Source organism: Photobacterium sp. 270122K (genome assembly GCF_059941365.1).
Genome location: NZ_JBPOEN010000008.1, coordinates 114,938 through 172,608 on the forward strand (window position 1 = coordinate 114,938; position 57,671 = coordinate 172,608).

Sequence of the window (57,671 nt, forward strand, 5' to 3'; positions counted from 1 at the left end):
GTGGTCGGTAACGATCATGCGTTCACCGGCATCATTGCGACTGGCGATCAGTTTATTGCTAACAAACAACGCGTGGCAGAGATCCGCAACGAATTCAATGCTATGGCAGTAGAAATGGAAGGTGCCGCGGTGGCACAGGTGGCCTTCATGTTCAACAAACCGTTTGTGGTGATCCGCACCATTTCTGACAAAGCAGACGGTTCAGCCCACATGGATTACCCGAAACTCAAGCAAGCCACAGCCGATAACTCGATTGCGATCACGCTGGCGATGTTAGCGCAGCTGTAACACGCCACGCTCTAGCCGCTTTTCTCGGTCTCTGGTATAACTACAGCATGATAATTTCCCCGCCACGTATGCCGGGGACCACAGTGAAAGGAACGCCTCATGAGCCGTACTGTTTTTTGTGCCCGCTTGAAGAAAGAAGCGGATGGTCTGGACTTCCAACTTTACCCGGGTGAGCTAGGCAAGCGTATTTTTGACAACATCTCAAAAGAAGCGTGGTCAGAATGGCAAGGTAAGCAAACCATGCTGATCAACGAAAAGAAACTGAACATGATGGATCCAGAGCACCGTAAGCTGCTGGAAACAGAGATGGTGAAGTTTCTGTTTGAAGGTCAGGACGTGATCATTGACGGCTACACACCGCCAAGCCAATAAGGCCAGCGACTAAGCCCATCACGTTTTCATGGTGATGTGACGCTTTTTTCTCGCCTGACAGCGCAAAGATATTGATAATGATCTCATTGACGATCTCGTGAATGGGATCTTTTTTTTGCCTGTTTGAACCTTATGACATTACGATCCCTGCTGATTGCTTCTCTTTCTTTGCTGACATTAAGTGGCTGTAGTCGCGAATTTGTCGAATCGGTCTACACTGTCGATTACAACACCACCAATCGCTTTGCCTATAACTTAGCCCCACAACCCGGCCAGCTCACCAAAGATTCAGCAGCCTTAGACCAACTGATGCACAGTTTCAGTGGCCAAGTAGAACGCTATTGGGGGGAAGACGATGCCTTGGTGGCCAGTAAACGTCAGTATGTCAAATACACCGATGGCTATCAGAGTCGCGCCCATGTGGATTTTGAACGCGGCATGGTCATCGTCGAAACGGTCGCAAAAACCGAACCCACTCAACACCTTAAAGCGGCCATCACCACCACCTTATTGACCCCGGAAAACCCTGCGGGGGTTGACCTGTATTCCGACTCTGCCATCGAATTGGGCGACAAACCGTTTTTGTACGGGCAGATCCTCGATAGCGAAAAACAGCCCATTGAATGGTCATGGCGGGCCAATCGTTTTGCCGATCACCTGATCACCACCCAACTGAAAAAACGCGCCGAGCGTTACCATCAGGTCTACTACGTGGAGATCCCCATGGTGGCGGATCACGCCGACCAGCGCAGTTATAAATACGCCCACTTGGTGCAGGATGCCTCACGTCGCTACGGGATCAGCGAAGATCTGATCTACGCCATCATCAAAACAGAGAGCAGTTTCAACCCTTATGCGGTCAGCCATGCCAATGCTTACGGCTTGATGCAGGTTGTACCCGCCACCGCAGGGGTAGACGTATTTAAGCTGGTCAAAAAACGCAGCGGCGAGCCAAGCCCGATGTACTTGTTTGATCCCGCCAATAACATCGACACCGGCACGGCATACTTTTATCTGCTGCGCCATCGCTACCTGAAAGCGGTTAAAGATCCCCTGTCACTGCATTACAGCATGATTTCCGCCTATAACGGCGGCACCGGCGGCGTGCTCAATACGTTCCACAGTAACCGCGCACAGGCAATGAACAGTTTGAACAAGTTACAACCCAATCAAGTCTATTGGGCACTGACTCATCGCCACCCCAAAGCCGAAGCACGCCGTTATTTGCAAAAAGTCACGGCTTATCAAAAAGCCTTTAATCAAGGTAAGTTATAACCGCCCTACCATGCTGGCGGTGCAGAAACACTCAACCAAACACACAACCGAACAAAAACCAAGCACACGAACAATCAGGGATGATTTTTCTGAAAAAAAGGTTGACGATAAACCGGAAAACCAGTTTAATAGCGCTCCGTTGCCTCGATAGCTCAGTCGGTAGAGCAGAGGATTGAAAATCCTCGTGTCGGTGGTTCGATTCCGCCTCGAGGCACCACTTCTTCTCTTTTGAAGAAAACGGTGCAAGCAACGAAAATATAATTCCCCTTTAGTTCAGTCGGTAGAACGGCGGACTGTTAATCCGTATGTCGCAAGTTCAAGTCTTGCAAGGGGAGCCAAATTCAGTGTTGAGTCTTAGGACTTGAGACTAAAAAAAGATTTAGTGTGCCGACTTAGCTCAGTAGGTAGAGCAACTGACTTGTAATCAGTAGGTCACCAGTTCGACTCCGGTAGTCGGCACCATTTCTTAGCAAGATCTGCGTAAGCAGTTTTGCAAAAGTTAACACTTCGGTGTGACTTTTGCCTCGATAGCTCAGTCGGTAGAGCAGAGGATTGAAAATCCTCGTGTCGGTGGTTCGATTCCGCCTCGAGGCACCATACAATTCCCCCTTAGTTCAGTCGGTAGAACGGCGGACTGTTAATCCGTATGTCGCAAGTTCAAGTCTTGCAGGGGGAGCCAAACAACGTATCAAATCGAAAGATTTGGCACTAAAAAGATTCGTGTGCCGACTTAGCTCAGTAGGTAGAGCAACTGACTTGTAATCAGTAGGTCACCAGTTCGACTCCGGTAGTCGGCACCATTCTTTAGCAAGACCTGCGTAAGCAGTTTTGCAAAAGTTAACACTTCGGTGTGACTTTTGCCTCGATAGCTCAGTCGGTAGAGCAGAGGATTGAAAATCCTCGTGTCGGTGGTTCGATTCCGCCTCGAGGCACCATACAATTCCCCTTTAGTTCAGTCGGTAGAACGGCGGACTGTTAATCCGTATGTCGCAAGTTCAAGTCTTGCAAGGGGAGCCAAATTAAACCTCAGTCGAAAGACTGAGGTTTTTTTTCGTCTGCTGAACATCACCACACTCACCTCCCCCTCGTCTTCTTCTTTCTTTTCTCTTTCCCGCCACTCGCCACTGATCTCACTTTGTGCCGCAAGTGTCACAATACATGCTTTATGGTTATGATTTGTTTTACAAAAATACATTGAGCGATTATAAATGTCGCCCTCATTTGCCACCTCGATATCATTACCCATGAAATTGAAACACCAAGCGTATCTTCTCTCCGCCATGATCCTGCTTGCCTTATGCATCAGCAGTGTATCTGGCCTATGGTCAGCGCGTGTCGCCAGCAGCGAAGACAACAAAGCCCGTGTGACCGAACTGTTTAACAGTGCCTACAGCATCTTGTCTGAAGTAGAGAAAATGGCAATTGAAGGCCAACTCGATGAAACACAAGCGAAAGCCCTGGCCACCCGCTTACTGCGCAATAACCTGTACAAAGACAACGAGTATGTCTACGTTGTCGACAGCAATATGACGTTTGTTGCCGCACCGCTTGATCCACAATTGCACGGTACCAGTTTCAATGACTTTAAAGACGCTGATGGCAACAGCATTGGTCAGCTGATCCAACGCGTACTGGCAAACAGCCGCAATCAACTGGTGGAATACACCTGGCACCAAGCCCTGCCCGATGGCACGATTGAAAAGAAACTGTCGATTGCCAAGAAAACCCCGCATTGGGGCTGGGTGGTCGGTACCGGCATTGGCTTTAATGAGGTCAATGCCCGTTTCTGGTCAAATGCCCAATGGCAGCTGCTATTGTGCCTGTTTGCCGCTGGACTGATTTTGTGCGTCCTCACGCTGGCGATTAAACGCATGGTGAATCTATTGGGTGGTGAGCCAGATGATGTTCGCGCTGCCGTACAGTCGGTTGCCAACGGCGAGATTCGCACCGCCTTCCCATACTCGGCGCCCGACGGCAGCATTTATTTCGCCGTACAACAGATGAACCACTCACTGGCGCAGTTACTGGGACAGTTAGATCTTTCCATGCGCGCACTGCGTGAAGAATTAGCTTTAGTCAGTGATCGGGCGATCACACTGGCCGCACTGAGTGAAACCCAGCAGCAATCAACCGAGATGATTGCGACCGCGATGACCGAGATGGCCTCCTCAACCGGTCATGTCGCCAGCTCAGCCAAAGACACCGCACAGAGCACCTTGGAAGCCGATCAACAAAGTCAGCATACGCAACAGTTGATCCAATCCACCGTGGTCAATATTGAAGGGCTGGCCACCGATCTCAATACCGCCGGCCAAGCCGTGTCACACCTTGATCATGACATCAACAGCATTGCCAAAGTGCTGAATGTGATTGGCGATATTGCCGAGCAAACCAACCTGCTGGCACTTAATGCCGCGATAGAAGCCGCGCGCGCCGGTGAGCAAGGCCGCGGGTTTGCCGTGGTTGCCGATGAGGTACGCAGTTTGGCGGGTCGCACGCAGAACAGCACCAAAGAAATTCGCGACATGATCAAGAACCTGCAGCAGTCATCACATCATGCACTTAACGCCATGGAGACCTGTGCCAACACCAGCATGAGTACTGTTGAACAATCGCGTCAGGCCTCCGATGCGTTAAGCCAAATTGTGATGGCGTTGGAATCCATCACCGGCATGAGCCACCAGATCGCGTCAGCCGCCGATCAACAACAGCAAGTAGGCGATGACATTGCAGAGCGCATCAATCTGATTGATGACAGTGGCCGCCAGCTCAGCCACGTGATCACGGACAGTCATGCCAGCACCGAAGCCTTAAGCAAGCTTTCACAAGCGCTTGAGCATTCTATCAGCCAATTTACTATCCTCTCTGCATCACGCCGCTGATCCTCACTATCATCACAGGGGTTCATGTGCCACATTCGGCACATGAACCCGCTTCTTCGACGCATATCGCGTTAAACACCCCAAAAATACATCACACAAACAGAAATTTATGCACTCTCCTGTGCGCTGATATTTTTTATTTGCGACCGACTCGAATTTGAGCGAAACCCACTTTGTAGATCAAAAAACCTACAAATTTATAACAATAAAAATTCGATAACCGCAACAGCGATCAAAATGGAGAGAGAATGAAATTCAGCCAACCCTTGCCCTCAAAAAAAGCCACAGCCCTTGCGGTTGCCTCGCTTTGTGCGCTGGGCTACAGCTCAGTTGCATCCAGTCACGGATACATGGAGTACCCCCCCGCGCGTCAGGCGATCTGTGCCCAAGACGGGGGTTATTGGGGCGCGCAAGACGGCTCGCAAATTCCGAATGCCGCTTGCCGTGCCGCCTTCCTTGAGTCCAGCTGGTTCCCCTTTGTACAAAAACCTGAATTTGCCAAGCTGGTCTCTAACTACCGTGACCAAGCCGCTGTAGAAAAAGCCGTCCCGGATGGCAGCCTGTGCGCCGCCGCCGATAAGAAAAAAATCGGGATGGACGTGGCCTCCGCAGACTGGCAAAAAACCGCGATCACACTGGATCAAAATGGCCAGTTGACGGTGCTTTATCGTGCCGAAACGCCGCATAATCCAAGTTTCTGGACGTTTTACCTGACCAAACCCGGGTTTGATAACGCCACACAAACACTGACATGGGCGGATCTCGAATTGGTGGATGAAGCCGGTAACGTACCGGTCACCGTGATCAACGGTAAAAAATACTACGAGATGACCATTAGCTTGCCAAGCGACCGTACCGGCGATGCCATTCTCTACTCACGCTGGCAGCGTATCGATCCTGCGGGTGAAGGCTTCTACAACTGCAGTGACATCAGCTTTGGCGGCGAACCAACTGAACCGGGTAAGCCAGCCCCTTGGGTCAATGCCGGGCCGCTACTGAAAGCCACCACCGATGCCCAAGCGGGCGACACAGTATGGTTCCGTATTTTCGATGCGAACGGCAACGAGAAAGTGTTTGAAAAACTGGCGATTGATACCGGTAATGAGGCTGAATCAGTCTGGGCGCGTACTCTTGCCGACACCATCAATACCCGCTTTTCCCAGCACGGGCAACTGGGGATACTGGATGCCGCGCAGGCGATCACCTTTGATCCAAGCGATCTCTATGCCAATCAGGTGTATCTGCCCAATGCAGACTTCAGTTTCCGCCTGGAAGTGAAGGCTGAACCCGTCACACCGCCACCGGTCGAGCCACCGCCCCCTGTGGAACCGCCACCACCGGTAGAGCCACCGCCGCCGGTTGAACCACCACCACCCGTAGAGCCACCGCCGACAGGCGACACCACCTGGCAGGCTGACGCGGTTTATCTCGCCGGTGATACCGTGGTCTACAACGGACAAACGTATACCGCCAAGTGGTGGGTACAAGGTCAACATCCGGGTGAAAGCGCCGCGTGGGAACTGAATGCCCCAGCAGGCAGCCAAGCATGGATGGCCAGCAAAGCCTACAACGCGGGCGATCAAGTCATCTACCAAGACGTCACCTATAAAGCCAAATGGTGGACCAAAGGCACCGCACCGGGTACGGCAGGCAGCCCATGGCAAGCCCTCTAAGCCCCCTTGCTTTATAAGCCCAAAGCCACCTAATTCAGGCTTTCGGCAGAGCCTCTTCGTGCAAGAGGCTCTTTTTTCTTTTCTATCTTCTTCTTTCTTCCCTTCTCCCACGCGTCTCAGCCCTGACCTTGAGTTCCCGCCCTGCACTGGCTACGTTTATTAGCATCCCTTCACGCCATTCAAGGATGACAAATGCTCACGCTGTACGGTTACCCACAAACCCGCTCGCTACGTGTGTCATGGTTATTAGAGGAACTGGGGCTCGACTGGCACTATCACCCGATCCGCTTTCATCAGAATGCGCATCGCGCCCCGCAATACCTTGCGCTCAACCCTCAAGGCAAAGTGCCTTGCCTCGCCGATGACGACTTGGTGATCAGTGAATCCACCGCCATTTGCTTCTATTTAGCGGAAAAATACGGTCACCATTGGCTCCCCGCACCGGGTACCGCCGAATCAGCTCGTCACCATGAATGGATCAGTTTCATTATTACTGAGCTGGAACAAGCCCTTTGGACCATGGGAAAGCACCAATTTGCCTTACCCGAAACCATCCGTTTACCGGAAATATTACCGGTCGCAGCATGGGAATGTCGCCGCGCACTCAAAACCGCCGAGCAACGCGTGCCCGAAGAGGGCTTTCTTTTAGGTCATTTTCCGACCGTTGCCGATATTTTTCTTACTCACACCCTGAATTGGGCGATCAAGTTTGAACAAAAACTGCCGCTTAAATTAGAAAAATACCGCCAATTTGTCAGTCGGCGCCCCGCATTATCCCGTGCCATAGAGCGAGAGCAACGTGCTTTACACGGTACCTGACACCCATAATTTGCTATTAAAACCCCTCAATAAGTTCAAAAACCGAGCGAACAGCCGAAAAAAAGGTAAGTTGAGTGTTTTTTCAAAAAAAAAGCATTGACGAAAAGTCCGAAAACCAGTTTAATGCGCTCCGTTGCCTCGATAGCTCAGTCGGTAGAGCAGAGGATTGAAAATCCTCGTGTCGGTGGTTCGATTCCGCCTCGAGGCACCACTTCTTCTCTTTTGAAGAAAACGGTGCAAGCAACGAAAATATAATTCCCCTTTAGTTCAGTCGGTAGAACGGCGGACTGTTAATCCGTATGTCGCAAGTTCAAGTCTTGCAAGGGGAGCCAAATTCAGTGTTGAGTCTTAGGACTTGAGACTAAAAAAAGATTTAGTGTGCCGACTTAGCTCAGTAGGTAGAGCAACTGACTTGTAATCAGTAGGTCACCAGTTCGACTCCGGTAGTCGGCACCATTTCTTAGCAAGATCTGCGTAAGCAGTTTTGCAAAAGTTAACACTTCGGTGTGACTTTTGCCTCGATAGCTCAGTCGGTAGAGCAGAGGATTGAAAATCCTCGTGTCGGTGGTTCGATTCCGCCTCGAGGCACCATACAATTCCCCTTTAGTTCAGTCGGTAGAACGGCGGACTGTTAATCCGTATGTCGCAAGTTCAAGTCTTGCAAGGGGAGCCAAACAACGTATCAAATCGAAAGATTTGGCACTAAAAGATTCGTGTGCCGACTTAGCTCAGTAGGTAGAGCAACTGACTTGTAATCAGTAGGTCACCAGTTCGACTCCGGTAGTCGGCACCATTTCTTTAGCAAGATCTGCGTAAGCAGTTTTGCAAGAGTTAACACTTCGGTGTGACTTTTGCCTCGATAGCTCAGTCGGTAGAGCAGAGGATTGAAAATCCTCGTGTCGGTGGTTCGATTCCGCCTCGAGGCACCATATTTTATCTTTCACGGTTAACGTGTGAGAAGAAAGTAACAATTCCCCTTTAGTTCAGTCGGTAGAACGGCGGACTGTTAATCCGTATGTCGCAAGTTCAAGTCTTGCAAGGGGAGCCACATTAGTTTTAAGCCTTTGGCTTGAAATAATAAGAATAAAAATGCCGACTTAGCTCAGTAGGTAGAGCAACTGACTTGTAATCAGTAGGTCACCAGTTCGACTCCGGTAGTCGGCACCATTTTTGAAACCTCATCTTTGATGAGGTTTTTTTTTGCCTGTCATTCGTACTGTGAACCTGCTTCCATATTGAGTTAAACACGGTGATTGATTTACACTAAAAAACACTGTGTTATAAACAACATAATGAAACAAAGGGGACGTGTATGATCGCGTACCAGCTCCACCCTCCCCTTGACGGTCACACACACGCAGAGCCCACTCTGTATGAATGGATTTCCACCTCACTCGACGCAAATAGGTTGCGCTGACACTCATGGCCATCAAACTCTCTATTGAGCGCTTAACCGAAGGTTTATACATCAAGCTCCCCCTGCAATGGACGGATCACCCTTTTCTGCTCAATCACTTTAAAATCAAAGATCAGCAACAAATTCGCCTGATTAAAAATCTGGGGGTGAAATACGTCTATCTGATCCCAGAGAAAAGTGACGTGCAACCCCTGCCGCCTGAAACGCCGCACGATGAAATTTCCGAACAAGAGAGCCGCTTTCTTGAAGCCCAAGCGGAAAAGTTGTGGCTGGAAAAACAAGGCCGTATCACCCGCCTGAAAAACTACAAACGCAAGCTGCAGCAGTGTGAAAAGAACTTCAGCCGCTCAATGGCGCAATTGCGCTCGGTGATGGGCAAAGTCAAAAGCCGCCCGGTCACCGCGGTGAAAGAAGCCGAAATGCTGGTCGAAGAGATGGTGGATGCGTTACTGGAGTCCGACAACGTCGCGCTACACCTGATGAATGACAACAAAGAGAATGAAGACATCTACTGTCATTCCCTCAATGTCACTATCATGTCGATGATGCTGGCCCGTTCCTGTGGCATGTCGCAGGCCGACATCAAGGCCATTGCGTTAGGGGCGATGTTTCATGACATGGGCAAATTGAAGGTGCCCACCGCCATTTTACGGAAAACCACCCCGCTGACCGAGCCGGAGCTGAACTACCTCAAGCTGCACACCAAATACAGTGTGGATTTAGCAAACCTGACGGCGGACTTTCCCGACAGCGCCAAACCGATCCTCGCGCAGCATCATGAGCTGCTCGATGGCAGTGGCTATCCCAAGCAGCTAAAAGGGGATGAGATTGATCTCAAGGCGCAGTTGGTCGCAGTGGTAAACAGCTACGACAACCTGTGTCACCCACAAGATCCGACCAAAGCGAGGATCCCATACAGCGCCCTGTCGCACCTGTTTAAGAACCGCCGCGAGCAGTACAACAACGACTATCTCGCGCTGTTAATCCGCCTGCTAGGGGTCTACCCACCAGGCAGTGTGGTGCAATTGTCTAACCAACAGTTAGGGCTGGTGATTTCCGTCAATGCGGACAATCTGTTACACCCCAATGTGTTGCTGTACGATCCGAGCGTGCCGTCCAACGAGGCGCCAATCATCGAACTGGGAGAAAACAATTTACGTATCGAGCAAGCCATTGCCCCGAGTAAGTTACCCGAGAAGGTTTACGCCTATCTGAACCCTCGCGTCCGCATTGCCTATTATTTTGAGTCAGATGACTGATCCCCATCCGCGTCTCTATCTATGGACATAAAACCATAGACATAAAACGAGAGACATAAAACGAGAGACATATACCGATAGACATAAAAAAGCACGCCCAGTCAGGCGTGCTTTTTCATGGGCAGGTGTATCGCATTTACCAGCTAAACATGTCTTTGATCCACTTCGCAGGCTTGTTACTGTCACAGAAGGCTTTTACATCGCCGTCTTTATCCCACAGCGGCAGCGCATATTGACCGGTGCAATCACGCGATAACGTGCCGTTAGGCTGCTGGGTAAATTTCGCTGACGTCAGTTTGTTCGGCCAGGCCAACGTTAACGGCGCAGGCTGACGGCCTTTGAGGTAATCGCTGTATAACCGCAATGCTCCCGATGAGCCGGTCAGGTTCACCGAGGTATTGTCATCACGTCCCATCCAGACCGTCACGACCTCACGGCCATCAATCCCAACATACCAGCTGTCACGGGATTTATCGGTGGTACCGGTTTTACCCGCTAACGTCGCCCAACCAAACTGCGGCTGTAAGAAACGGGCCGTGCCTTGTGATACGACGTTCTTCATCCCGTACGTTGTCAGCCATGCAGCTTGCTCAGGCACGCTCTGCGCGGCTTTCGGCACCCATTGGTACAGTTGCTTACCTTTTTGGTCTACCACCGCACGCAGGGCGGTCAGCTCGGCTTTACGGCCACCGCTCGCCACGGCCTGATACATCTGCGTCACTTCATACGGGGTCAGGGTAAACGCGCCCAATAAAATCGACGGCAGTTTCGGCACTTCATCGCGATCGACGCCCAACTCGGCCAGCGTATCAATCACATTATTGAGCCCGACAGCCATGCCCAAATTCACCGTTGGCACATTCAGCGACTTCGCCAAGGCGTAATACAGCGGCACTTCACCGCGGAATTTGCGATCGTAGTTACGCGGCTGCCAACTGGTGCCGTTGCTGCTACGCATCGCAATGGGTTTATCTTCCAACGTACTCGCCAGCGTAAACTGATCCGGATGACGTAACGCCGCCAAATACACCGCCGGTTTCACCAGCGAACCAATCTGACGACGGGCATCCAACGCGCGGTTAAAGCCGGCAAAGCCCGGCTGGCTTCCCCCGATCATGGCGCGGATCTCACCGGTTCGGCGATCCACCGCCACCAAGGCCGTTTCCACGTCCCCGCCGGCTTTCTTACTCAGCAACGGCACCCGATGGCGCACGGCCCGCTCGGCTTCTTGCTGGGATAACGGATCCAGAGTACTGAACACCCGCAGGCCTACACCCGGTGTGAAGTTATCCCCCACCCGCTGCTTCAGCTCACGCTGGAGTTGCTGGAAATACGCCGGTTGGCGACTGGCCAGCATGGCTTTCGCCTGAATGTCGAGCGGACGTGATGCGGCCAACTCATACTGATCGCCGGTAAGGATTTGGTTGTCCATCATCATGCGCAGCACCAAATCACGACGCTGACGGGCACGCTCCGGGTTACGCCACGGATTGTAATACGACGGCCCTTTTGCCATGGCCACCAGCAAGGCTTGCTGATCGATACGCAGCTCTTGCAACGGACGGCCAAAGTACAACCGCGCCCCTAAGGCAAAGCCATGGACTTCCTTGCCGCCGTTTTGCCCCAAATAAATTTCATTGAGGTACGCTTCCAGGATCCGATCTTTGCTGTAGCGATAATCAATGATCACCGCGATATAGGCTTCACGTACCTTACGCCACAACGAGCGTTCACGGCTCAGGAAAATGTTTTTGGCCAACTGCTGCGTCAGGGTACTGCCCCCTTGCACGGTGCGCCCCGCTTTGAGGTTCACCAGCATGGCACGCACAATCGCCAACGGCGATACCCCGTCATGGTGATAGAAGTCGCGGTCTTCGGTGACCAGCAGCGCGTCCACTAGCACTTCAGGGAACTGCTCGCGTGACATAAACAAACGTTGCTCGTGATCGCCGGTACCCAGCATCCCCAGCATTTTCGGCTCAATACGCACATACCCCAGCTGACGCTTACTGCCCACTTCCTCGATACGTTGCAAGGTACCGTCGGCAAAGGTCAGCATGACATGCCGTGCGCCTTCTGCGCCGTCATCAAATTCAAACGGACGACGGATCAGTTCGATACGGGTCGACGACGAGGAATACTCGCCATTACGCTGCGGCGTACGCACTTTATGGTATTGCAGTAAATCCAACTCACGGCGCACTTCTTCGCGGGTGATCGCCTGTCCTGGTTGTAACGTCAGCACACGGCCATACACCACGGCAGGCAGGTTCCACAATTGCCCGTCAAAGCGGTCACGCACCACCTTATCCAGATAGATCCCGACCACCAGCAACACGGCGAGCAAGGCAATACTCACCTTCAGGCCAAACCCCATCAGCCATCTTAACCACGGTGGGACCCGACCACTCTTGGCAGCCGGTTTTTTCCGCCCACGCGACGTTGCCGCTTTACGCGGTTTTGCTGTTGCTTTGGCGCCGGTTTTAGCTGCCGCTTTGGTTGGGGCTTTGTCACTGGCCCCCTCTTCCGGTGTCGCACGGGGTTTGCGGCGGCGTGGCGGCTTTTTTGCCTCATCCTTGCCCGCCGCTGGCTTTTTCGGTGCCGGTGCCATCTGGCGAGTCCGCCATTTCATCTTATTCATCATTTTATCTACATGTATTTTTTCGTTTTTCGGGTCGGCGCGTGATGGGCAGGATCATCCGGCCACGGGTGCTTGGGATAGCGCCCTTTCATCTCTTTTTGCACCTCACGGTACGAACCTTGCCAAAACGTGGCTAAATCTCGAGTGATCTGTAACGGACGCTGTGCCGGTGACAGCAGTTCTAGCACTACCGCGACCCGCCCATTGGCGATCATCGGGGAGCTTTTTTCCCCAAACATTTCTTGTAACTTCACGGCTAACACCGGGTGTTGGCCAACCTGATAACGGATGGGATAGCGGGAGCCGGTGGGCACTTCATAATGGGTCGGTAAGGCGGCATCCAACGCGTGTTTTTTCTCCCACCCCAAGCGCGCTTCCAGTGCCGCATGCACATCCAAGCGCTCAAGGGCTTTAAGGGTTTTCATCCCCGTCATATACGGTAATAACCAAGTGCCGGCATCGGCCAACAAGCTGGCGTCATCCATCGCAGGCAGGGCAAGCTCTGGCAACCATTCCGTCGCACAGCGGGCGCGCACCAGCAAATTCTCCGCCGCGTCACGCCACGGTAAAATACCCAGCCCTTTACGAATAATGGCATTGAGCAAGGCTTCACTGGCTTTCGTCGGGTCTGGCGCGGCCATCAGGCTACGTTCGAGCACTAACTTACCACAACACAATTGTTTTTCTGCCGTCAGACGGCCTTTCTTGTCATCCCAATCCAGCCATTCTCTCTCTGAAAACAGCGCCGGTAACTGAGTCTGCAAACTGCCGAGATCGGCCATGACAGCCGAGAAGATACGGCTGTCACCTTGGCGGGTTTTCACTACATCGGCCACCACCAACAGATCCGCATCCGCCAGTGGCTCATCCGGCAACAAGCTGGCACCTTGGCCATTCGCCAATTGATAGCGCCCATCACGACCACGTGACAAGGCAATACGATCGGGGAAACCCGCGGCCATTAAGGGAGCAATCCACTCACCCGCGACGCGTAATGGGATCCGCGTCGCCTGACCGTGTTGCAGTTTTTGCAGGTGTTGCTGTACGCGTTGTTTATACGCCTGACTGCGTGGCAATTTGCCGCTTTCTAGCAGGTTGAGCTGAAAATGCAGATCGGGGTTGTGCATGCCGCGCGGTGGCTCTTCCAATAACGCCACCAGCATGGCCGCTGTCGCCATCGCCGCCGGCCCCTTCTCTTTCGCCATCAGCAGCATGGTGGCATGACGCGGATCGGTACCAAGGGCGTGTAACGCCGCGCCACGCTCGGTCAGCTGGCCACGTTCATCCATCGCCCCTAAGGCGTGCAACAGCGCGCGTGATTGCGTCAGGGCAATGGTCGGCGGCACGTCCAGCCAATGTAAATCGCGGGCCTCCGCGCAGCCCCATTGCGCCAACTCCATCGCTAACGTGGTTAAGTCGGCACGCAAGATCTCCGGTTGTGGTGTGGCAGGCTGACGGGCCAGTTGTTCTTCACTGTACAAACGCAGGCAGATCCCCGGTTCAAGACGCCCGGCACGGCCTGCTCGCTGCTCGGCAGACGAACGGGCGATACGCACCGATTCTAATCGGCTGATCCCGGTCTTCGGATCCCACAGGGCGATCCGCTCTAACCCGCTGTCGACCACTAAGCGGATCCCCTCAATGGTCAAACTGGTTTCGGCAATATTGGTCGCCAACACCACTTTACGTCGGCCTGCAGGCGCTGGCGTAATGGCTTGCTGCTGTTGCTGCGCGCTAAGCTGCCCATACAACGGACTGATCACGACATCACTCGGTAACCCGTCCTCTAACCGTTCCGCCAAACGGCGGATCTCACCCGCACCGGGTAAGAACACCAACATAGACCCACGTTCACTGGCCAATAAGCTGCGTACCGCTTTGGCTACCGCCTCGACCGTGTCTGAGCCATCGGCAACCCGCTGATAGCGGTGTTCGACCGGAAAACAGCGTCCTGCCGATTCGATGTAGGCCGCGTCTGGCAACAACGCCGTTAACGCCGCTTCATCTAACGTGGCAGACATCACCAGAATTTTCAGATCGTCTCGCAAGGCTTCTTGCACTTCCAGCGCCAGCGCCAATGACGTGTCGGCATGAATACTGCGTTCATGAAATTCATCGAAGATCAGCAAGCCAATCCCTGAGAGTTCAGGATCCTGCTGCAGCATGCGGGTCATCACCCCTTCGGTCACCACCACCAGTCGTGTCGCCGCACTGGTGTTACTTTCCCCGCGCATACGCAGGCCAATGGTCTCGCCGACCGACTCCCCCAGCTGCGCCGCTAAGTATTGAGCAATGTTACGTGCCGCTAAACGGCGCGGCTCCAGCATCACTATTTTGCCGTTAATGCCACCCTGTTGCAGGATGGCCAGCGGCAGACAAGTGGATTTACCGGCCCCGGGCGGGGCTTTGAGGATCAGTTGCGACTGCGCCGTTAATGCGGCAAGCAGCGGGGTCATAACGTCGTGGATTGGCAGTTGTGACAATGGGAACACCTTGTGTCATATTCAAACTAAGCCCTGCTATTGTATACCGAAGTCCACTAAATAAGTCCGTTCACGGTGCGCGTTTCCGCGAGAATGTCAGGGTGACACACCAATCTCCGCGATGAGCATGAAAAAAGATGACGAAAAAGTACCGCTTATTTTTTGCTTTGCCCCCTCAGCTACCGGCAGCTTGTGTGTTCTCGCTCGATCTCACCTTTCACTTTCCCGCGTTTGGGCTGTATATTTCCACCACCGAACACGGACAACAAGGCGTGCGTTATCACTGCCTCAAGCAATGGCCGCTCATGGCAGACTCACCACCGTGAGCCATGCGCACCATCACACACTGGCATGAAACATCACGTAATTGATCGTCGTCGTTTTCGGCACACTCTCTTTTATATGACAAGGAACGGCATGAAATTTACCTCGCCACTGCAACCGGCCACCTTGATCAAACGCTATAAGCGTTTTCTCGCCGATGTGACCCTGCCAGACGGTACTGTCACCACCCTGCACTGTGCCAATACTGGTGCAATGACGGGCTGCGCCACGCCCGGCAATACCGTGTGGTACTCCACCTCAGACAACCCCAAACGTAAATATCCCTGCAGTTGGGAATTAAGCCAGACCGCAGACGGCGACATGATTTGCGTGAACACCGCGCAAGCTAATCGCTTGGTGGTCGAAGCCATCAATAATGACGTCATCAGTGAGTTGCGCGGCTATAGCACCCTGCGCACAGAAGTGAAGTATGGCAGTGAAAACAGCAGGATAGACATTCTCTTGCAAGCAGAAACGCAACCGGACTGCTATATTGAAGTCAAGAGCGTGACCCTGTTGCAAGACGGACAAGGCTTTTTCCCGGACACGGTCACAACCCGGGGACAAAAACACCTGCGAGAACTCGCAGAGGTGGCACAAAGCGGGAAGCGTGCCATACTTTTTTTCGCCATTTTGCATTCGGGCATTGAAAATGTTTCTGCCGCACACCATATAGACCCGGACTATTTTTCATTAATCCAACAAGCAGAACGGGCAGGCGTAGAGATCCTTTGTTACAAGGCAGTATTACACCCAAATGAGCTCTACCTCGAAGACTGCATAAAATTCAATCACTAAACATCGCAAAGTGATGCTTTCTTCACATTGGGATAAAATTGAAGATATGCAGCAATTGCCACGCTACACCCTTTCTGCTATAGATACCGCCCAATTTTGACCAGTGACGGTTATTAGGTATATTAGGAGATGCTATATGCCAGAGAGCAACGTTAAAAAATCGCTAGGCATCCTGGCTATTGCTGGGGTTGAACCTTACCAAGAAAAAGCCGGCGAAGAATATATGGGTGAAGCTCAGCTAGAGCACTTCCGTAAAATTCTAAGCGCTTGGCGTAATCAGCTGCGTGAAGAAGTCGATCGTACTGTAAACCATATGCAAGACGAAGCGGCTAACTTCCCAGATCCTGTCGACCGTGCGGCCCAGGAAGAAGAATTCAGCCTCGAACTTCGTAACCGTGATCGTGAACGTAAGCTGATCAAGAAAATCGAAAAGACCCTTGCGCGTATTGAAGAGGACGACTTCGGTTTCTGTGATTCTTGCGGTATTGAAATCGGCATCCGTCGTTTGGAAGCGCGCCCAACAGCTGATCTTTGTATCGACTGTAAAACGCTAGCTGAAATCAAAGAAAAGCAGATGGCAGGCTAGTACGCTACGTACATTCGCACCACTGTATTCAAAGAGGGAGCTACTGCTCCCTTTTTCGTTTTTGATGATTTTCTTATGACGACACAGACACACTATATTGGCCGTTTCGCGCCCTCACCATCAGGCCCGCTTCATTTTGGTTCGTTAGTGGCCGCTTTAGGCAGCTACCTGCAAGCCCGCGCCCAAGGTGGCACGTGGCTGGTCAGAATGGAAGATCTTGATCCACCGCGCGAAATGCCCGGCGCAGCCGATGATATACTGCGCACGCTGGAGGCCTATGGCCTGCATTGGGATGGCGGGATTATGTACCAAAGCCAACGCCACGATGCTTACCAAGCACAGATAGACGCTTGGCTTGCGCACCAACAAGCGTATTATTGCCACTGCAGCCGCAAGCAAATTAAAGACGCTGGCGGGTTCTACCCCGGTACCTGTCGCGCGCTGCACGGTTCCGCCCATGACAGTGCGATTCGCCTCAAGGTGGACCAACCGGTCACCCGTTTTGACGATTGCCTGCACGGCACCATGACCATTCCCGCCGCACTGGCTGCCGAGGATTTTATCATCCGTCGGCGTGACGGCCTGTTTGCCTATAATTTGGCGGTGGTATTGGATGATATTGCTCAAGGGATCACACAAGTGGTTCGCGGGGCAGATTTGATTGAGCCGACGGGCCGTCAAATTGGCTTATACCGCCTGTTAGGGCAGCCTGAAGTCAGCTATTTACACCTGCCATTAGCCGTGACGGAAAATGGCAATAAGTTATCAAAACAAAACCATGCGCCCGCCATCGACACGGCCGATCCCAGACCGGCACTGATCGCGGCATTGCGCTTTTTAGGCCAGCAACCACCGGCTGATTTGGCCGCATCGTCCACGGCAGATATCCTACGCTGGGCAACGGAACATTGGCAGTTATCACACGTGCCAAACACCACTGCCATTACGCTAGGATTCTAAAATGGCTTGCCGTGATATATGATATGCGGCTGTTTGTTGAATCCGAACCATATAAATGAGGTGTATTATCTTTAATCGAGTAGCCAGCTTTTGCCGTAAGGTATTGAATCGCGATAGTAGTACGCTCGACACCGAGGAACTCGCCTTGCAAGTTTATCAGCGCCAAGAGCACGGTATTTCACGTAAAGATATCAGCGAAAATGCGCTGAAAGTCCTTTACCGCCTAAATAAAGCCGGTTTTGACGCCTATCTGGTCGGTGGGGGTGTTCGCGATCTCCTTTTGGACAAACAACCTAAAGACTTCGACATTGCCACCAACGCCACACCGGAAGAAATCAAGCAACTGTTCCGTAACTGTCGCCTGATCGGTCGCCGTTTCCGTCTTGCTCACATTTTGTTTGGGCGCGATGTGATTGAAGTTGCCACCTTCCGTGGTCACCATGCCGATGCGGCGCCGAGCTTGCAAGATAAAAAGCAAGTGTCAGCCCAAAGCCAAGAAGGCATGCTGCTGCGTGATAATGTCTACGGCACCATTGAAGAAGATGCCGAGCGCCGCGATTTCACCATCAATGCGCTTTACTACAGCATCAAAGACTTCACGGTCACGGACTTTGTTAACGGGGTGGAAGATCTCGACAACCGCATTCTGCGTTTGATTGGTGATCCTGAAACACGTTACCGCGAAGATCCGGTACGCATGTTGCGTGCGGTCCGTTTCGCCGCCAAGCTAGACATGACCATCGAAGAGAAAACAGCAGCGCCGATCGAAACCTTGTCGACACTGCTGCAAGACATTCCGGCGGCTCGTCTGTTTGAAGAAAGCCTGAAGTTGCTGCAATCGGGCAACGGCTTGGCCACCTACCAACTGATGCGTGAATACAACCTGTTCCAACAGCTGTTCCCACTGCTGTCTGAACACTTCACGGAAGAGCAAAACAGCCAGACTGAGATCATGATCGAGCACATCTTGAGTGCCACCGACAAACGCTTGGCGGAAGAAAAGCGTGTCAATCCGGCGTTCATGTTTGCGGCGATGCTGTGGTACCCAATGGTCACCCGCGCCGAAGAGATCTCGTTTGCCAGCGGCCTGTCTTACTATGACGCGTTCATGGTGGCCTCAAACGACATTTTGGATGAGCAGGTCAAAACCATTGCGATCCCACGTCGCTTTACCACCACGGTGCGTGACATCTGGCAACAGCAGATGCGCTTTAGCCGCCGTACCGGTAAACGTGCGTTCAAGATGATGGAACACCCGAAATTCCGTGCTGCGTTTGATTTCCTTGAAATGCGCGGCCAGTTTGAAGGGAATGATATTGCGGAACTGGCGCAGTGGTGGAATCAATTCCAACACGGCGAACGTAACCAGCGCAATAAAATGGTGTTACAAGTGAATGATGAAGACAAGTCTGGCACACGCCGTCGTCGTCGCCCGCAGCGCCGTAAAAAGCCGCAGGCTAAATCATCATGATCCTCGCTTACATTGCGATTGGCAGTAACCTGAGCGATCCTGTCGCTCAGGCTAATCGCGCTATCGAGGCGTTGAAACAGCACCCGGATGTTAACGTGGTTGCCGTTTCTTCGCTCTATAGCAGCACCCCTATGGGTCCTCAGGACCAACCCGACTACATCAATGCAGTGGTCGCCGTTGAGACAGCGCTTGCTCCGCTCGCCTTGCTCGACTGCACCCAATCCATCGAACACGCGCATGGCCGGGTACGCAAGGATGAACGCTGGGGGCCTCGCACACTGGATCTCGATATCCTCCTCTATGGCGATCTCGAGCTTCATTGCGACCGCCTCACCGTGCCGCACTATGGCATGAAAGTGCGTGAGTTCGTGCTTTATCCGCTTGCAGAAATTGCCCCTGAATTGGTCCTGCCTGATCACACTGCCCTGCAATCTTTGCTGGCACAGGTAGACCGTAACGGACTGGCCATCTGGTCCCAGTAACCCGTTGTCAGGGCTAAAGGGAGATAACATGAAAAAAATCACAATTAACGACCTGATGAAATGGAAGCGCGAAGGTCGTAAGTTTGCTTCAGTCACCGCCTACGACGCCAGTTTTGCGCAATTGTTTGAGCAACAAGACGTCCCTGTACTGCTGGTTGGTGACTCCCTCGGCATGGTTCTTCAGGGGAAACCCGATACGTTACCCGTCAGCGTGGAGGATATTGCCTATCACACCCGCTGTGTCCGAGCTGGCAGCCCTAACTCATTGTTGATGGCCGATATGCCCTTCATGAGTTACAGCACGCCTGAGCAAGCTTGTGAGAATGCGGCCACACTAATGCGTGCCGGTGCCAATATGGTGAAATTAGAAGGTGGGGCTTGGCTCGCCGATACCGTCACCAAACTGACCGAGCGCGCGGTACCTGTGTGTGCACACTTGGGGCTTACCCCACAATCCGTCAATATTTTCGGCGGCTATAAAGTGCAAGGACGTGACTCCGACCACGCAGAGCAAATGGTAAAAGATGCTATTCTGCTCAAAAATGCCGGGGCACAGATCATTTTGCTGGAGTGTGTACCTGCCAGCTTAGCGGAACGCATTACCAAAGCGGTTGAAGTCCCTGTCATTGGGATTGGTGCCGGTAATGCCACCGACGGTCAAATCCTTGTCATGCACGACATGTTTGGGATCTCCGCCAACTATATTCCACGTTTCTCCAAAAACTATTTGGCTGAAACGGGCGAGATGCGCGCAGCTGTTACCCAATACCTAGAAGATGTTGCGGCCGGAACCTTTCCAGGCCCAGAACATACCTTTGAATAAGGAATAAAAATGCAAACATTCGCCGAGATTGCCCCTATCCGTGAACAAATCCGCACATGGCGCCGTGAAGGCCGCCGTATTGCGTTCGTTCCAACCATGGGCAACCTGCATGATGGCCATCTGACGCTGGTGCGTAAAGCACGTGAACATGCCGATGTGGTCGTGGTCAGCATTTTTGTTAACCCAATGCAGTTCGATAAAGCCGATGACCTGAAAAGTTATCCTCGCACACTGGAGGATGACTTAGCCAAGCTCAATAGCGAAGCGGTCGATCTGGTCTTTACCCCGACACCTGACATTATGTATCCCGAGGGACTGGATCGTCAGACGTTTGTCGAAGTACCTGGACTTTCTAACATGCTGGAAGGGGCACTGCGCCCAAGTCACTTCCGCGGCGTTTCTACTGTTGTGACGAAGCTGTTCAATATCGTTCAGCCGGACGTTGCCTGTTTTGGTGAAAAAGACTATCAGCAGCTCGCACTCCTGCGTCAAATGACGCTGGATATGGCAATGGACATTGAGATTGTCGGTGTACCCACAGTGCGTGAACTGGATGGCCTGGCCATGAGCTCTCGCAACGGTTACCTGACCGTCGATGAGCGCCAGCGTGCGCCGGTACTGGCACGCACCATGCGTTGGATCAGCAGCCAGATGCGCGGCGGGCGTAATGACTACGCCGAAGTGGTGGTGGATGCGAACGATCAACTGCGTGCGGCTGGCCTGCAGCCGGATGAGATCTACATCCGTGATGCCGTGACCCTGCAGCCGGTAGGCGAAGAGACACAGCAAGCGGTGATCTTGATGTCTGCGATTTTGGGTAAAGCCCGCTTGATCGACAACCAAGTGGTTGAGCTGCACACCCCATCATCAGCGAGCACGACAGCAGAAGAGTAATCTTCTCTTTGTCACGACAAAAAATCCCAGCACATGGCTGGGATTTTTTATGTCTGTTATACCGTTCACGGTCCGTCTTTCATGGCGCAGTGCTGATAAAACGCTAGGCACGCAAACCAATACCACGAGAGATCAGATAATAGGCCACCGCATATAACGCGATAATAAATCCGGCCAGTACGGCAAATGACGTCCCAATACCGACATCCGACACCCCAAGAAAGCCATAGCGAAACGCATTGACCATGTACACGATCGGATTAAGTTTCGACACCCCTTGCCAAAATTCAGGCAACAAACTCAACGAGTAAAACACCCCGCCTAAATAGGTCAGCGGCGTGAGCACAAAGGTCGGAATAATACTGATATCGTCAAAGGTTTTGGCAAACACCGCATTGATCAAACCGCCCAATGAGAACACGGTGGCGGTCAGTATCACAGTCGCGATCACCACGCCCCAATGGGTGATCTGCAAATCCACAAAGAACATCGACACCAAGGTGACAATACAACCGACGCCCACCCCACGCAGCACCCCACCGCCGACATAACCGGCAATGATAATGGCGTTCGGCACCGGGGCGACCAGCAATTCTTCAATATTGTGCTGGAACTTGGCACTGAAGAACGACGACGCCACATTCGAATACGAGTTAGTGATCACCGACATCATGATCAACCCCGGCACAATGTAGGCCATGTAACTGAAGCCGCCCATGTCGCCGATCCGACTGCCAATTAAGTTACCAAAAATGATGAAATACAAGGTCATGGTAATCGCAGGCGGCACCATGGTTTGCACCCAGATCCGGGCAAAACGGTGCACTTCTTTGGTGATCAGACTCGTAAACGCAATCCAGTACAAACGGTTCATGAACGCGCTCCTTTCGTTTTATCATCGTGATCAGTGGCATTCGCCACCAGCGCCACAAACAGCTCTTCCAAGCGGTTGGCTTTATTGCGCATCGACAACACGTCAATACCCTGTGCGGTCAGCAGGCCAAATACACGGTTCAACCCCTCGCCTTTAGGGATATCAATTTCCAGCGTGTGATTGTCCGGCAAACGCCAAATCACCCCCGACAAATCCGGCTTATGGCCGTGCAGTTGTACATCCAGAATGAAGGTTTCGACTTCCAGTTTACCCAGCAAGGCTTTCATCGAAGTGTGCTCAATCAACTCGCCGTGATTGATGATGCCGATATTGCGACACAGCATCTCTGCTTCTTCCAAGTAATGGGTCGTCAAAATGATCGTGACCCCTTGCTGGTTGATCGTGCGTAAAAACGTCCACATCGAACGACGCAATTCGATATCAACCCCAGCGGTAGGCTCATCCAATATCAACAAACGCGGTTCATGCATCAGCGCACGGGCAATCATCAAACGCCGCTTCATGCCGCCCGACAGGTTACGCGCCCGTTCATGGCGTTTCCCCCACAAGTCCAATTGCGACAGGTACTTTTGTGCCCGCTCTTTCGCAACGGCCCGTTCCACGCCGTAAAAGCCCGCTTGATTCAAGACGATTTGCTCCACCGTCTCAAACTGGTTGAAGTTAAACTCTTGCGGTACCAGCCCAAGCTGACGTTTGGCCGCCACGGTGTGTGTGTCGAGGTCATACCCAAAGACTTTCACTTCGCCATCGGTTTTATTCACCAGTGAGCTAATGATACCGATGGTGGTGGATTTACCGGCCCCATTCGGGCCAAGCAACGCGAAGAAATCCCCCTCATTAACACACAGACACATATTTTTCAGTGCATTAACCCCGTTTTTATAGGTTTTGTTTACATTTTTTATTTCCAATGCGTTCATAAAATGCGATCTTAATGTTATCGAATGTGAACAGACCAACTACTCCGATTTGCTGAGTGAGCAGTTTGTGTATAGTGATGCCGGTTTGTATATCTGCCCGTATTGCAGCCAGTACGGGTAGATATGTAAATTGATCACGCCGCACGCCCTTTTAGACCGACAAATTGTCGAATAATTATGCGCTTCGGTATACGACTGTATCAAATAAAGGCATCATCATGGCAGATATTGAAAAGCTCTTCGCAAATAACGTTTCATGGTCTGAAAACATCAAGGAAGACACGCCTGAGTTCTTTACCCATCTCGCGAAGGCGCAGCGCCCCGAGTACCTCTGGATTGGCTGTGCCGATAGTCGCGTACCTGCTGAACGCCTCACAGGCCTTGATTCTGGCGAGCTATTTGTTCACCGTAACGTGGCCAACCAAGTCATCCACACCGATCTGAACTGCCTGTCAGTGGTGCAATACGCGGTAGATGTGTTGAAAGTTCGCCATATCATTGTGTGTGGTCACTATGGCTGTGGTGGCGTCACCGCCGCGATTGAAAACCCACAACTGGGCTTGATCAATAACTGGCTGCTGCACATCCGTGATTTATACATGAAGCACCGCTCTGACTTGGGTCAGTTACCGCGTGAAGCGTGGGATGACAAGCTGTGTGAAATTAACGTGGCCAGCCAGGTGTATAACCTGGGGAACTCGACCATCATGCAACAGGCATGGGAACGCGGACAGAACGTAAAAATCCACGGTTGGATTTACGGGATTGATAATGGGGTGCTGCAAGATCTTGGGGTGACGGCCACCAGCCGCGAATCGTTAGAAGTGTCCTACCAAGCCGCGATGGCAGAGATCCTGCCTCATAAGCCGAGCAATCATAAGTAAGCGTTGATCATCCGCGACAAACACAAGACACAAAAAAAGCGACGGTATCCGTCGCTTTTTTCATTTCTCAGGTCACGAAACGCATTAACCTTCGATTGGCACCACTTTACCGATGTAAGGCAGGTGACGGTATTTTTGTGCGTAGTCGATACCCACGCCTACCACGAATTCATCTGGGATCGCAAAACCGACCCACTTCACGTCAACGTCTACTTCGCGACGCTCAGGCTTATCCAGCAGCGTACAGATGTTGATAGAATTCGGCTCACGTAATGACAGAATTTCACGCACTTTATTAAGGGTATTACCGGTATCAATAATATCTTCTACCAACAACACGTCTTTGCCTTTGATGTCGTCATCTAAGTCTTTCAGGATGCGTACATCACGGCTGCTTAGCATCGTGTTGCCGTAGCTTGATGCCGTCATGAAGTCGACTTCATGAGGAAGCTCAATCGCGCGAGCCAAATCGGCCATGAACACAAACGATCCACGTAGCAGGCCAACCATGACTAAGTTCTCTGAACCTTTGTAGTGCTCAGTGATTTGTTTTCCAAGTTCATTTACGCGTGCCTGAACATCCTGCTCAGAAATCATTACTTCAATGGTATGTTTCATCTTTATCTCCATCAGTACGACTGCACCAGTCGCCTGTCGGCTAGCGGTCAAACGGAGGCCTATTCTACCATCCCTAATCAGGAATAGTTATTTTATCGAACCTGTCAACCATATGACACACATTGATTAAAACTCAATTGAATACCATTTATCGCTCCTGTACAGTGAGTGCCAGAGATAAATCATAATCAGAATAATTATTTTCGAGCTAGGGAATCAACGACATGGATACGATCGTAAAGAAAACAAGGACGCGCCTTTCTCCAGAAAAACGAAAAGAGCAATTATTACGTTTTGCCATGGATGTGTTTGCACGCCGTGGTATTGGCCGTGCGGGTCACGCAGATATTGCGGACATGGCTGGGGTGTCAGTCGCGACCGTCTTTAATTATTTTCCCACCCGTGAAGCCTTGGTGGAACAAGTGCTCGTCCAAGTGGATCAGCATTTTAAAGACATGCTCACCGAGTCACTCAACAACGAACAAGCGTTTAAATCGCAGCTATGCAACATGTGCTATCGCTTGATTGATGAAGTGATTGAACAACAAGATTGGGTCAAAGTGTGGTTTGAGTGGAGCACATCCGTCCGTGATGAGATCTGGCCGCAGTTTGTCAGCAACAACCAAAAGAACTTCACGTTTATTGCCGAGAAATTTGTGGCGGCACAACTACCGGGAGAGCTATCGCCGAAAGAGCGCGCATGGCAATTCCAAGGCTTGTGTTACGTGTTGTACTTACAAACGAATATCACCCCGAACCGTGAAGAGATGCAAATGCAAGCCGATCTTCATATCGATGCACTCTTAGCGAAATAGTCGCCCTCCCATCACGTTCGTGGTACTTTTTTCAGGCCAGCTCTTTGATGTGCTGGCCTGTTTTTTCTTCATGCTATGCACTGGCAAGCGGGGCAATCGCTAGCTGGCTGATGCAAAGACCACCGGCTCATGCGGCTCAACCGTGACCGACACGCGTTCCCCTTCCTGCAACACCAAATGCGAGTTCACCAGCAAGTGATGCCCTTGGTATTCCACGGTATAACGGCAACTGTCACCCATAAAGAGCACTTCTCGGATCACCGCTTCGCCATCCTGATCAGGCGCAACCCGCAGATTTTGCGGGCGTAGCAACCATTCCACATTGCCGTCACGGTTGTCTTCACACCCGCTATCAGCGTGGCGATCCGCGGCATTCACGGCAATCGGCCCAAACGGGGTCGACAAGGTCGCATCCGGTGCCCACTGAACCGGCAAATACGACCCACTGCCAAGAAACTCAGCCACAAAGCGGCTGCTTGGCTGGTAATACAACTCGGTCGCCGTTCCAAATTGCTCAATGACGCCGTGATTCATGACGGCCATACGATCGGCAAATGCGAACGCTTCTTCGCGGCTATGGGTCACAAAAATCGCTGTCACCCCCTGCTTTTTGAAGATACGGCGGATCTCTTTGATCAATGAATGGCGGACTTGGGTATCAATGTTAGAAAACGGTTCATCCAACAAAATCAAATCCGGCTCACACGCCAAGGCACGGGCTATCGCCACACGTTGCTGCTGCCCACCGGATAACTGGTGCGGGTAACGATCATCCAACCCCGACAGGTGCACGAGTTCCAGCATTTCTTGTGTTTTTGCGTTGGCTTTAGCCTTGTTCCAGTCCCGCAAACCAAACGCGATATTCTCTGCCACCGTCAAATGCGGGAACAAGGCGTAGTCTTGAAAGATCATGCCGATGTTGCGCTTCTCCGGCGGCAGCCACACCCCGTCACCGACAATCAGGCGATCCTGAATGCGGATCTCCCCCTGAGCCAACGGCAACAAGCCGGCAATGGCCTTGAGCAAGGTGGTTTTACCGCACCCACTCGCCCCCAGCAAACAGACAATTTCATTCTCTTGCACTGGCAGTGACAAGTTATCCAAGACAGCCTGCCCATGATAATGACAGGTTAAATACTTAACAGATAATGCATGGCTCATCAGTGGGGTTGCTCCAAAGAACGGTTAACCATGATCAAGGGGATCAGGCCAACGATAACAAGTAAAATCGCCGGTAGCGCGGCCAGCTCGAGTTGCTCATCCGAGGCGAAATTGAACACATACGTCGCCAGCGTTTCAAAGTTGAACGGGCGCAATAACAGGGCCGCATTGAGCTCTTTCATCGACTCAATAAACACCAATAGCCCAGCAATCAAACAACCACGGCGGATCAACGGCAAATGAATACGGCGCAGCATCTGAAAATCAGCAAAGCCCATGGTTTTTGATGCCATATCCAGTGATGGCGGGATCTTAGCCAGGCTACTCTCCACACTGCCAATCGCGACCGCGGCAAAGCGCACCACAAAGGCAAATACCAGCGCGAACATGGTGCCAGACAAAATCAGTCCCGGACGCCCTAGCCCGTAGTGCAAGGTAAAATCATTGATCCAGTGATCGGCCTGTGTCAGCGGGATCATCACCCCGATTGCCAGTACCGTCCCCGGCACCGCATACCCCAACGAGGCCATACGCAACGGGACGGCCGTGACATGGCGGCCGTCTAATCGGCGGTAGAAATTGACAATTAACGCCACGGCAACCGCGATCACCGCGGCCAGTAGTGAAACATATAAACTGTTCAGGCCATATTGCTGAAATTCTGGGGTCCAGCTTTGTGCAAAGTAATGCCACGCGTAATAAGCCAACTGCAACACCGGCAGGAGAAACGCGGCGGCCACCAACCCCCAACACCAGCCCAACGCAAGCGTTTTTTTGACGCCTGACAAGGCATAGCGCATGTCGTCGCCGTGCTCAAATTCACGCTGAAACAGCTTCTGCTTACGGCGACTGAAACGCTCGGCGCTGATCAACACAAAGATCACTAACAGCATAATGGCGGAGATTTTGGCGGCGGCATTCAAATTGGAGTAGCCGAGCCAGGTGTCATACACCGCGGTGGTCAGGGTATTGACGGCAAAATAGCTGACTGTACCAAAGTCCCCCAGCGTTTCCATCGCCACCAAAGACAAACCAACCGCAATGGACGGGCGGGCTAACGGTAATGAGATACGGCGGAAACTGTCCCACGGTGTACAACGCAACAGGCGGGCTGATTGCAGTAAGCTTGCACTTTGCTCCATGAACGCAGCGCGTGCCAACAGGTAGACATACGGATACAACACCAGCGCCAGCACCACACAGGCACCACCGAGTGAACGAATAGACGGGAACCAGTAGTCATGCACACTGTGCCAACCAAACACGTCACGCAGGAAGATTTGTATCGGACCGGCATAATCAAACCAATCGGTATAGATATAACCGATGATGTAACCGGGCATGGCTAACGGCAAGACAAGTGCCCATTGCAGCACCCGCTCACCGGGTACGCGGCACATTGCCATGATCCACGCGGCAGGCACACCGAACAGCAGTGCCAGCACCATGGTGCCCAGTACCAACCAAACGGTATTGAGGGTGTAGGTGGCCATCACCGTTTGCATCAAATGGGCAAACACACTATCAGTCTGACCGATAGCCGTATGGAAAATGGCCAAAATCGGCAAAACCAGCAGCAGGGAAAAGCCCCAACCGCTGGTTCGCCAGAAGATAAATTTTTCTTTCATGGCTAATTACTTCGTACTCTTTGCCATTACAAGGACCAACAGGATCACGCCGATCTCGGTGGTACCACTATGCGTTAATCCCTGTGCCGACGGCACCGAGAAAAAAGACACTACCACAGATTATTGGATAAAGTACGCCGCCTAAGCACAAATGGGGCTGAACGCCCCATTTTTATGTGTTACTACAGATCAAACTTCACTTCATCAAGCAACTTGATTGCGCTGTTATGATACTGCGCTAACTTGTCCAGTGACACATCATCGGCAGTGAACTCACCCCATGATGCGACTAAATCGGAACGCTTCACGCCCACTTTCACTGGGTATTCGTAGTTCACTTCTGCGTACATTTGCTGCGCTTTTGAATCGGTCAAAAACTCCATCAGCTTCTGCGCATTGGCTTTATTGGGTGCGTATTTCGCCATGGCCATACCACTCACGTTAACGTGGGTACCATTGGCTTTCTGACCAGGGAAATCAATGTAGACTGATTCTGCCCAGGCTTTTTGCTTGTCGTCGTTAACCATCTTGCCGAGGTAGTAGCTGTTACCGATCGCCAAGTCACACAAGCCTTCTTTCACCGCTTTCACCTGCCCACGGTCATTGCCTTGTGGCTTGCGAGCAAGGTTATTTTTTAGGCCTTCCAACCATGTTTTGGTTTCTGCTTCACCGTAGTGAGCAATCATGGCTGACACCAATGACACATTGTATGGGTGCTTACCTGAACGGGTACAAATTTTGCCTTTCCACTCTGGTTTGGCCAAATCCAAATAGTCAAAATCTGCAGGTAGATGGCCAACACGATCGCGTGACGAGTACACGTTACGGGTACGTAGCGTTAGGGCAAACCACTCGTCTTCGTTATCGCGAAACTGAGCCGGTACATTCTTATCAATCACTTTGCTGTCAACCGGTTGTACCAGTTGCTTATCAGACAGTTCCACCAAACGGCTAATATCAGTCGTTAGGATCACATCCGCCGGGCTGTATTTCCCTTCTTGCTGCAGCTTCTCCGTCAACCCTTTCTTGGCAAACTTGACGTTCACTTTGATGCCGGTTTCGTCCGTGAATTCTTTGAACATCGGTTCAACTAAGAATGGCTGACGGTAGGAATACACATTCACTTCGTCCGCTGCCACTGCAGCGTGAGGTGCCGCCAAGCCCAAAAACATGGCCGATGCCAACAGCTTTTTCATCTGATACCTTCCCTTCTTCCTTTAAACGCAAAACTGAATGATAAGTGTTATCAATATCGTTGTAATTATACTGTAGTCTTTCCTCAACACAATATGCAATAACAGCCAAAACAAAAAAACGCCACCTTTCGGCAGCGTTTTTGTAACGTAACGTATGGTTTTGTAAATTATTTCACATTCATAAATTCAGGGTAGGCATCAATACCACAGTCATGCAAATCCATCCCTTCTATCTCTTCTTCTTCGGTCACTCGGATACCGATGGTGTACTTCAACACCGCCCACACCGCCAAGCTCGCGCCGAATACCCAAGCAAAAATGACCCCGGCGCCCAATAACTGTGTACTAAACGCCGCATCCGCATTATTAAACGGCACGACCATCAAGCCAAAGAAACCACACACACCGTGTACTGAAATCGCACCGACAGGATCATCAATTTTTATCTTGTCTAAGCCTACGATGCTAAAGACCACTAAGGCACCGGCAACCACACCGATAACCACAGCAAAAACGGGAGACGGCGACAGCGGGTCAGCGGTAATGGCAACAAGGCCAGCCAATGCACCGTTCAAAATCATGGTCAGATCCGCTTTACCCCATGTGGTTTTACACACAGCCAGTGCAGCAATCGCCCCCGCAGCGGCAGCAGCATTGGTGTTCAAGAAGATTTGACCTACCGCCGTCGCATTTTCAAAATCCGACACCATCAGCTGTGAACCACCGTTAAAACCAAACCAGCCGAACCACAAGATGAAGGTACCCAAGGTCGCTAATGGCATGTTTGACCCTGGAATAGGGTGAACCGCCCCGTTCTTGCCGTACTTACCACGGCGTGCGCCCAGTAATAACACCCCGGCTAACGCTGCCGACGCACCGGCCATGTGCACAATCCCTGAGCCCGCAAAATCACTGAAACCCGCTTCTGCCAAGAAGCCACCACCCCATGTCCAATAGCCTTCTATCGGGTAGATAAAGGCCGTAAGTACCACTGAGAACAACAAGAACGCCCACAGCTTCATACGCTCCGCCACCGCGCCAGAGACCACTGACATCGCCGTTGCGACAAACACCACTTGGAAGAAGAAGTCTGATTCCAGCGAGTGATCCGCGCCTTCAGCTTGCGAGCCGATCAGCGCGCCAAACGACGGTAACCAGCCCCCTTCGGTGTTACCCACATACATGATGTTATAACCGACCAATAAAAAGGTGGTACACGCAATGGCGTAGAGACAGATGTTTTTGGTCAAAATTTCCGTGGTGTTTTTTGAACGTACCAAGCCCGCTTCCAGCATGGCAAAACCGGCGGCCATCCACATCACCAAGGCACCCGAAATTAAAAAGAAGAAGGTGTCAAGCGCGTAACGCAGCTCAGTCACCGTGGTCGCTAATTCCATAATATTGTCCTCTCCATCCTGAGGTTAAAGGGCTTCTAAGTCAGTTTCACCGGTACGGATCCGCACCGCATGCTCGAGGTCGTAGACGAAGATTTTGCCATCGCCTATTTTGCCTGTTTGTGCCGCTTTACTGATGGCCTCAATCACCGCATCCATGTTGTCGGCTTGCGTGGCGATCTCCAGTTTCACTTTCGGGAGAAAATCCACTTGGTATTCCGCCCCCCGATAGAGTTCGGTATGCCCTTTCTGACGACCGAAGCCTTTCACCTCAGAGACGGTCATCCCTTCAATGCCCACATCCGCCAATGCTTCACGGACATCATCTAACTTAAAGGGTTTTATGATTGCGCTAATAATCTTCATTGCCTGCTCCTAAATAAGAATTCCATCTCACTCAAAGTTAGTAACAAACAAACAACGTGCCAACTTTTTTACTCGTTTAATTACAGCAACTTATGGGCATGGCATCCCCTAAAAAAAAAAGGCCGCACCATGACGGTGCAGCCTTTTCACTAAAACGACGCAGATGCCCGACGATCGCGCCTTATGGGCTCAGAATCGGGTCACAAATGCTCGCCAAGCATCTAATACCTGTGCGAGATCTTCAAAGCCACACAACGACATGGCTTCTTCATCGTAAAAATCCATGTTGTCTTCAAGCTCGGTATCATCTTCAGAAAACAGGTAGTTAGCTTGTACTAGCGCTTCATTGTCTTGTAGGATCAAGGTTAATTCATCCCCGACCAAGCGCCACTCTTGGGTACTGTTTTTTAATGCACCAAGTTGAGTCATCACTTGATCCATCAGCGTAAAGTCTTTGCCTATCGCTTCCACCAGCCAACGGCCTAGCACTTCATGTCCCATAGAGAAGATGGCATGGTAGCTCCCATCAAGGGTATTTTTCTTGAACTCGTAATCCATCGCATCCTCTGGTTTTTCGGTCGGTGATCTTGATCCCGATAATGGTAAACTGAATGGCGGCGAGTCTGTTTGCCACGCCCCCGTGCCGGAGCGCACATTTTCAGGATCTGACACCAAAATGCAACTCAATGCGACCATCGCTCGCCAAATCGTCGAACGAGCAATGAAAATCATCCACCACTCGGTGAATGTCATGGACGAACACGGCAGGATCATCGGCTCTGGCGATCCTTCTCGCCTCAACCAACGCCATGAAGGGGCTATTCTCGCCCTGAATGATAACCGGGTGGTAGAAATTGACCTTGGCACGGCACAGCAACTCAAAGGGGTAAAACCGGGGATCAACCTGCCGATCGTCTTTCAGCATCACACCATTGGCGTGGTCGGTATTTCCGGTGCACCGGATCAGGTCCGCAATTATGGTGAGCTGGTTAAGATGACCGCCGAGTTGATTATCGAGCAAGAAGCCTTGATGTCACAGGTGCAATGGAATAAACGCCACCGTGAAGAGTTGGTATTGCAGTTGATCAAAGACACCGAGCTGAACGAAGCCCAACTGCTTTCTATCGCACAAAAACTGGATTTGGATCTCGCCCAGCCACGCATCGCCACTATCGTAAAAGTGATCCCGTCAGCCGGTGAAGCCCTCTCACTGGAGCATTTACAACGCATGGTACACCTGCTGGAATACCCCGAGCGGGATAACTTAGTCGGTATTGTCTCGGTGTCGATGAATGAAATCGTGGTGCTCAAGCCCATCACGTTGGAAGCCGATGGCTGGTCAAAAACATTGGAACAAAAACGGGTCAGTAAATTGATGCAGCGGGTAGAAAAAGAAAGCCACTTTTCCATTCGCATCGCTTTAGGGGAATACTTCCCCGGCTTGCAGGGGCTGGCGCGTTCTTTCCAAACCGCACAGGCCACCCTGGCTTCTGCCACCACCGAGGACAGCGTGTTGTTCTACCAAGATCACCTGCTGCCCGTGCTATTCCATGGGCTCAAGCAAGATCCGTGGCGCTATGATCAACTCACCGCCCCACTGGTCAAACTGCAGCAGCACGACCCACGCGGTATCTTACTCAAAACCCTGTCGGTATTTTTTGCACAGAATTGTGACTTAGCTCAAACCTGCCAAACCCTCTATATTCACCGTAATACCCTACGCTATCGCCTCGATCAAATAGAGCAAATAACACAGTTAAAATTCAATAACATAAGCGATAAAACACGCCTCTATCTCGCGCTGACCTGTTAAGCCCATTCGCCACCTTTTGTGCAGTTGCACAATTTTAACCACTCAGGGTAAGGATTTTTCGTTACCCTGCCTAAAGCTATATCCCGCGTTCCACAGTACATTCCTCGCCAATCACGATTGTCCTTTTTATTTTCTCTTTACGTGGATATGAACATGGTAGAAGTCTCAACTCTCGGCGCACTGGCGGCGCTCGTTGTTGCCATCAGCTTGATCTTAAAGAAAGTCCCACCCGCCTACGGCATGATCATTGGTGCCCTTATCGGCGGTATCGTCGGCGGCGTCTCCCTGACTGACACCGTGAACCTGATGATTGGTGGCGCGCAAGGCATTGTCACGGCAGTATTGCGTATTTTGGCGGCCGGCGTGCTGGCTGGGGTATTGATTGAGTCGGGTGCGGCCACCTCGATTGCGGAAACCATCGTGAAAAAAGTCGGTGAGACCCGCGCCTTGTTCGCGCTGGCTGTCGCGACCATGATCCTGACGGCCGTTGGCGTGTTTGTGGATGTGGCGGTGATCACCGTGGCACCGATTGCACTGGCGATTGCACACCGTGCGGATCTGTCCAAGATGGCGATCCTGCTGGCGATGGTCGGCGGCGGTAAAGCCGGTAACGTGATGTCACCCAACCCGAATGCCATTGCTGCAGCCGATGCCTTCAACGTGCCGCTAACATCTGTGATGGCAGCTGGTGTGATCCCGGGGTTATTCGGCATGCTGTTTGCGTACTTCCTGGCGAAAAAACTGGTTAACCGTGGCAGCAAAGTGCAGCAACACGAAGTGGTGACCGTTGACCAAAGTCGTTTACCGTCGTTTGGTGCTGCGATTGTCGCACCATTGATTGCCATTGCCCTGCTGGCACTGCGCCCTATCGCGGGCATTAACGTTGACCCACTGATCGCTCTACCACTGGGTGGCTTGGTCGGTGCGGTTGTCATGGGCCGCTTCCGTGACACCAACCACTTTGCCGTATCCGGTTTGACCCGCATGGCACCTGTGGCCGTTATGCTACTGGGGACGGGTACCCTAGCCGGTATCATTGCTAACTCTGGCTTAAAAACAGGCCTGATTGACGTGCTAACAGCGTCTGGCCTGCCGTCTTACTTACTGGCGCCTATTTCTGGTGCCATGATGTCACTGGCGACCGCGTCTACCACCGCAGGCACAGCCGTAGCGGCGAGCGTATTTAGCCACACGATTTTGGAATTAGGCGTGCCGGCGCTAGCGGGTGCCGCGATGATCCACGCCGGTGCGACTGTCTTTGACCATATGCCTCACGGCAGTTTCTTCCATGCCACGGGCGGTGCCGTCCACATGGATATGAAAGAGCGCTTAAAGCTGATCCCTTACGAATCAGCGGTCGGCCTGATGATTGCCACCGTCTCAACCCTCATCTTCGGTGTCTTTGGTTTCTTCGTTTAAGGATTACGTCATGAAAATTATTATTGCTCCCGATTCATACAAAGAAAGCCTGACTGCGATGGACGTTGCGGTGGCGATTGAAGCCGGTTTCCGTCACGTGCTGCCGGATGCCCAATACATTAAGTTGCCAATGGCAGATGGTGGCGAAGGCACCGTGCAATCACTGGTCGATGCCACTGGTGGCCACATTGTGGCACATACTGTGACCGGTCCACTGGGTGAGCAGGTTGAGGCATTCTATGGTGTGATGGGTGACGGCAAAACTGCCGTGATTGAAATGGCGGCCGCGTCTGGCATTCATCTTGTCACCCCAGAACAGCGTAACCCGTTGATCACCACCACCTTCGGTACCGGTGAACTGATCACCGCGGTCTTAGACCAAGACGTTGAGCACATCATTATCGGGATTGGTGGCAGTGCGACCAACGATGGCGGTTTAGGCATGGCGCAAGCATTAGGCTTTAAATTGCTTGATGCCGATGGCCAACCACTCGGCTTTGGCGGCGGCGAACTGGCGCGTCTGGCGACCATTGATGCTTCTCAGGTCGACCCTCGCTTGGCCCAAGTAAAGCTGGAAGTGGCGTGTGATGTAGACAACCCATTGTGCGGCCCGAAAGGCGCCTCTCACGTGTTTGGCCCACAAAAGGGCGCGACACCGGAGATGGTTGAACAGTTGGATGCCAACCTGTCCCACTATGCTGACATCATTCGCGCCCAGTTAGGCCGCGATGTCAAAGACATGCCGGGCGCGGGCGCGGCGGGCGGTCTGGGCGCAGCACTGCTGGGTCTGTTGAACGCTGACTTGCGCCCGGGCATTGAAATCGTGATGGACGCGGTGGATCTGGCCAGCATTGTCGAAGACGCGGATTTGGTGATCACCGGTGAAGGCCGTATCGACAGCCAAACCATTCACGGCAAAACGCCGATTGGGGTTGCCCGTACGGCGAAACGCTTTAACGTGCCGGTCATTGGCATCGCGGGTTGCCTGTCGACAGACTGCCATGTGGTGCATGATCACGGCATTGATGCCGTCTTCAGTGTGGTACCTCGCTCGGTAAGTTTGGCGGAAGCGCTACGTGATGCGGCGGAAAACGTTGAGCAGACGGCTCGCAATGTGGCGGCCATGCTGCAAATCACACTGCGCTAATTGCGGCGGGATTCAGCGCACAATATCGCTGATAAATGCACGCTGAATCCCGCGTGAACACACAAACAAAAGGTGGGCTTGCCCACCTTTTTTGCGCCACTTTTATACCTACCGCACAAAACCGCGATCCACGACTTCTCCGTACACACTCCCCCCGTGTAGGCTGAAGCACATCATTGGGCCTTCCAGCCTCTCCCTTCCATCCACGGCGATGTTTAACCCGCAGGACAGCATTAATGAAGAAATTACTCACTCTATTGACGGGCCCGACCCGTTATCCACGTTTAGAAGATACCCTATTACTCCTTGTGCGACTGGCCATCGGCAGCGCAATGCTTTACCACGCGATCACCAAGATCCTCGAATTCAGTGCCTTAGCCCCCAGCTTTGTCGATCCCTTCTCGCTAGGAAGTACGACCAGCTTGGTCATGGCCATTATCATCCAAAGCATCACGGGGATAGCGTTGGTATTGGGCTTTTTCACCCGTGTTGCCGCATTGCTGCTGTGCGTATCCATGGGCTTTGCCGCTTACACCTTAGGCACACAAGTTGGGCTGCTAAATGGTGAACCCGCGGCACTGTATAGCTTGTTTGCGTTCTCGCTACTGATCCAAGGCGGTGGCCGATTCAGCCTAGAGCACGTTTTGGTGAAACGTTATAAAGCCGCAGGTACTGTCGGCAGCCGCGCAAAAACAAAGGCAAAAGAAAAAGCCGTTAGAGAAAAAGCAGCAACCGAGCAAGCCGCTAACGACAAGGCTACCACTGACAAAACAGCCGCCGAAAAGACCCCGGCTGACAAGCAACCCCACAACAGTGATGAGAAAAACACGACGACGGCATAAGCGTCGTCATCTCATTCATCTATATTCCGCCATAAAAAAACGCCTCCCACTGGGAGGCGTTTTATTCTTAATCACTGTGTCTTTTTACCGTCTAGCTATACAGCAGCGGTTACGCTGGCTGCTGAATGATCACGTCATCCGCTTTCTTGGTGTACTGATCCATGTGATGGAAGTTCAAGTAGCGGTAGGTATCGGCAGCTGTTGCATCAATCTGCTTCGCGTATTCCAGATACTCTGCCATGGTCGGGATGCGGCCAAGGATCGCCCCAACGGCCGCCAATTCTGCTGATGATAAGTAGACGTTCGCGCCGGTCCCCAAACGGTTAGGGAAGTTACGGGTCGAGGTCGACATCACCGTCGCTTTGTCAGCAACACGGGCTTGGTTACCCATACATAACGAACACCCAGGGGTTTCAATGCGCACCCCAGCACGGCCGAAGATGCCGTAATAGCCTTCTTCAGTCAGCTGATCTTTGTCCATCTTGGTTGGCGGAGCCACCCACAAACGGGTATCCAGCTGGCCACCAAACTTCTCAAGCAACTTACCGGCCGCACGGAAGTGACCGATGTTGGTCATACACGAACCAATGAAGACTTCATCAATGGTGGTGCCTTGGACTTCTGACAGCAAACGCGCGTCATCCGGATCATTCGGGGCACACAAGATAGGCTCTTTAATGTCCGCCAAATCAATCTCAATCACATGCGCGTAGTCTGCATCACTGTCTGCGGTCATCAACTCAGGGTTGGCAACCCACGCTTCCATCGCCGTGATACGACGCTCAATGGTACGACGATCGCCGTACCCTTCCGCGATCATCCACTTCAGCATGACGATATTGGAATTCAAGTACTCGGTAATGGATTCCGGTGACAGCTTCACGGTACAGCCTGCCGCACTACGCTCAGCCGAGGCATCGGACAACTCAAACGCCTGCTCCACACTGAGGTGTTCAACCCCTTCAATTTCCAGTACACGACCAGAAAATTCGTTGATCTTACCGGCTTTTTCTACCGTTAACAGACCTTGTTGGATCGCATAGTAAGGAATCGCATGCACCAAATCACGCAGGGTGATCCCGTCTTGCATATCGCCTTTGAAACGCACCAAGATAGATTCAGGCATATCCAGCGGCATCACACCGGTCGCCGCCGCAAAGGCCACCAAGCCAGAACCGGCAGGGAAAGAGATCCCTAACGGGAAACGGGTATGGGAATCACCACCGGTACCGACCGTATCCGGCAGCAACATGCGGTTCAACCATGAGTGGATCACGCCGTCACCCGGACGCAGTGACACCCCGCCACGGTTCATGATGAAATCCGGTAGTGTATGGTGGGTGTTCACATCAATCGGTTTTGGGTACGCCGAGGTGTGACAGAACGACTGCATGGTCAACTCGGCCGAGAAACCAAGACAGGCCAAATCTTTCAGCTCATCACGGGTCATTGGGCCGGTGGTATCTTGCGAGCCTACGGTGGTCATTTTCGGCTCACAGTACGTCCCCGGACGCACGCCTTCTACACCACACGCTTTACCGACCATCTTCTGCGCCAGGGTGTACCCCTTGCCAGAGTCTTCCACTGCCACAGGACGGCGGAACACATCAGAAGCCGGTAACGCTAAGGCTTGACGGGCACGATCCGTCAGGCCACGGCCAATGATCAACGGAATACGGCCACCGGCGCGCACTTCATCGATCAGTACATCGGTTTTCAGGCCAAAGGTTGAGACCAGCTCATCGCTGTTATGGCGACGCACTTCGCCTTTGAAGGGGTAGACGTCAATCACATCACCCATCGCCAGCGCCGTCACATCGACTTCAATCGGTAACGCACCGGCATCTTCCATGGTATTAAAGAAAATCGGCGCAATCTTGCCACCCAGCACGTAACCACCGGCACGCTTGTTCGGCACATAAGGAATGTCATCCCCCATGAACCACAATACGGAGTTCGTGGCAGATTTACGCGACGAACCGGTACCGACCACATCGCCGACATACACCAACTGGTGGCCTTTTTCTTTCAGCGCATCAATCTGGGCGATCGGGCCAATTTCACCCGCTTTTTCAGGTTCAATCCCTTCTCGTGCATTTTTCAGCATCGCGAGGGCATGCAATGGAATATCAGGGCGCGACCACGCATCCGGCGCCGGAGAGAGATCATCGGTATTGGTTTCACCGGTGACTTTAAAGACGGTTAAGGTGATTTTTTCTGCCAGTGCTGGCTTGGACAAGAACCATTCAGCGTCTGCCCATGATTGGATCACCTGCTGTGCGGCCGCATTGCCTGCTTTGGCTTTTTCTTCTACGTCGTAGAAAGCATCAAACATCAGGAGAGTGTGAGACAGGGTTTTTACTGCAATCGGCGCCAGTTCGTTATCGTCCAGCAAGGCAATCAGCGGCTCAATGTTATAGCCCCCTTGCATGGTGCCGAGCAACTCTGCCGCTTTTTCCGGGCTAACAATCGGTGAGAGGGCATCGCCACGCGTCAGCGCAGCCAAGAAACCCGCTTTGACATATGCCGCTTCATCCACACCGGGAGGAATACGGTTTTCCAGCAGATCCAGCAGAAAGGCTTCCTCGCCAGCCGGTGGGCTTTTTAGCAATTCAACCAGCGCGACCACTTGTTCTGCATCGAGTGGCTTCGGGACAATTCCTTCTGCAGCACGTTCTTCGACGTGTTTACGGTAGGCTTCAAGCACGACATATTCCTCATTTTAGGTTTGGCACGAACCGCCAAACATCCTTGGAAGTGATTGATCTCGCTTGTACCGTCAACGGGAGAGAGGCAGTTCGGGAACAACAACGCCATGCCTTGTGCCCTGTACAGTGAGATCAAAACCGTCTTTTGAGCATATCAGTTTTAACGTAAAATTAAAATCCACCCGAATTTTACAACATTCACAAATTTCACATATAAATTCGACAACTTACCGTATCAATCACTGTGACACGAAAAATCAGCCCCTATAAAGCGTGATATCTGTGGCACAACCCTTCCGCATGAGAAAAAAGCCGCCCCTCTTTACGGGTATGGCTACCCGGCTTTCTTCAACGATAAGAGAAATCGGTGATCTAAATCACTAAAGTTTTTACGACTACCTGCAGATAAAAAGACACACGCGCTGATACCAAGGCAGGTCTATTCACACCCTCGTCTTCTCGGCCAGCACCCCATTGCACGACACGCGATCCCTGATGCATTTCATCTTATTAACGCATCATGTTATCCATCGGCTTAAATATCTTCTCGACGGTAGGCCTACCCTATGACCATCCATTCATTCACGATCAAACAGAAACTGGTTTGCAGCTTTGTCTTTGCAGTCCTGTTTTCGACCTCTTTGGTCAGTTTCATCAGCCTTCGCCAATCTCATCAGGTGATCGAAAAACGCATTCTTACTTCTGAACTCCCTGCCATTCTGATGCAGTTCAATAACGCCATAGATAAAGAGATTTCGGTCTTGCTGGCGGCCGCACAACAACTGGCCCAAAGTGGTTTGATGATTCAACACGTGGCGGCGCCGTTATCCCCGGATCAAGACCGCACGATTCTCACCGAATTGCGTACTATCAAGCGCCAATACAACCTGCTTGATGCGTCGGTTGCGAACCGCGACAGTGGGCAGTATTGGATGGATAGCTTTACAACGGCCAAGCAACACAAACCCCAAGGGTGGTTCCGCACGCTGGTCAATAGCGGCCAAGAAACCGCCCTGAGTGTCTATCGGGAAGACAATGGTGAGGTGAAGCTCTTCATTAATTACCAGCAACCACAAGGCGTACTGTTAGGCGGGTTATCGAAGTCCATGGACAGCATGGTGAACTTCATCAATCAGTTCACGCTGGAGCAAACCGGCTTCATCTATCTGGCAGACAGCCAAGGCCGTATTCGCCTGCACAAAGGCAAAACCAATGATCAGAATGCGCAATTACAACATGAATACAGCCAAGCTGTCAGTCAGGTGTTGCTGAATAAATCGACCTTCAACGTCACCAAACTCGACCGTGAGGGGCAACCGCTGATCGTTGCCTCCAGCTATATCCCGTCAATGGATTGGTTTATCGTGGCCGAATTACCCGAACATGAGGCATTCACCGAGTTAGACTCTGTGACCCAAACCATCATGCTGTGGACCGTGGCGATCGTGTTTGTGTTCATTCTGCTGGCCGTCTTTATTGCCGCCAATATCACGCAGCCGATAAACCGTCTTGCCCGCGTCTTTAACGAGTTGGGGGATGGGGATGGCGATTTGCGCCACCGTCTGCCCATTGAAGGCAGCGATGAAATGGCACAACTGTCGACAGGCTTTAACCGCTTCATCGACAAGATCCACCACTCAGTCAAAGAGGTCGCGCAAACCGGCAATGCCCTGCGCGCCGCCGCTGAATCCGTCGCACTGCAAGCTGACACCAGCCTCAATACCAGTCACAGCCAGCGTGACCGTACCTTGCAGCTAGTCACCGCCATTAACCAAATGGGGGCGACCGTCAGCGACATCGCCAGCAATGCCGCCCACGCTGCAGAGTCAGCCTCGAATGCCGAAGCCGAAACCGGTAACGGTCAGCAGGTGGTAGGACAAGCCCGCGACAACATCAATCAATTGTCGCAAGACATCAGTCAGGTGAATCAGGTGATTGAGTCGCTGGCTAACAACACCCAAGCGATTGGCACCATTTTGGATGTGATCCGCGCCATTTCTGAGCAAACCAATTTGCTGGCACTGAACGCCGCCATTGAAGCAGCACGCGCAGGCGAACAAGGCCGAGGCTTTGCGGTGGTGGCCGATGAGGTACGCAATCTGGCCTCTCGTACAGCCGCATCAACTGATGAGATCCAAACCATGATCAACCGCCTGCAGCAAGAAGCGAGCAATGCGGTAACGGCCATGGTACAAAGCCGTCAATTGACCTCTAACGGCGTCTCGGCATCCGATGAAGCCTCCTGCGCGTTGCAGTCTATTGCCGAGCGGATCAGCCTGATCTCTGACATGAACATGCAAGTGGCGGCGGCAACCGAAGAGCAATCTACCGTGGTGAATGACATCAATCGTAGCATCGATGAGATCAGTGAAGGCACCCAGAGTGCAGCAGATACGGCCAACGATCTGGCGCAATCTAGTCAGGCATTGCGTGAATTGTCACAGCGCCTCGAAAGCTTAGTCGGCACCTTTAAGATCTAAGCCCAAAAACAGGTACAAAAAAAGCGCCCTAGCTCATCACTAGGGCGCTTTTTTCTTATTCAAACAACGGCGAGGTAATTACTTACGCTTTACCGCTTTTGCGTTTGGCAAATCAGTGATTGAACCTTCAAACACTTCAGCCGCCAGACCCACTGACTCGTGCAGTGTTGGGTGTGCGTGAATGGTCAATGCGATGTCTTCTGCATCACAACCCATCTCGATCGCTAGACCGATTTCACCCAGTAGCTCACCACCGTTGGTACCGACGATAGCACCACCGATCACACGGTGCGTGTCTTTGTCGAAGATCATCTTCGTCATACCGTCAGCACAGTCAGATGCGATAGCACGGCCAGATGCCGCCCATGGGAAGGTGGCAACTTCATAGTTGATGCCTTCCGCTTTCGCTTCTTTCTCTGTCTTACCGACCCACGCGACTTCTGGCTCAGTGTAGGCAATTGAAGGGATCACTTTAGGATCGAAGTAGTGCTTCTTACCTGAAATCACTTCAGCTGCTACGTGGCCTTCATGCACACCTTTGTGTGCCAGCATTGGCTGACCCACGATGTCACCGATCGCATGAATGTGCGGTACGTTAGTACGCATTTGCTTATCAACGTTGATGAAACCACGCTCATCGACTTCGATACCCGCTTTTTCTGCGTCAAGTAGCTTACCGTTTGGTACACGGCCGATAGCAACCAGTACGGCATCGTAACGTGTTGGTTCAGCAGGGGCTTTCTTGCCTTCCATTGACACGTAAATGCCGTCTTCTTTCGCTTCAACAGCGGTCACTTTCGTTTCCAGCATCAAGTTGAACTTCTTGCTGATACGCTTAGTGAAGACTTTAACGATGTCTTTGTCTGCCGCAGGGATCACTTGATCAAACATTTCTACAACGTCGATCTGAGAACCTAGCGCGTGGTAAACCGTACCCATTTCTAGGCCGATGATACCGCCACCCATAACAAGTAGCTTTTCAGGTACTTCTTTCAGCTCTAGCGCGTCAGTTGAATCCCAGATACGAGGATCTTCGTGCGGGATGAACGGTAGCTCGATAGGACGAGAACCTGCTGCAACGATCGCGTTATCAAACGTAATAGTTGTTGGGCCATCAGCACCTTCAACCACGATAGTGTTAGGACCGGTGAATTTGCCGTAACCGTTAACCACGTTAACTTTACGCATTTTCGCCATGCCGCCCAGGCCACCCGTTAGCTGAGTGATAACCTTGTCTTTCCACAGACGGATCTTGTTGATGTCCGTTTGTGGCTCGCCGAACACGACGCCGTGCTCAGCCATTGCTTTAGCTTCTTCGATCACTTTCGCAACGTGAAGTAGGGCTTTAGAGGGGATACAACCCACGTTCAGACATACACCACCTAGTGTGCTGTATTTTTCAATCAGCACGGTATCCATGCCCAAATCTGCGCTGCGGAATGCCGCAGAATAACCCGCAGGGCCTGAACCCAATACCACTACCTGGGCTTTAATTTCTTTACTCATCATGACCTCGTTGTAAGTCTTTTATCCCTAACAGGCTATTCGTCAGTGCATTTTGTTTCAGTTAACTAACAATTTTACAGAGTTGTTAACAAAGCAAAAGTGGCAGAGCGACAGCCTGTGAGCTACGCAACACTTCCATGCCCGCCGATGCGGGCATGGGGGTTAACGCAATAGGAAACCTTAAAGCACCAAACGGCGGATATCAGATAGACAACCGTTTAGGTAAGTAATGAAGCGTGCACCTTCTGCACCATCAATCACACGGTGATCGTATGACAGTGACAGTGGAAGCTGTAAGCGCGGTTCAAATTCTTTACCGTTCCATACTGGCTTCATTTCAGACTTAGACACACCAAGGATACCCACTTCTGGCGCATTCACGATTGGTGTGAACGCTGTACCGCCGATACCGCCTAGGCTTGAAATCGTGAAGCAGCCACCCTGCATATCTGCCGCAGTTAGCTTACCTGAACGTGCTTTCTTCGACACTTCTGCCAGTTCAGCAGACAGCTCGTAGATCCCTTTCTTGTTCACGTCTTTGAACACAGGAACAACAAGACCATTTGGCGTGTCTACCGCGATACCCACGTTCACGTACTTCTTCAGGATCAGGCTTTCACCGTCATCAGAAAGTGAAGAGTTAAACGCTGGGAACGCTTCTAGTGCTTTCGCAACGGCTTTCATGATGAACACAAGTGGTGTGATCTTCATGCCGGTATCGTTCTTCGCTTCGATCGCATTCTGCTCTTTACGGAAGACTTCTAGCGCAGTGATATCTGCATTGTCCCACTGTGTAACGTGCGGGATCATCACCCAGTTACGGTGCAGGTTCGCGCCAGAAATCTTCTTGATGCGAGACAACGGCTGAACTTCAGTGTCACCAAACTTGCTGAAGTCAATCTTAGGCCAAGGTAGTAGGCCCAATGCTGCGCCATCACCTTTGCCTGACGCCGATGCTGCTGCACCAGATTCAAGACGCTTAAGCGCATCTTTTACGAAGTTCTGTACGTCTTCTTTCAGGATGCGGTGCTTACGACCTGTACCCTTCACTTTCGCCAAGTTCACACCGAACTCACGCGCAAGACGACGCACAACTGGAGACGCATGAGCGTACTCGTTGTTAGCTTCAAATTCGCCCGTTGCTGCAGGTGCTGCTGCCGGAGCCGCAGGCGCTGCTGCTGGAGCCGATGCCGCAGGTGCTGCGACTGGTGCCGCTACCGCAACAGGTGCTGCGCCAGCCACTTCGAAGATCATGATCAATGAGCCAGTAGACACTTTGTCACCCGCTACGATCTTGATTTCTTTGATGGTGCCCGCGAACGGTGCAGGTACTTCCATTGAAGCTTTGTCGCCTTCAACAGTGATCAAAGATTGCTCTTCTTCTACTGTATCGCCAACCGCAACCATAATTTCAGTCACTTCAACTTCGTCACCACCGATGTCTGGCACGTGTACTTCTTTCGCTGCAGAGGCTGCTGGTGCCGCCGCCACAGGTGCCGCTGCTTGTGCAACTGGCGCTGCAGGTGCAGAACCCGCCACTTCAAAGATCATCACAAGTGAGCCCGTCGACACTTTGTCGCCCGCTGCAATTTTGATTTCTTTTAGCACGCCCGCAAACGGTGCAGGCACTTCCATTGACGCCTTGTCACCTTCAACCGTCAGAAGAGACTGCTCTTCTTCGATGCTGTCGCCAACGGCAACCATGATTTCAGTCACTTCGACTTCATCACCACCGATATCCGGTACGTGAACTTCTTTCAGCTCAGCTGCCGCAGGCGCTGCAACAGGAGCCGCTACTGGTGCTTCTGCCGCAGGAGCCGCTGCTGCGCCTTCTGCTTCAAAGATCATGATCAAAGAGCCGGTAGAGACAGAGTCACCCACTGCGATCTTGATTTCTTTTACGATACCCGCTTGAGAAGCCGGTACTTCCATAGAAGCCTTGTCGCCTTCTACGGTGATAAGAGATTGTTCTTCTTCAACCTTGTCGCCTACGCTTACAAGAATCTCAGTAACTTCAACCTCATCCGCACCGATGTCCGGTACATTAATTTCGATTGTCATGTTTTATTGCCTCTTACGCGTATAGCGGGTTGATCTTGTCTGCGTCGATGTCGAATTTCTTGATTGCTTCAACAATCACAGATTTCTCGATATCACCACGTTTAGCCAGTTCAGTCAGTGCAGCAACAACCACGTAACCTGCATTCACTTCGAAGTGACGACGTAGGTTCGCACGGCTGTCTGAACGACCGAAGCCATCAGTACCCAACACTTTGTACGACTCAGAAGGCATGTACGCACGTACTTGCTCTGCGTAGTTCTTCATGTAATCCGTCGCAGCGATAGCAGGCTCATTGCCCAGTACCGTTGTGATGTAAGGGACTTTCTGCTCAGCTTCTGGGTGCAGCATGTTGAAACGCTCTGCATCCTGACCATCGCGCGTCAATTCGTTGAAAGACGTCACAGAGTAAACGTCAGACGCTACGCCGTACTCTTCGCTCAGGATCTGTGCGGCTTTGCGCACTTCATTCATGATCGTGCCTGAGCTCATCAACTGAACTTTCTTCTCACCCGCGTAAGATTCTAGCTTGTAGATACCCTTACGAATGCCTTCTTCCGCGCCTTCAGGCATGGCTGGCATCGCGTAGTTTTCGTTCATTACTGTTAGGTAGTAGTAAACGTTCTCTTGGCCTTCACCGTACATGCGACGGATACCGTCTTGCATGATAACCGCTAGCTCGTAAGCAAACGTTGGATCGTAAGAGATACAGTTAGGTACCGTGTTCGCCATGATGTGTGAATGGCCATCTTCGTGCTGAAGACCTTCACCGTTTAGCGTGGTACGACCCGCCGTTGCACCCAATAAGAAGCCACGTGCTTGTTGGTCACCCGCTAGCCATGCCATGTCGCCAATACGTTGGAAACCGAACATTGAGTAGTAGATGTAGAACGGGATCATTGGTAGATCGTTGGTGCTGTAAGACGTTGCCGCCGCTACCCACGATGCCATTGAGCCGAGTTCGTTGATACCTTCTTGCAGTACCTGACCAGACGTTGCTTCTTTGTAGTAAGAAACGATGCCTTTATCTTCTGGGGTGTATTCCTGACCGTGCGGGTTGTAGATACCCACTTGGCGGAACAGACCTTCCATACCGAACGTACGCGCTTCATCACAGATGATTGGTACGATGTTCTTACCGATATTTTTATCTTTCAGTAGGATATTCAGCGTACGCACGTAAGCCATGGTAGTAGAGATATCACGCTTTTGCTCACCCAATAGTGGGGCAAAATCTTCTAGCTCAGGCACCTTAAATTCTTGTGTGAACTTAGGCAGACGCTTCGGTGTGTAACCGTGTAGCGCATCACGACGTGCGTGCAGGTAGTTGTACTCTGCAGAGCCTTCTTCCAGTTTCAAGTAAGGAAGATCTTTGATCTTCTCATCAGAAAGAATGTCTTGCAGGCCTAGACGATCACGTAGGTGTTGAACATGGGTCATGTCCATTTTCTTCACACCGTGTGCAATGTTTTTACCTTCAGCCGCTTCACCCATGCCGTAACCTTTAACGGTTTTCGCAAGGATAACCGTTGGCTTACCACCGGTTTCTTTCGCATTGTTGAATGCTGCAAACAGCTTAGATGAGTCGTGACCACCACGCTTAAGCGCGAAGATTTCGTCATCGGTCATGTCAGCAACAAGCGCCGCGGTTTCAGGGTATTTACCGAAGAAGTGCTCACGCACGTAAGCGCCATCTTTCGATTTGAATGTCTGGTAGTCACCGTCAATAGTTTCATTCATTAGCTGAAGCAGCTTACCGGTGGTGTCTTTAGCAAGTAGTGAATCCCAGTTGCTGCCCCAGATAACCTTAACCACATTCCAACCAGCGCCTTTGAACAGGCCTTCTAGCTCTTGAATGATGCTACCGTTACCCATAACCGGGCCATCTAGGCGCTGTAGGTTACAGTTGATAAGGAAACATAGATTATCCAGTTTCTCACGCGCAGCGAAAGAAATCGCACCACGTGATTCTGGCTCATCCATCTCACCGTCACCCAAGAACGCGTACACACGTTGTGCGCCCGTTTCTTTCAGGCCACGGCCTTCAAGGTACTTCAGGAAGCGCGCTTGATAGATAGCAGAAATCGGGCCAAGACCCATAGAAACGGTTGGGAACTGCCAGAACTCAGGCATCAATTTCGGGTGTGGGTAAGAAGGAATACCTTTACCGTCCACTTCTTGACGGAAGTTATCCAACTGCTCTTCAGTCAGACGACCTTCAACAAACGCACGAGAATAAATACCTGGAGAGATATGACCTTGGTAGTAAACCAAATCGCCGCCGTCTACCTCGTTAGGTGCGCGGAAGAAGTGGTTAAAGCAGACTTCATAGAACGCAGACGCAGACTGGTAAGATGCCATGTGGCCACCCAAGTCCAAATCTTTCTTCGAAGCACGCAGTACGATCATGATCGCGTTCCAACGGATAATGGAACGAATACGGCGCTCAAGCGTGGTATCACCCGGATACGCAGGCTCTTTATCGGCTGGGATGGTGTTGATGTAGTTGGTAGTGATACCTGTTGGCATATCTACGCCATCAAGACGAGCCTTGTCCAGTACTTGCTCAAGTAGGAACTGGGCGCGCTCTACACCTTCTTCACGAACGACTGATTCAAGGGCTTCAAGCCAATCTTGAGTTTCCAGTGCATCCACGTCATTTTTCATGACTTCAGACATGCGATCTATCCTTTCGTTGATAATCTACAAAACTAACAATGTCGCGACTGTTTACGACCACTCTTTCATTGTAATGAGCAGTATTAATCCAGCCCGTCCTTGCGTTGTTGAACCCGACGAAGTGAGCGTTCTCGACGGCTCTCTTCACGCGATAAATCCAACAGGGTTTCCTCGATGTAAGCCAAATGTGCATGCGATGCTTCACGGGCCCGCTCGGGCTCACCCGAAACGATCGCCTGGACAATATTGGCTCGGTGATTTCGCACTTTTCCCACCACCTCTGGACGGCGGTTCAAGCGCTCAAAGTTTTGTAATATGTTTTGCTCAAGCAAGGGTATCAGGCTGCGCATGATATGCAGCAGTACCACGTTGTGGGCGGATTCGGTCACCGCGATCAAGTACTGCATCACGGCGGCGGCTTCGGCCGGAAAATCGCCTTGTTGCTGAGCGTCCTGTATCCGCAGATGACATGCGCGAATACGGGTAAAATCATCATCGTTACCGCGCAATGCGGCGTAATAAGCGGCGAGGCCTTCAAGCGCATGGCGGGATTCCAGCAAGTCACGCTGGGTCTCTGGGTGCGCCGATAACAGCGCCAGTAATGGATCCGAAAAATGCTGCCACAGCTTCTCGCTGACAAAGGTGCCATCACCTTGACGACGGGTCAGTAACTGTTTGGCTTCTAAACGCTGGATCGCTTCACGCACGGAAGGACGAGAGACATCGAACTGCTTTGCCAACTCTCGCTCAGGCAGTAACTGCTGCCCGGGGGATAAGGTTCCCTCCAGGATCAGGCGCTCGAGTTCTTGCTCGATAGCATCTGAAAGCTTGGGTTGGCGAATGCGTTTATAAGTCATTTATAATTATGTCTTCGTTGTACTTATTACGTCTCTAAACAGTCCGGCATTACTGCGGGTAATTGGTCTTACCAATTAACGGTTGAGAGAAAGTTTACAGAAATAATTGAAGATGTCTACCGACAACTTGATTGAAATCATAGAATGAAGGTGGATTTAACAAAAATTTCAACTTGTGAAATCTTGTTAAAACATGTCACACAAAAGTCATCAACAGAAATGATAACCAGAAAAGCCAGAGAATCCACAGCGGCGTGCGCATCGATACGGTAGAAAAGACTGACAGCCCTGTCGCAAGACGCAGGGCGTTCCAAACATTACAACGACGATTTGTAAGCGAACCAATCAAACGCAAGGCCCGGATCCGTCTTTCGCCCCGGCGCAATGAATTCATGCCCCGTGATCCGACCGCTATCAATCCGTGGATAGTGCACCATCAGCACGCGGCTTAATGCCGACAGCGTCTGATATTGTGCAGAGGTATAAGGAAGGGTGTCCGTGCCCTCTAACTCGATCCCTATCGAGTAGTCATTACATTTGTCACGCCCTGAAAATTGCGAGAAACCCGCATGCCAAGCGCGACCATTGAACGGCACAAACTGAATGATATCGCCATTGCGACGGATTAAACAGTGAGCTGAGACACGAAACTTATGAATCAACGTGAAATAAGGATGCACCGCAGGATCCAATTGCCCGGTAAACAGCTGCTCTATATACGGGCCACCAAACTGACCGGGCGGTAAACTGATGTTGTGGATCACCAATAAAGAGATATCGTCTTCATCTTCCCGTTCATCATAAAACGGGGAAGGGACATGCATCACCCCTTCTAGCCAGTGATGCTGATTAATCGTAAACATGGAAAAGTCCTGTGTTCGAGGTTCGAGGTTCGAGGTTCGAGGTTCGAGGTTCGAGGTTCGAGGTTCGAGGTTCGAGGTTCGAGGTTCGAGGTTCGAGGTTCGAGGTTCGAGGTTCGAGGTTCGAGGCAGACTCGCTGAGCCTCCTAAACAAGTCAAGTGTTTCCGACCTTCCCGCTTTCCTTTAACACTCGCTCTTCGAATCGAGTCCCTTTCTATACGCGTCCCTCGCACCTCGTCCCTTTCTCTTTATTCAACTCGCCCCTCCCTGTATGCTTTCATCGTGAACAATGCGGTATCAAACCGCTCCTTCTACTCTCTTGCTATGGACTTGTCATGACTCACATGGAAAAGACACACGACAGTGCCACTCGCCTACAGGCGCTCAAACAACAACTCCCAGACGAGATCCGCCGCGCCGTCGCCGATGCACTACATGAAGATCTCGGCATCGGCCAGCATGGCCATATTGACGCCAGTCGCGACATTACCGCTAACCTGATCCCCGCAGATAGCCACGATGTGGCAATTCTCATCACGCGCGAACAGGGTATTTTTTGCGGTCAACAATGGGCGGAAGAAGTCTTCCACCAGCTTGGCGGTACCGTCAACATTGACTGGCACGTCCAAGACGGCGATCGCGTGCAGCCCAATCAAGCCCTGTGTACGTTGACTGGCCCCTCACGCGCCCTGCTCACAGGCGAGCGTACCGCAATGAACTTTATTCAGACCTTATCAGGCTGTGCCACCACCGTCTCAGCCTATGCCAGCCAACTGGAAGGCACCGGCTGTCGCTTACTCGACACCCGCAAAACCATTCCCGGCATGCGCAGCGCGCTCAAATATGCAGTGACCTGTGGCGGCGGTTTCAGTCACCGCATCGGTGTGTATGATGCTTACCTCATTAAAGAGAACCACATCATTGCTTGTGGCGGCATTGCTGCGGCGATCCACACCGCAAAAGCCCAGCACCCCGACAAACCGGTAGAAATAGAAACGGAAACACTCGATGAACTACGCCAAGCCATTGAAGCCGGCGCCGACATCGTGATGCTGGATAACTTCACCTTAGCCATGATGCGCGAAGCCGTGGCACTCAATGCAGGGCGTGCCGCACTGGAGAACTCCGGCAACGTCACCCTAGAGACCATCCGCGAGATGGCAAGCACCGGGGTCGACTATATTTCCGTCGGCGCACTGACCAAACACCTGCGCGCCATGGATCTTTCCATGCGCTTTCAGCCCAAATAACCGCCTCTATCTCCTTTTTAAAAGTAGGGCATCATAGTGATCACTGTCTCAATGTTGCCCGTTTTGCCTTTTTCCCCACCACTTCCACCTCATCGAAGTGAGTCATAAAACACCCCGATTTTGATTCCATAGGGCTAAAAAGCTCACACTCAATCGCAGTATGAAATGAAATGCATGTAACATGTTTGGTTTTTTTTTAGACTGAGCCGAGCAATCAATGTTAGTGAATTCTGCCTATTGTGCTAAGGGCATATCCTTCCCCTACCGAAATTAATCTCGGCTTGTTAGCTAAACATTTGGAAAAATTTAAAAAGGAAAGAAACATGAAAGGGCAAATCAAAAGAATGCAAAAAGGTTTTACGTTGATTGAATTGATGATCGTTGTAGCGGTTATTGGTGTGTTATCAGCTATTGCAATCCCTCAATACCAAACTTATGTAGCCAAAGCTGAACTTGGCGCTGGACTTGCAACCATTACATCACTAAGAAGTAATGTTGAACAATATGTTGTAAGTGAAGGTGAGTTTCCTGATGGAACCACAGCAGGCCAGACGATGAGCGATTTAGGTGTAATTGACCCAACGAATGGGGCTGTCACTTTTGTAAAAGCTAGTTCAAGAATTCTACTTACATTCGCAAGCACAGGGAATAGTCCAGATGTGAACGGCGCTAAAATTGTACTAGAACGTGCGGCTGGTGCTTGGACTTGTAAAGCAAGCAATGCACAAAAGCTATTGCCAAAAACTTGTACTGAAACGGCTGGTCTTTAATTAAAATGCACACCAGCCTTGCTTCTATCTTGCATCAGGCTAACCTGATTAGCCATGCAGAGCAGCAGCAGGTAGTGGACATGGTGCAAGCCGAAGGGACATCAATCCCTTCGGCTTTGCTGCAACAAGGGATCATGACCAGTGGCGAACTCGTTCGCCAATTGGAACTGATCTTTTCCATTGCCCAAGTCGATGTTCACCAATACGACTATGCAGACTGCTGTAAAAGCCTCAATTTACGCGACCCGATTCTACGGCATAAAGTATTGCCACTGCACGCCACCGACAGCACCCTGTTCATTGGGCTCAGCGACCCCACCCTAAACGATGCATTGGATGAGTTTCGCTTTACCACCGGCAAAAGCGTTGAGCCATTACTGCTCGATCACAAACAGCTGGAAGCCGCCATTCGACGCGTCTACGGCAGTGATATTGACGGTCAAGGCGCGCAACGCCAACCCAGCGTCAGTGACAGCGATTTAGGCGATTTAGTCGATCTTAGCGATGGCGAAAACGTCGAAGAGGCGACCGATATCAGTACTGATACGGCGCCCGTTACCCGCTACATTAACCAGATATTGCTGGATGCGGTGCGCAAAAGTGCGTCGGATATCCACTTTGAACCGTATGAGAAAACCTACCGCATTCGCCTGCGCTGTGACGGTATTTTACACCAACACGCGACACCGCCATCCTCGTTGTCTCGTCGTTTATCGACCCGTTTAAAGGTGATGTCGAAGCTCAATATTGCCGAGCGCCGCCAACCGCAAGATGGCCGTATTAAGCTGAAAATATCGCCAACCTTGGCGATCGATTTGCGCGTCTCTACTTTGCCGACCTTGTGGGGCGAAAAAGTCGTATTGCGGATTTTGGACAGCTCCAGCGCCAATTTGGACATTGATATTCTCGGCTATAATCCCCAGCAAAAGCAGGCCTACCTTGATGCGCTCAAACAGCCGCAAGGGATGATTTTAATGACGGGGCCAACCGGCAGCGGTAAAACAGTTTCCCTCTATACCGGTTTAAAGATCCTCAATACCGATGAGCGCAATATTTCGACCGCCGAAGATCCAGTGGAAATCAACCTGCCCGGCATTAATCAGGTGCAAATCAACACCACGGTCGGCTTAGGCTTTGCCGAGGCACTGCGCTCGTTTTTGCGTCAAGATCCCGATGTGGTCATGGTGGGGGAAATCCGCGACTTAGAAACTGGCGGCATAGCCGTCAAGGCCGCACAAACCGGACACTTGGTCTTATCAACGCTGCATACGAATTCCGCCGCCGAGACCATCACCCGTTTGACCAATATGGGCATCGAAGATTTCAACTTAGCATCCTCGCTGAGCTTGATCATTGCCCAGCGTCTCGGGCGCCGCCTGTGCAAACACTGTAAACTGGTCGATGACCTCGATGATTTTGTAAGAGAAAAACTCAAGATCCCCGCCTTTCAGGTTGTATACAAAGCCAGCGAACGAGGCTGTGATGAATGCAACAAAGGCTACATCGGCCGGGTCGGTATTTATGAAGTCATGCCTTTCTCCCGAGAACTGGCACAGGCGCTCATGGCCGGGGCTACGACATTAGAACTGGAAAACCTGGCTTGCCAACAAGGCATGATGACCTTGCAACAAGCCGGAGTAGAGAAACTGTGCGACGGCGTCACCAGCCTGAGTGAATTACAACGTGTGCTGCACTTTGCCTAATCGCCATGTGCATGGGTTGAGGTTTTAGATTATGTGGATATGAATCTGATACCCAACACGTGATAACGCATACTGTACAGCACGTCATTTTTATCAAGTCTTACAAGGAAGTTGCACTATGGCACAAGCCAGCCGCATTCGTTATTACCACTGGCGCGGAGTGAACCAAGCGGGGAAAAAACTCTCAGGCGTCATGCTGGGCTTTCAAGAGCAAGAAGTGCGTGCCAAGCTCACCGAGCAACGAATTCAGGTTAAAAAACTCAAGCATCGCGCCCCTTCCAGTTTAAGCAAATTGCGTAATCAAATTAAAGCCACTGACATTACCGCCATCACCCGCCAGCTCGCCACCATGGTCGGATCCGGCGTACCGGTGGTGCAGGCACTCAAACTGATGGCCGACAGTCACCATAAAGCGGAAGCCCGTGCGGTACTGTCACAAGTGGCGATTCAAGTGGAGGCTGGCTCCTCGCTCGCTCGCGCCATGCGTACCAGCTCCCCGCTGTTTGATAATTTCTATTGTGACCTCATTGCCACCGGTGAACAAACCGGCCACTTAGCGCAAGTCTTTGAGCGCATTGCGACTTATCGTGAAAAACACGAAGAAATGCGCAAAAAAGTCATCAAGGCGATGATTTACCCGACCATGGTGACCCTGACGGCTGTTGGCGTCACCATTATGATGCTGGTATTTGTCATTCCTCAATTTGCCAACATTTTCAAAAGCTTTGGTGCGGAACTCCCTGTTTTTACTCAGTTTGTTATTGATATGTCAGACTGGCTCATTGCCTATGGTTTGTATCTATCTTTAGGCTCTATACTATTTTTTATAGTATTCAGTTACCAGTACAAACGTTCTGACAAAACCAAATTAACCGTACACCGTTTCAACCTACGTATCCCTATTATCGGCAGCGTACTCCTAAAAGCTACAGTCGCCCGTTTTGCCCGTACCTTAGCCACCACCTTCAGTGCCGGTATTCCCCTGCTCAGTGGTTTACAATCCGCCGCCAAAACCACCGGTAACCTATACATTGAACAAGCGACCATGGAAGCCCATGCCAATACCGCTGCTGGCATGCCGCTGCACATCGCATTGCGCCAATGTGACATTTTTCCGGAACTCATGCTGCAGATGACCATGATCGGCGAAGAGTCCGGCTCATTGGATGACATGCTCAATAAAATTGCGACTCTGTATGAGCAGGAAGTGGACAATACCGTCGATAACCTCGGTAAAATTCTTGAGCCGTTAATCATCATTGTACTTGGTACTCTCATTGGTGGATTGCTCGTTGCCATGTATATGCCAATATTTACATTGATGAGTGTAATCGGCTAAACACCTATTTTGTACCTAATGGCACATCCGTTCATTCCAACCCATGTGCCCTCACTCTGAAGGTTGAGATTCTAGGATCTCAACCTCAATTCCCCTACAATATTCCCCGTCAATACCAATGAGAGATCGTACATGGACTTGCTCACCCTGACCCCTTGGTTGTTTCCCGTTTTTGCCGCCATTTTCGGGTTGCTGATCGGCAGTTTTCTCAATGTGGTGATTTACCGCCTGCCGATCATGATGGAACGCCAGTGGCAAGCCGAATGTGTAGAATACTTTCCGGATACAGCACCGAGCGGTGAAGCTGCCGAGCCGCAACCCACGTTCAATTTAAGTGTACCGCGTTCTCGCTGCCCGCAGTGCCAGCACCCGATCAGCGCATTGGAAAACATTCCGGTCATCAGTTGGTTGGTATTAAAAGGCCGTTGTAAGCATTGCCAAACGCCGATCAGTGCTCGCTACCCGGCGGTAGAAGCCTTTACCGCGTTAGTCGCCCTGACGGTCGCGCTGGTCTTACCGACCTCTGAATGGGCCATCGCGGTCATTTTCTTTAGCTTTGCCCTCATTGCACTGGCGTTTATCGATATCGATAACATGCTGCTGCCGGATCAAATCACCCTGCCGCTAATGTGGGCGGGGATCTTACTGGCCGTGATCGGCTATTCACCGCTTAGCCTGCAAGATGCCGTGATCGGCGCGATGGCCGGTTACCTCTCGCTGTGGAGTGTGTACTGGTTGTTTAAGCTGATCACCGGTAAAGAAGGCATGGGTTACGGCGACTTTAAGTTACTGGCTGCGCTCGGCGCATGGTTAGGCTGGCAACTTCTGCCGTTTGTGGTGTTAACGTCTTCGCTGCTGGGTGCGATTTGTGGCCTGATCATGATACGTATGCAGCAGTCTGACAGCCAAACCCCGTTCTCTTTTGGCCCATATCTGGCGCTGGCGGGATGGATTGCCATCTTATGGGGGGAACCTCTGGTAAACTGGTACCTCTCAAGCTATTTAGGAATGTAAACCATGTGCCTTGTCATTGGCCTTACGGGCGGGATTGGCAGCGGTAAAACCACCGTCGCCAATCTGTTTGCAGCTTATCAGATTGATATTATCGACGCCGATATCATTGCTCGCCAAGTGGTCGAACCGGGCTCGGCGGGCCTGCGTGCCATCGAAGAAAAATTAGGTGCTGACATCTTGCTGACAGACGGCCATCTTGATCGCGCTAAGCTACGATCAGCCATTTTCAGCGAGCCGACATTGAAAGACTGGATCAATCAGTTATTGCACCCGATGATCCGTGAAAAGATGCTCGCGGATATTGCGCAAGCCCGTTCGCCGTATTGCCTATTGGTCGTCCCGCTGATGGTGGAGAACAACCTGCAAACGCTGACGGACCGCTTATTGGTGGTGGATGTGGACGAAACCTTACAAGTCGCCCGCACCCAACAGCGCGATAGCGTCGAGGCCGCGCAAGTGAAGCAAATCTTGGCCTCACAAGCCTCACGCCAAGATCGCTTGGCCGCTGCAGATGATGTCATTTGCAATAATGGCAACGGTGACGATTTGCCACAACAAGTGGCCGTCCTGCACCAACAGTACCTTGCGCTGTGCGCGCAAACCGCACCACCGTCACACGACGAATGACACACGCATCGCTACACACTGTGGGATATTTCACGCCTTGGGATACATGGATATGCAAATGAACCGCTTTGAGCACCCGCTAAATGAGAAAACCCGTATTTATTTACGGCTGGAATTTTTGATCCGTCAAATCAAGCAGACGAGTGCATTCAGCGATCCTTGGCAACACCAAGTGTTCTTTCGTGGTCTATTTGACTTGTTGGAAGTGTTAGAACAAAGCCAGCTCAAAACAGAGCTTGCCAAAGATCTCGACAAGCAACGCACCAAACTCAAGCAATGGCTGAATATCGATGGCGTCGATCAAACGGCACTACGTGAGCACCTTGATCATCTGCAATTGGCGCACCGTCATTTGCTGGCAGCCAATCGTCTTGGTCAAGATCTGCGTGAAGATCGCTTTCTGGGCGCAATCAAACAGCGCTTATCCATTCCCGGCGGCAGTTGCTGTTTTGACCTGCCTATTTTGCATCATTGGTTACATTTACCGCCAGCCCAGCAACGGGTCGATATTCAGCGCTGGCTCGACAGTATCCGTGCTCTGAATGTGGCGCTCACTTTGTTGCTTCGCCTGATCCGTGGTGCCGGACAAACACAGCAATGCGTCGCGCGTGGGGGGTTCTTTCAACATGAAGCCGATGATGCCAATTTACTGCGTCTCGATATTTGCCCAAACCATGGGGTTTATCCTATGATATCGGGCCATCGCAGTCGCTTTGCCATTCGCTTTCTGCCTTTTGAAGAAGGCGCCAGCATTGCGGACACGATTGAATTTCACCTAACGATTTGCTGAGGTTTCTCATGTCAACGCCCCCTGCTGCTACCCCGATCACGGTAGTCAAATGCCCAACCTGCCAAGTCAAGGTCGTATGGAGTGACGCCAGCCCCTTCCGCCCGTTTTGCTCGAAACGCTGCCAACTGATTGACTTAGGCGAATGGGCCGAAGAAGAAAAAGCCATCCCAGGCGCGCCGGATCTATCAGACTCTGATGGCTGGTCGGAAGATATGGGATATTAAAAGCGGTTAACAGGCTCTGTGGCCCTAAGGAGATATGGCTTGCTGTATTCCTAACAGGACCACAGGACCACAGGACCACAGGACCACAGGACCACAGGACCACAGCTTACCCAATCATTGTCAGCTTACAACCCGCGCCATGAGTTTATCCAACACCACCGCATTGGCTTCCGGAAACGCGTAGTCACACAGTTTATCTAACGCGACCCATTCGCCAGGTTGCCCTTCTTTGCCGTATGCTTCCCCGTTGAACGCGGTG

General features: G+C 51.6%; 48 protein-coding genes and 17 tRNA genes (2 of these 65 running past the window's edge). 47 read left to right on the forward strand and 18 right to left on the reverse strand.

The features are described from left to right. The 24 genes from ACSF8W_RS15360 to ACSF8W_RS15475 form a co-directional block, all read left to right on the forward strand. Positions 1–288: the 3' end of a 5'-methylthioadenosine/adenosylhomocysteine nucleosidase gene (locus ACSF8W_RS15360; protein ID WP_500848115.1), read on the forward strand. It extends 474 nt beyond the left edge of the window; 288 of the gene's 762 nt are visible here — the last part of the coding sequence; the start codon falls outside the window, past its left edge; it ends in the stop codon at positions 286–288. A gap of 99 nt (positions 289–387) precedes the next feature. Beyond that, the gene (locus ACSF8W_RS15365) at positions 388–660 is read left to right on the forward strand and encodes an oxidative damage protection protein (protein ID WP_428479775.1); all 273 of its coding nucleotides are present in this window, start codon (positions 388–390) and stop codon (positions 658–660) included. A gap of 132 nt (positions 661–792) precedes the next feature. Next, positions 793–1,935 (forward strand): membrane-bound lytic murein transglycosylase MltC, encoded by a 1,143-nt coding sequence (mltC, locus tag ACSF8W_RS15370; RefSeq protein WP_500848116.1) that lies wholly within the window; start codon positions 793–795, stop codon positions 1,933–1,935. A gap of 141 nt (positions 1,936–2,076) precedes the next feature. Beyond that, positions 2,077–2,152, forward strand: a tRNA-Phe gene (locus tag ACSF8W_RS15375). A gap of 45 nt (positions 2,153–2,197) precedes the next feature. Continuing rightward, positions 2,198–2,273: transfer RNA gene (locus tag ACSF8W_RS15380), tRNA-Asn, on the forward strand. 48 nt (positions 2,274–2,321) lie between these two features. Further along, a tRNA-Thr gene (locus tag ACSF8W_RS15385) sits at positions 2,322–2,397 on the forward strand. A 59-nt stretch (positions 2,398–2,456) separates the two neighbouring features. Further along, positions 2,457–2,532: transfer RNA gene (locus tag ACSF8W_RS15390), tRNA-Phe, on the forward strand. Between the two features lie 6 nt (positions 2,533–2,538). Next, positions 2,539–2,614, forward strand: a tRNA-Asn gene (locus tag ACSF8W_RS15395). A 45-nt stretch (positions 2,615–2,659) separates the two neighbouring features. Next, positions 2,660–2,735, forward strand: a tRNA-Thr gene (locus ACSF8W_RS15400). A gap of 59 nt (positions 2,736–2,794) precedes the next feature. Next, positions 2,795–2,870, forward strand: a tRNA-Phe gene (locus ACSF8W_RS15405). 6 nt (positions 2,871–2,876) lie between these two features. Then, positions 2,877–2,952, forward strand: a tRNA-Asn gene (locus ACSF8W_RS15410). 227 nt (positions 2,953–3,179) lie between these two features. Further along, positions 3,180–4,817: a methyl-accepting chemotaxis protein gene (locus tag ACSF8W_RS15415; RefSeq protein WP_500848117.1), complete on the forward strand. Its 1,638-nt coding sequence runs from the start codon at positions 3,180–3,182 to the stop codon at positions 4,815–4,817. Positions 4,818–5,065: 248 nt separating this feature from the next. Further along, positions 5,066–6,490 (forward strand): lytic polysaccharide monooxygenase, encoded by a 1,425-nt coding sequence (locus ACSF8W_RS15420; protein WP_500848118.1) that lies wholly within the window; start codon positions 5,066–5,068, stop codon positions 6,488–6,490. Between the two features lie 192 nt (positions 6,491–6,682). Next, a complete protein-coding gene (locus tag ACSF8W_RS15425; protein WP_500848119.1) occupies positions 6,683–7,309 on the forward strand; it encodes a glutathione S-transferase family protein in 627 nt (208 codons plus the stop codon). A gap of 135 nt (positions 7,310–7,444) precedes the next feature. Continuing rightward, a tRNA-Phe gene (locus tag ACSF8W_RS15430) sits at positions 7,445–7,520 on the forward strand. A 45-nt stretch (positions 7,521–7,565) separates the two neighbouring features. Further along, positions 7,566–7,641: transfer RNA gene (locus ACSF8W_RS15435), tRNA-Asn, on the forward strand. A 48-nt stretch (positions 7,642–7,689) separates the two neighbouring features. Beyond that, a tRNA-Thr gene (locus ACSF8W_RS15440) sits at positions 7,690–7,765 on the forward strand. A 59-nt stretch (positions 7,766–7,824) separates the two neighbouring features. Continuing rightward, positions 7,825–7,900: transfer RNA gene (locus ACSF8W_RS15445), tRNA-Phe, on the forward strand. A gap of 6 nt (positions 7,901–7,906) precedes the next feature. Next, positions 7,907–7,982 (forward strand) — tRNA-Asn (locus ACSF8W_RS15450). Between the two features lie 44 nt (positions 7,983–8,026). Beyond that, positions 8,027–8,102: transfer RNA gene (locus tag ACSF8W_RS15455), tRNA-Thr, on the forward strand. A gap of 60 nt (positions 8,103–8,162) precedes the next feature. Then, positions 8,163–8,238 (forward strand) — tRNA-Phe (locus ACSF8W_RS15460). Positions 8,239–8,281: 43 nt separating this feature from the next. Then, a tRNA-Asn gene (locus ACSF8W_RS15465) sits at positions 8,282–8,357 on the forward strand. A 43-nt stretch (positions 8,358–8,400) separates the two neighbouring features. Continuing rightward, positions 8,401–8,476 (forward strand) — tRNA-Thr (locus ACSF8W_RS15470). 255 nt (positions 8,477–8,731) lie between these two features. Next, the gene (locus ACSF8W_RS15475; RefSeq protein WP_500848120.1) at positions 8,732–9,985 is read left to right on the forward strand and encodes a cyclic di-GMP phosphodiesterase; all 1,254 of its coding nucleotides are present in this window, start codon (positions 8,732–8,734) and stop codon (positions 9,983–9,985) included. Positions 9,986–10,121: 136 nt separating this feature from the next. On the opposite strand, the gene mrcB is transcribed toward ACSF8W_RS15475, so the two are convergent. Together mrcB and hrpB are read right to left on the reverse strand one after the other, a co-directional pair. Next, the gene (mrcB, locus tag ACSF8W_RS15480; RefSeq protein WP_500848121.1) at positions 10,122–12,617 is read right to left on the reverse strand and encodes a penicillin-binding protein 1B; all 2,496 of its coding nucleotides are present in this window, start codon (positions 12,615–12,617) and stop codon (positions 10,122–10,124) included. A gap of 17 nt (positions 12,618–12,634) precedes the next feature. Then, positions 12,635–15,109, reverse strand: a complete 2,475-nt coding sequence (gene hrpB, locus ACSF8W_RS15485; protein WP_500848122.1) for an ATP-dependent helicase HrpB — start codon at positions 15,107–15,109, stop codon at positions 12,635–12,637. 137 nt (positions 15,110–15,246) lie between these two features. On the opposite strand from hrpB, the gene ACSF8W_RS15490 reads away from it, so the two are divergent. The 8 genes from ACSF8W_RS15490 (at position 15,247) to panC (ending at position 21,447) form a co-directional block, all read left to right on the forward strand. Next, positions 15,247–15,435, forward strand: a complete 189-nt coding sequence (locus ACSF8W_RS15490) for a hypothetical protein (RefSeq protein WP_500848123.1) — start codon at positions 15,247–15,249, stop codon at positions 15,433–15,435. Positions 15,436–15,526: 91 nt separating this feature from the next. After that, positions 15,527–16,231 carry a DNA/RNA nuclease SfsA gene (sfsA, locus tag ACSF8W_RS15495; protein WP_500848124.1) on the forward strand — a complete coding sequence of 235 codons (705 nt, stop codon included), beginning with the start codon at positions 15,527–15,529 and terminating at the stop codon, positions 16,229–16,231. Positions 16,232–16,367: 136 nt separating this feature from the next. Further along, positions 16,368–16,817: an RNA polymerase-binding protein DksA gene (gene dksA, locus ACSF8W_RS15500; RefSeq protein WP_500848125.1), complete on the forward strand. Its 450-nt coding sequence runs from the start codon at positions 16,368–16,370 to the stop codon at positions 16,815–16,817. 75 nt (positions 16,818–16,892) lie between these two features. Next, entirely contained in the window at positions 16,893–17,777 is an 885-nt protein-coding gene (gene gluQRS / locus ACSF8W_RS15505; protein WP_500848126.1) for a tRNA glutamyl-Q(34) synthetase GluQRS, read from the forward strand. 55 nt (positions 17,778–17,832) lie between these two features. Further along, positions 17,833–19,248, forward strand: coding sequence for a polynucleotide adenylyltransferase PcnB (gene pcnB, locus ACSF8W_RS15510; RefSeq protein WP_500848127.1), 1,416 nt, complete (start codon positions 17,833–17,835; stop codon positions 19,246–19,248). Beyond that, complete coding sequence (gene folK / locus ACSF8W_RS15515; RefSeq protein ID WP_428476557.1) at positions 19,245–19,730, forward strand: 2-amino-4-hydroxy-6-hydroxymethyldihydropteridine diphosphokinase; 486 nt, start codon at positions 19,245–19,247, stop codon at positions 19,728–19,730. Before pcnB ends, folK begins: the two co-directional genes overlap by 4 nt. A gap of 28 nt (positions 19,731–19,758) precedes the next feature. After that, entirely contained in the window at positions 19,759–20,553 is a 795-nt protein-coding gene (panB, locus tag ACSF8W_RS15520; protein WP_500848128.1) for a 3-methyl-2-oxobutanoate hydroxymethyltransferase, read from the forward strand. Between the two features lie 9 nt (positions 20,554–20,562). After that, on the forward strand, positions 20,563–21,447 hold the full coding sequence (panC, locus tag ACSF8W_RS15525) for a pantoate--beta-alanine ligase (protein WP_500848129.1): 885 nt from the start codon (positions 20,563–20,565) through the stop codon (positions 21,445–21,447). 103 nt (positions 21,448–21,550) lie between these two features. Here panC and ACSF8W_RS15530 read toward each other — a convergent pair whose 3' ends face one another. After that, a complete protein-coding gene (locus tag ACSF8W_RS15530; protein ID WP_500848130.1) occupies positions 21,551–22,321 on the reverse strand; it encodes an ABC transporter permease in 771 nt (256 codons plus the stop codon). Next, positions 22,318–23,262 carry an ABC transporter ATP-binding protein gene (locus ACSF8W_RS15535; RefSeq protein ID WP_500848131.1) on the reverse strand — a complete coding sequence of 315 codons (945 nt, stop codon included), beginning with the start codon at positions 23,260–23,262 and terminating at the stop codon, positions 22,318–22,320. The genes ACSF8W_RS15530 and ACSF8W_RS15535 overlap by 4 nt, the downstream gene beginning before the upstream one ends. 218 nt (positions 23,263–23,480) lie before the next feature. Between ACSF8W_RS15535 and can the strand changes: the two genes are divergently transcribed. Next, the gene (gene can, locus ACSF8W_RS15540) at positions 23,481–24,146 is read left to right on the forward strand and encodes a carbonate dehydratase (RefSeq protein ID WP_500848132.1); all 666 of its coding nucleotides are present in this window, start codon (positions 23,481–23,483) and stop codon (positions 24,144–24,146) included. A gap of 84 nt (positions 24,147–24,230) precedes the next feature. Here the strand turns inward: can and hpt are convergent, their stop codons facing one another. Further along, positions 24,231–24,764: a hypoxanthine phosphoribosyltransferase gene (gene hpt / locus ACSF8W_RS15545; RefSeq protein WP_500848133.1), complete on the reverse strand. Its 534-nt coding sequence runs from the start codon at positions 24,762–24,764 to the stop codon at positions 24,231–24,233. Positions 24,765–24,988: 224 nt separating this feature from the next. Between hpt and ACSF8W_RS15550 the strand changes: the two genes are divergently transcribed. Further along, positions 24,989–25,579, forward strand: a complete 591-nt coding sequence (locus tag ACSF8W_RS15550) for a TetR/AcrR family transcriptional regulator (protein ID WP_500848134.1) — start codon at positions 24,989–24,991, stop codon at positions 25,577–25,579. Positions 25,580–25,678: 99 nt separating this feature from the next. Here ACSF8W_RS15550 and ACSF8W_RS15555 read toward each other — a convergent pair whose 3' ends face one another. The 6 genes from ACSF8W_RS15555 to ACSF8W_RS15580 form a co-directional block, all read right to left on the reverse strand. After that, on the reverse strand, positions 25,679–26,740 hold the full coding sequence (locus ACSF8W_RS15555; RefSeq protein ID WP_500848135.1) for an ABC transporter ATP-binding protein: 1,062 nt from the start codon (positions 26,738–26,740) through the stop codon (positions 25,679–25,681). After that, positions 26,740–28,368, reverse strand: coding sequence for an ABC transporter permease (locus ACSF8W_RS15560; RefSeq protein WP_500848136.1), 1,629 nt, complete (start codon positions 28,366–28,368; stop codon positions 26,740–26,742). Before ACSF8W_RS15560 ends, ACSF8W_RS15555 begins: the two co-directional genes overlap by 1 nt. Before the next feature lie 182 nt (positions 28,369–28,550). Next, positions 28,551–29,564, reverse strand: coding sequence for a Fe(3+) ABC transporter substrate-binding protein (locus ACSF8W_RS15565; RefSeq protein ID WP_428476547.1), 1,014 nt, complete (start codon positions 29,562–29,564; stop codon positions 28,551–28,553). A 167-nt stretch (positions 29,565–29,731) separates the two neighbouring features. Further along, on the reverse strand, positions 29,732–30,961 hold the full coding sequence (locus ACSF8W_RS15570; RefSeq protein WP_500848137.1) for an ammonium transporter: 1,230 nt from the start codon (positions 30,959–30,961) through the stop codon (positions 29,732–29,734). 24 nt (positions 30,962–30,985) lie between these two features. Further along, complete coding sequence (gene glnK / locus ACSF8W_RS15575; RefSeq protein ID WP_428476545.1) at positions 30,986–31,324, reverse strand: P-II family nitrogen regulator; 339 nt, start codon at positions 31,322–31,324, stop codon at positions 30,986–30,988. 189 nt (positions 31,325–31,513) lie between these two features. After that, entirely contained in the window at positions 31,514–31,882 is a 369-nt protein-coding gene (locus tag ACSF8W_RS15580) for a YacL family protein (protein ID WP_500848138.1), read from the reverse strand. 118 nt (positions 31,883–32,000) lie between these two features. Between ACSF8W_RS15580 and ACSF8W_RS15585 the strand changes: the two genes are divergently transcribed. From ACSF8W_RS15585 to ACSF8W_RS15600, 4 genes are all read left to right on the forward strand, one after another. Next, positions 32,001–33,137, forward strand: coding sequence for a sugar diacid recognition domain-containing protein (locus tag ACSF8W_RS15585; RefSeq protein ID WP_500848139.1), 1,137 nt, complete (start codon positions 32,001–32,003; stop codon positions 33,135–33,137). 153 nt (positions 33,138–33,290) lie between these two features. Further along, positions 33,291–34,556 carry a GntP family permease gene (locus ACSF8W_RS15590; RefSeq protein ID WP_500848140.1) on the forward strand — a complete coding sequence of 422 codons (1,266 nt, stop codon included), beginning with the start codon at positions 33,291–33,293 and terminating at the stop codon, positions 34,554–34,556. Between the two features lie 10 nt (positions 34,557–34,566). Beyond that, positions 34,567–35,703: a glycerate kinase gene (locus tag ACSF8W_RS15595; RefSeq protein ID WP_500848141.1), complete on the forward strand. Its 1,137-nt coding sequence runs from the start codon at positions 34,567–34,569 to the stop codon at positions 35,701–35,703. A 236-nt stretch (positions 35,704–35,939) separates the two neighbouring features. Further along, complete coding sequence (locus ACSF8W_RS15600; RefSeq protein WP_500848142.1) at positions 35,940–36,545, forward strand: DoxX family protein; 606 nt, start codon at positions 35,940–35,942, stop codon at positions 36,543–36,545. A 109-nt stretch (positions 36,546–36,654) separates the two neighbouring features. Here ACSF8W_RS15600 and acnB read toward each other — a convergent pair whose 3' ends face one another. Continuing rightward, on the reverse strand, positions 36,655–39,252 hold the full coding sequence (gene acnB / locus ACSF8W_RS15605) for a bifunctional aconitate hydratase 2/2-methylisocitrate dehydratase (protein WP_500848143.1): 2,598 nt from the start codon (positions 39,250–39,252) through the stop codon (positions 36,655–36,657). A 567-nt stretch (positions 39,253–39,819) separates the two neighbouring features. On the opposite strand from acnB, the gene ACSF8W_RS15610 reads away from it, so the two are divergent. Next, positions 39,820–41,733: a methyl-accepting chemotaxis protein gene (locus ACSF8W_RS15610; protein WP_500848144.1), complete on the forward strand. Its 1,914-nt coding sequence runs from the start codon at positions 39,820–39,822 to the stop codon at positions 41,731–41,733. Positions 41,734–41,811: 78 nt separating this feature from the next. On the opposite strand, the gene lpdA is transcribed toward ACSF8W_RS15610, so the two are convergent. The 5 genes from lpdA to ampD all read right to left on the reverse strand — a co-directional run bounded on the left by lpdA (position 41,812) and on the right by ampD (position 49,697). Continuing rightward, on the reverse strand, positions 41,812–43,239 hold the full coding sequence (gene lpdA, locus ACSF8W_RS15615; RefSeq protein WP_500848145.1) for a dihydrolipoyl dehydrogenase: 1,428 nt from the start codon (positions 43,237–43,239) through the stop codon (positions 41,812–41,814). A gap of 180 nt (positions 43,240–43,419) precedes the next feature. Continuing rightward, positions 43,420–45,300, reverse strand: a complete 1,881-nt coding sequence (gene aceF, locus ACSF8W_RS15620; protein WP_500848146.1) for a pyruvate dehydrogenase complex dihydrolipoyllysine-residue acetyltransferase — start codon at positions 45,298–45,300, stop codon at positions 43,420–43,422. Between the two features lie 13 nt (positions 45,301–45,313). Further along, positions 45,314–47,977 (reverse strand): pyruvate dehydrogenase (acetyl-transferring), homodimeric type, encoded by a 2,664-nt coding sequence (gene aceE / locus ACSF8W_RS15625; protein WP_500848147.1) that lies wholly within the window; start codon positions 47,975–47,977, stop codon positions 45,314–45,316. Positions 47,978–48,060: 83 nt separating this feature from the next. Then, positions 48,061–48,834 carry a pyruvate dehydrogenase complex transcriptional repressor PdhR gene (gene pdhR / locus ACSF8W_RS15630; protein WP_500848148.1) on the reverse strand — a complete coding sequence of 258 codons (774 nt, stop codon included), beginning with the start codon at positions 48,832–48,834 and terminating at the stop codon, positions 48,061–48,063. Positions 48,835–49,151: 317 nt separating this feature from the next. Then, positions 49,152–49,697 carry a 1,6-anhydro-N-acetylmuramyl-L-alanine amidase AmpD gene (ampD, locus tag ACSF8W_RS15635; RefSeq protein ID WP_500848149.1) on the reverse strand — a complete coding sequence of 182 codons (546 nt, stop codon included), beginning with the start codon at positions 49,695–49,697 and terminating at the stop codon, positions 49,152–49,154. Between the two features lie 342 nt (positions 49,698–50,039). On the opposite strand from ampD, the gene nadC reads away from it, so the two are divergent. From nadC to yacG, 8 genes are all read left to right on the forward strand, one after another. Next, on the forward strand, positions 50,040–50,945 hold the full coding sequence (gene nadC, locus ACSF8W_RS15640) for a carboxylating nicotinate-nucleotide diphosphorylase (RefSeq protein WP_500848150.1): 906 nt from the start codon (positions 50,040–50,042) through the stop codon (positions 50,943–50,945). A 323-nt stretch (positions 50,946–51,268) separates the two neighbouring features. Continuing rightward, complete coding sequence (locus ACSF8W_RS15645) at positions 51,269–51,715, forward strand: pilin (RefSeq protein ID WP_500848151.1); 447 nt, start codon at positions 51,269–51,271, stop codon at positions 51,713–51,715. Between the two features lie 5 nt (positions 51,716–51,720). Then, positions 51,721–53,418 (forward strand): type IV-A pilus assembly ATPase PilB, encoded by a 1,698-nt coding sequence (gene pilB / locus ACSF8W_RS15650; protein ID WP_500848152.1) that lies wholly within the window; start codon positions 51,721–51,723, stop codon positions 53,416–53,418. 118 nt (positions 53,419–53,536) lie between these two features. Next, positions 53,537–54,757 carry a type II secretion system F family protein gene (locus ACSF8W_RS15655; protein WP_500848153.1) on the forward strand — a complete coding sequence of 407 codons (1,221 nt, stop codon included), beginning with the start codon at positions 53,537–53,539 and terminating at the stop codon, positions 54,755–54,757. 132 nt (positions 54,758–54,889) lie between these two features. Then, positions 54,890–55,771, forward strand: coding sequence for a prepilin peptidase (locus tag ACSF8W_RS15660; RefSeq protein WP_500848154.1), 882 nt, complete (start codon positions 54,890–54,892; stop codon positions 55,769–55,771). Between the two features lie 3 nt (positions 55,772–55,774). Further along, positions 55,775–56,398, forward strand: coding sequence for a dephospho-CoA kinase (coaE, locus tag ACSF8W_RS15665; protein WP_500848155.1), 624 nt, complete (start codon positions 55,775–55,777; stop codon positions 56,396–56,398). Positions 56,399–56,450: 52 nt separating this feature from the next. Next, the gene (zapD, locus tag ACSF8W_RS15670) at positions 56,451–57,188 is read left to right on the forward strand and encodes a cell division protein ZapD (protein WP_500848156.1); all 738 of its coding nucleotides are present in this window, start codon (positions 56,451–56,453) and stop codon (positions 57,186–57,188) included. A gap of 8 nt (positions 57,189–57,196) precedes the next feature. Continuing rightward, the gene (yacG, locus tag ACSF8W_RS15675) at positions 57,197–57,412 is read left to right on the forward strand and encodes a DNA gyrase inhibitor YacG (protein WP_500848157.1); all 216 of its coding nucleotides are present in this window, start codon (positions 57,197–57,199) and stop codon (positions 57,410–57,412) included. A 120-nt stretch (positions 57,413–57,532) separates the two neighbouring features. Here yacG and mutT read toward each other — a convergent pair whose 3' ends face one another. Continuing rightward, a protein-coding gene (gene mutT / locus ACSF8W_RS15680) for an 8-oxo-dGTP diphosphatase MutT (RefSeq protein ID WP_500848158.1) crosses the window boundary here: on the reverse strand, positions 57,533–57,671 show its 3' end. It continues 269 nt past the right edge of the window; 139 of the gene's 408 nt are visible here — the last part of the coding sequence; the start codon falls outside the window, past its right edge — the gene reads right to left on this strand; it ends in the stop codon at positions 57,533–57,535.

Coding starts and splice junctions, on each gene's coding strand:
- ACSF8W_RS15530 (WP_500848130.1), bottom strand. CDS start 22,321: ATGAACCGTTTGTACTGGATTGCGTTTACGAGTCTGATCACCAAAGAA.
- ACSF8W_RS15590 (WP_500848140.1), top strand. CDS start 33,291: ATGGTAGAAGTCTCAACTCTCGGCGCACTGGCGGCGCTCGTTGTTGCC.
- ACSF8W_RS15655 (WP_500848153.1), top strand. CDS start 53,537: ATGGCACAAGCCAGCCGCATTCGTTATTACCACTGGCGCGGAGTGAAC.
- mltC (WP_500848116.1), top strand. CDS start 793: ATGACATTACGATCCCTGCTGATTGCTTCTCTTTCTTTGCTGACATTA.
- panB (WP_500848128.1), top strand. CDS start 19,759: ATGAAAAAAATCACAATTAACGACCTGATGAAATGGAAGCGCGAAGGT.
- glnK (WP_428476545.1), bottom strand. CDS start 31,324: ATGAAGATTATTAGCGCAATCATAAAACCCTTTAAGTTAGATGATGTC.
- ampD (WP_500848149.1), bottom strand. CDS start 49,697: ATGTTTACGATTAATCAGCATCACTGGCTAGAAGGGGTGATGCATGTC.
- ACSF8W_RS15475 (WP_500848120.1), top strand. CDS start 8,732: ATGGCCATCAAACTCTCTATTGAGCGCTTAACCGAAGGTTTATACATC.
- sfsA (WP_500848124.1), top strand. CDS start 15,527: ATGAAATTTACCTCGCCACTGCAACCGGCCACCTTGATCAAACGCTAT.
- pdhR (WP_500848148.1), bottom strand. CDS start 48,834: ATGACTTATAAACGCATTCGCCAACCCAAGCTTTCAGATGCTATCGAG.
- ACSF8W_RS15600 (WP_500848142.1), top strand. CDS start 35,940: ATGAAGAAATTACTCACTCTATTGACGGGCCCGACCCGTTATCCACGT.
- ACSF8W_RS15595 (WP_500848141.1), top strand. CDS start 34,567: ATGAAAATTATTATTGCTCCCGATTCATACAAAGAAAGCCTGACTGCG.
- ACSF8W_RS15585 (WP_500848139.1), top strand. CDS start 32,001: ATGCAACTCAATGCGACCATCGCTCGCCAAATCGTCGAACGAGCAATG.
- ACSF8W_RS15565 (WP_428476547.1), bottom strand. CDS start 29,564: ATGAAAAAGCTGTTGGCATCGGCCATGTTTTTGGGCTTGGCGGCACCT.
- ACSF8W_RS15535 (WP_500848131.1), bottom strand. CDS start 23,262: ATGAACGCATTGGAAATAAAAAATGTAAACAAAACCTATAAAAACGGG.
- panC (WP_500848129.1), top strand. CDS start 20,563: ATGCAAACATTCGCCGAGATTGCCCCTATCCGTGAACAAATCCGCACA.
- dksA (WP_500848125.1), top strand. CDS start 16,368: ATGCCAGAGAGCAACGTTAAAAAATCGCTAGGCATCCTGGCTATTGCT.
- ACSF8W_RS15490 (WP_500848123.1), top strand. CDS start 15,247: ATGACGAAAAAGTACCGCTTATTTTTTGCTTTGCCCCCTCAGCTACCG.
- ACSF8W_RS15425 (WP_500848119.1), top strand. CDS start 6,683: ATGCTCACGCTGTACGGTTACCCACAAACCCGCTCGCTACGTGTGTCA.
- ACSF8W_RS15365 (WP_428479775.1), top strand. CDS start 388: ATGAGCCGTACTGTTTTTTGTGCCCGCTTGAAGAAAGAAGCGGATGGT.
- ACSF8W_RS15610 (WP_500848144.1), top strand. CDS start 39,820: ATGACCATCCATTCATTCACGATCAAACAGAAACTGGTTTGCAGCTTT.
- coaE (WP_500848155.1), top strand. CDS start 55,775: ATGTGCCTTGTCATTGGCCTTACGGGCGGGATTGGCAGCGGTAAAACC.
- aceF (WP_500848146.1), bottom strand. CDS start 45,300: ATGACAATCGAAATTAATGTACCGGACATCGGTGCGGATGAGGTTGAA.
- gluQRS (WP_500848126.1), top strand. CDS start 16,893: ATGACGACACAGACACACTATATTGGCCGTTTCGCGCCCTCACCATCA.
- ACSF8W_RS15660 (WP_500848154.1), top strand. CDS start 54,890: ATGGACTTGCTCACCCTGACCCCTTGGTTGTTTCCCGTTTTTGCCGCC.
- ACSF8W_RS15550 (WP_500848134.1), top strand. CDS start 24,989: ATGGATACGATCGTAAAGAAAACAAGGACGCGCCTTTCTCCAGAAAAA.
- pilB (WP_500848152.1), top strand. CDS start 51,721: ATGCACACCAGCCTTGCTTCTATCTTGCATCAGGCTAACCTGATTAGC.
- ACSF8W_RS15555 (WP_500848135.1), bottom strand. CDS start 26,740: ATGAGCCATGCATTATCTGTTAAGTATTTAACCTGTCATTATCATGGG.
- ACSF8W_RS15645 (WP_500848151.1), top strand. CDS start 51,269: ATGAAAGGGCAAATCAAAAGAATGCAAAAAGGTTTTACGTTGATTGAA.
- ACSF8W_RS15420 (WP_500848118.1), top strand. CDS start 5,066: ATGAAATTCAGCCAACCCTTGCCCTCAAAAAAAGCCACAGCCCTTGCG.
- lpdA (WP_500848145.1), bottom strand. CDS start 43,239: ATGAGTAAAGAAATTAAAGCCCAGGTAGTGGTATTGGGTTCAGGCCCT.
- ACSF8W_RS15570 (WP_500848137.1), bottom strand. CDS start 30,961: ATGGAATTAGCGACCACGGTGACTGAGCTGCGTTACGCGCTTGACACC.
- ACSF8W_RS15415 (WP_500848117.1), top strand. CDS start 3,180: ATGAAATTGAAACACCAAGCGTATCTTCTCTCCGCCATGATCCTGCTT.
- can (WP_500848132.1), top strand. CDS start 23,481: ATGGCAGATATTGAAAAGCTCTTCGCAAATAACGTTTCATGGTCTGAA.
- mrcB (WP_500848121.1), bottom strand. CDS start 12,617: ATGAAATGGCGGACTCGCCAGATGGCACCGGCACCGAAAAAGCCAGCG.
- aceE (WP_500848147.1), bottom strand. CDS start 47,977: ATGTCTGAAGTCATGAAAAATGACGTGGATGCACTGGAAACTCAAGAT.
- yacG (WP_500848157.1), top strand. CDS start 57,197: ATGTCAACGCCCCCTGCTGCTACCCCGATCACGGTAGTCAAATGCCCA.
- zapD (WP_500848156.1), top strand. CDS start 56,451: ATGCAAATGAACCGCTTTGAGCACCCGCTAAATGAGAAAACCCGTATT.
- pcnB (WP_500848127.1), top strand. CDS start 17,833: ATGAGGTGTATTATCTTTAATCGAGTAGCCAGCTTTTGCCGTAAGGTA.
- hpt (WP_500848133.1), bottom strand. CDS start 24,764: ATGAAACATACCATTGAAGTAATGATTTCTGAGCAGGATGTTCAGGCA.
- nadC (WP_500848150.1), top strand. CDS start 50,040: ATGGAAAAGACACACGACAGTGCCACTCGCCTACAGGCGCTCAAACAA.
- ACSF8W_RS15580 (WP_500848138.1), bottom strand. CDS start 31,882: ATGGATTACGAGTTCAAGAAAAATACCCTTGATGGGAGCTACCATGCC.
- ACSF8W_RS15560 (WP_500848136.1), bottom strand. CDS start 28,368: ATGAAAGAAAAATTTATCTTCTGGCGAACCAGCGGTTGGGGCTTTTCC.
- folK (WP_428476557.1), top strand. CDS start 19,245: ATGATCCTCGCTTACATTGCGATTGGCAGTAACCTGAGCGATCCTGTC.